A 57,671-nucleotide genomic window follows, 5' to 3' on the forward strand; every position below is an offset into this window, starting at 1 on the left:
AGTCAGTACGCAGTATAGGTCAGAACTATGATAGCTTTAGCAATTTCCAGGATTATAAAGATCATGCGGAAAAAGAATTCATCAAGTTCAAGTTAGAGAAAAACAATTGGAATGTATCTAAGACAGCGGATGACATTGATATTCAGCGCAGTCACCTTTACAGTAAGATTGAAAAATTCGGACTAAAAAGAACGGCAGAATAAACGCTTTTTCCCTAGTCTAATGATAACAAAAGCCAGGTTTCTACACGGATCTGGCTTTTGTTATTCCATATAGTCAGCCTGACGAGCTAATAATTTGCGGTATTTATTAAAGATGGCGGTTTTGGAGACAAAACCCAGATAGCGCTCTTCTTCAGTTAATACTGGCAAAGCCCATACATTTTCCTTTTCCATCTTCTGCATCACAATTCGCATCGAATCATTGATATGAACAGTATCAGGAGCCTCCTCAATTAAATCATTGGCTCTTACTTCCAAATGATCCACCTGGTTGATTCCTTTTTTAAGGAGCGCTTCCAGATAAATCAAGCCTTTAAAACTATGGTCTTCCTCGGCGACAACTGGAAAGACACTGCGTTTAGACTGTAAAATCTCCGGTAAGCGGTCTACAATTAAATCATCCTGATTTAAAACCAGGTAATCTTTCTCTACCAGATACCTTAATTTCATCATGTTCAATACCGTTGAGTCTTTGTCTTCATAAGACAGCAGCTCCCCTTTTTCCGCAAGCGGTTTGGTATAGATCGAATATTTATTTTTACTTCTGTTGATCAGGTAAGAAATCGCTGAAACAATCATCAGCGGCACCATTAAGACGTAACCACCGGTAATTTCAGCAATTAGAAAGATACCGGTTAATGGCGCATGCATAATCGCACTTAAGGAACCTGCCATTCCAGCCACAATAAAGTTGGCCACATTTAGCTCTGCAATCCCTAAGGTATTCACGGTAAAAGCCAGCATAAAGCCCATTAAACCGCCCATAATTAAGCTGGGTGCAAAGATCCCACCATTTCCTCCAGCGCTTAAAGTGATCAGCGTTGCCGCAGATTTAGCAAAAAGGGTGGCTAAAGTAAAGATCAGGACTAGCCATGGTAAATGCCTGTATTCAGAAAAAATGCTGTTATTGATCACTGTGGAATAGTTTCCCATCAACAGATTCTTGATCGTGATGTAGCCCTCTCCATATAAAGTTGGGAATAGAAACACCAATAAACCTAACATCAGTCCACCTACAACTACTTTCTTATAAGGATGTTTAATTTTATAAAAAGAGCCTTTGACAAATGCGCTTGCTTTGGTAAAATAGATCGAAAACAATCCTATAAATGCCGCAAGAATCACATAATAAATCAGGGCCTCCATTTTCCATCCTTCGGTCACTAAGAAGAACAGCTGTTCATTGTAAAACAGCCTTGCTACTACTGCTGCAGTAGCCGAGGCCAGCAGCAAAGGGATAAAGGCAGGAATACTGAATTCAGGAAGCAGAATTTCTACCGCGAACACAATCCCTGCAATTGGACTATTAAAGGCCCCTGCGATACCCGCAGCGGCTCCACAAGCCAAAAGCATGGTCGTTTCCTTATAGGACAAGCCCAGGAAGCGTCCAACAACAGATCCGATTCCAGCGCCACTGGTTACAATGGGGGCTTCCAGGCCCGTAGAACCACCAAAGCCTACCGTTAGGGCGGCTGTGATGATCTGCGAATAAATATTATGGGGTTCTACCTTACTTGATTTTCTGGAGATGGTGTACAGCAAAGGGGTTAATCCGGTTTCAAACTTCCCTCTTCTAATGAAACGCCGGACATACATGACCGACAACAGAATCCCGATAAAGGGGAAAAAGAAGAAGAGGTAATACTTGTATTCCCAATGAAACCCTGTTTGCAGGAAATCTTCAATGTGGTGTGTAATGGTTTTCAACAAGGAAGCTGCAAGTCCGGCAAGGACCCCAACAATCAATGCAGCTATCACTAAAAAGTTCCTGTTTGAGATTTTGGTCTTCCGGTACTGGTTAATTCTGTCTACATAATTTACCATCCGTACATACATATCTTACCGTTTAAGCGTCAAATTTATCAAGTAGTTTAATCAGTGTTGCAAAATCCTTAGGATATGGTGCATCAATAACGATATCAGCTCCATCTAATCCTTTAAATACCAAATGTCTGGCATGTAAAGCAAAACGTTTCATAATCGGAAGTTCTTCATCGTCTTTTGCAATGCGGTACCCTTTTTTCATGGTCGATAAGAAGACCGGTTTTCCACGGTACATATCATCGCCAGCAATTGCTGCGCGCTGAGTAGCCAGATGGATCCGGATCTGGTGCATACGGCCGGTAATCGGCTTACATTCTACCAGGGTATAATGACGGTAATGTTTTATGGAATTAAAAATGGTTTCTGCACGTTTACCCTCTTTTCTGTCGATGGTAACGCTCTTATTCCCGTCGTTAAGGATGGGAAGGTCGATAAACAGCTCGTTAAAAGTAAACTGTCCGTCTACCACTGCGTGGTATACTTTGCTTACTCTGCGCTTTTCAAATTGCATCGCAACGTTGCGATAGGCATCAGGAGTTTTCGCGATAATAATCGCGCCTGAAGTTTCTTTGTCTAAACGATGACATACCTGTGCATCAGCAGAATACTGCTTTGCCAAACGTAATATATTGACCTCGCCTGATCCGCCGCGCTCATCCAGCGAGGCTACGAATGGAGGTTTATTTACGACGATATAATCATCGTTTTCGAATAGGATAAGATCTTTAAAAGAAGGATATTTCAATACAGTGGATTTAATACTGCACAAAAATACTAAGAAAGTTCGAATTTATAGCCTACACCCTTCACTGTTGCCACATAAGTCTCGCCTAATTTCTCACGAAGTTTGCGGATATGCACATCAATTGTACGGTTGGTGACCACTACTGAGTCTTCCCAAATATTTTTAAGAATAGATTCTCTGGTGTATACTTTTCCGGGTTTAGAGGCTAATAAGTACAATAATTCGAATTCCTTTTTGGCTAAAACTACTTTTTGTCCGCCTTGAAATACCAGGTATGCTTCCCTGTCAATGACCAAATCTCCGATTTCTACTTTATTATCAGAAACCTCATCAGCACTTGAATTTCTTCTTAATATGGCATTAATTCTACTCACCAATGCACGTGGTTTAATCGGTTTGGCAATATAATCATCTGCACCTACATTAAAACCGGCAATTTCTGAATACTCTTCACTTCTTGCGGTTAAGAATACCATGAATGTATTTTTAAACTCTGGAATGGCTCGCATTAACCTGCAAGCTTCAATCCCATCCATTTTAGGCATCATGATATCCAGAATGATTAAATCAGGATGAACCTTCTTGGCTACCGTAATTCCTTCCTGGCCATTACTAGCCAAAAAAACCTGATATCCTTCTTTTTTCAAGTTGTACTCGATCAATTCAAGGATATCAGGTTCATCATCAACAATCAGTATCTTTTGTTTTACGGTGCTCATAGCTTTAAATATTTGTTACGAAATTAGGTAATCAATTATAATATACCGTTAAACCCAAGTTAACAAATTGTTAAGTGACTCCAGTGTGTTAACACGGATTTAGGATTATTTTAAAGTTTTATTTAAGAAAGCATCCAGCTCTTCACCACGTAGATTCTTCGCTATAATTTTTCCGTTAGGATCTAATAGAAAGGAACTTGGGATCGCTTCGATCTCATATTGTCTCACTACAGGACCATCAAAATCTTTCAATTCGCCAGCATGCGTCCATGTTAAATGATCTGCCGCAATTGCGTTTTTCCAGGCAGTAGCGTCTTTATCCAATGAAATCCCAAGGACGGTAAAGTTCTTATCTTTGAAAGCATTGTAAGCTTTTACCAGGTTTGGATTCTCTTGGCGACAAGGCATACACCAGGAAGCCCAGAAGTCAATCAGTACATACTTCCCTTTAAAATCTGATAATTTCACTGGTTTACCGTCTAAACCAGCAATGGTAAATTCTGGTGCTTGTGAACCTACTGATAAAGCTTTCAGCTTAGACATTTTTGTTAAAAACTCCGTTACTGAAGGATTGTCATTGAAGCTGCTTTTAATCTTATCTGAATATTCTACCATTTCTTTCTCATATTCGGCAGGATTCAACAGGTTAATCGCGTAGAAACCCGCCAAAGAATTGCTGTTGTCCTGTGCGAATTTCAACACTGCTTTATTCAATCCATTGATTTCCTGGGTATATTCAGGTCTGAATTGCTCCATAATCGCCTCTCTTTTATCAGGCTGAGCGGCTACTGCTTCTTCAAACTTCGCTTGAATTGCACCAAGTTTAGCCATGTACTGGTTTTTAACCGTATTCAATTCCTGTAACTTATCCGCTTCCATTGCTCCGGAGACCGTATATCCTAAATTCTTATCGGTTAAATCAGCAGCAATTTTAATATCGTCACCATTCTTAGCAATGATCATATACTCATTATGTCCGGCAGAGATTCTAAAGAAATCTACTCCTGGTGTACTGTGTGAGAATTTAAATTCTCCTTTTTCAGAAAGCACTGTCGAATCTAAAGGAAGTACATTTTCTTTTTGTAGACCAAATAAGTAAACTTTACTTTGAGGCGTTGCGTTCTTAAATTCTCCACTAATGGTAAACTTACTTTTGTCCTTACATGCAGTAAATGCAAAACAGATCAATAATAGATATCCGAGTTTCTTCATTTGTATTCTTTTTACTTTAATTTATCTTGTAACAATTCGTTTATTTTCTGGGCATCTGCTTTTCCTTTAGCCAGTTTCATTACCTCACCAACAAACAGTCCAAGCACGCCCTTTTTACCTTTTTTATAGGCTTGTACCTGAGCATCAAATTTTGCCAGGACTTCATCCACAAAGCCAGATAATTCATCACTATTCTCCACAATCAATAGATTTAAAGCTGCAGCCGTCGCCATAGCTTCCGCTTTAGGGTCTTTTACCAGCTCTGGGAGTAATTGTTGCAAGGCAATCTGTTGGGTAATCTTTTTATCGTCAACAAGGTTGATCAACTCTGCCAGCTGTACAGGCTGCAGTTTAAAATCAGCAATACTGATCTCCTGCTCACTTAACAACGCTCTAATCGACCCTGTAAGCCAGTTTACCAAGTTTTTCTTGTTGCCTACAATCGGTAAAGCGCCATTAAAATAAGTCAGCAAATCACGATCTTCAGAAAGCATAGCAGCCTCAGAAGCATTAACGCCAAAGCCGGCAACTAATTGTTTGGAGATTTCCGCTGGCAATGCCGGCATATCGAACTTGATCTGCGCCAGCCATTCGGCAGAGATGTGGATCGGTGCAAGGTCAGGATCAGGGAAATAGCGGTAATCATTGGCCTCTTCCTTAGTTCGCATTGGAGCAGTTGTACCCTGATCTGCATCGAAGTTTAAGGTGCTTTGGATGATCCTCCCCCCTTCAGAAATCACTTCCTGCTGACGGTTAAATTCAAATTCCATCGCCCTGCGCACATTACGGATAGAGTTCAGGTTTTTCACTTCACAGCGTGTACCGAACTCCGTGGTTCCAAATTTACGAATCGAGATGTTCGCATCACAGCGTAAGCTGCCCTCTTCCATATTTCCATCACTTACATCGAGGTGGCGCACCAGTTTCCGAATTTCTAACAATAATGCAGAAGCCTCTTCCGCAGAACGGATATCCGGCTCCGTTACGATTTCTATTAATGGAACTCCAGCCCGGTTCAGGTCTACAAAAGAAAAGCGATCGTCCTGATCGTGTAAGCTCTTCCCTGCATCTTCTTCCAGGTGGATTCTGTTGATTCCTATTCTTTTTTCCTCGCCATTTGGCAAAGTCACATTCAGGAAACCATTCTGACAGATCGGCTTATTGTCTTGCGTAATCTGGTATCCTTTTGGCAGATCTGCATAGAAATAATTCTTGCGGTCAAAATAATTGATTTCATTTATCGTGCAATTCAGCGCCAAGCCCATTCTAATGGCTTTAGCCACCACCTCTTTATTGAGTTTTGGCAAAGCACCGGGCAAGGCAAGAGAGACCGCAGAGATGTGTTCATTCGGTTTAGCCCCGAAAGAAGCACTGTCTGAGGAGAAAATTTTTGATTTTGTATTTAGCTGTACGTGGATTTCTAAACCAGATACCAATTCAAATTCTGATGGAGAAACTGCTGTATTCGTACTCATTTATAGGCAATGATTAAAACGTGGTTTTCGATATATTATATAGACAAATATAACGGAATTGAGCATTAACAGCGTAGTTTCCATCCATAATTATACAGTATGCCAAAACTATGATCTTTTAATTACCTAAAAACACCGGGTTTCAGAACGGGCTCCTCCGCAAATCAAAACAGATTCCAGTGCTTCGGATTCAGGTTTCCTGTCCCAAACTTACCTCGCTGGGTAAAATACCAAAGTAACGCTTAAAAGCATCTGTCAAGTGGCTTTGGTGGTTAAAACCTACTGCCGCAGCGACCTGTCCGATGCTCATTCTTTCTTCCAGAATCAGTCTTTTTGCTTCTTCCATCCGCAAACGTGTCACATAACCATAAATGGTAATTCCGAAATATTCTTTAAAACCACGCTTCAGTTTGAACTCATTTAAAGCAGTAATTTTCGACAATTCTATGATCGTAGGCGGATAGCGATAGCCTGCATCCAATACCTCTCGTGCATGTTCAATTTTCTTAAGATCATCAGGTTTGATCAGGTATTTTTCAACCTCCACACCAGATTGCATTTGCTCCAGCTGCAGCATCAGCAATTCTAAAATCTTAGATTCTGTGTGCATCCGTTTCAGTTCACCGGTACGCCTGCATTCACAAATGTCATTTATTACTCTCCTCATTTCCGGTGTCACAGAAAGATCCTTGGCCACAAAAGAGGTATATTTTCCTTTGAGGATCTCCTTGACAAAATCGGTATGGAGTAAGGAATGCTGATCAATCAAATGAAAATAATAGGCCTTAGAGAGTACCAGTAGAAAGTATTTATATTCTACTCCAGGAACCATTGGATATTTTCCTTTTAAAGATGGAATATACCGGATATTGTGCCTGCTTCCCATTCTTCGGCTATTCTTCGAGGCATTTTTATCTCCGGCCGGGCTTGTCCCATAAAAGATAAACTGAGAAGTAATCGCCTCCCCTTCCACTTCCGAAAGCACTTTAACATTTTCATGAAACTGCATGGTGGAATGAACAAGAAACAAACCTCCGGCACTCAGCTGATAATTGACCAGTTTATTTACAGCAGGCATTTTAATATTGATGTTCTTTTCTGAAAGCGGTGTATTGGCGACGTACATTTCAGGAATCTCCTCGATGAATAACCAATCTTCCGCTCCTTCTATCTTTGATTTAATCTTCATTATTTTTCTTCGCTTTTTTTACTTACTCATGAGCTGATATACCTCATTCATGTAAATGGATTCATCAATCGCCAGTTTAAAGCTTTCAAATTCCTCATAACAAAATGCAAAACAGATGTCTTCATTAGGCGTATGCAGAATGATCCGCTCTTCCTCATCCGGAAATGGTAAGCTGTTTTTATGAAAAGGCAGGCTAAACACCACACCTCTAAATGCTTCAAAAGCATCAATACTGAAATTTAACAGCAAATTATTATGCCACAAATAATACATTTTACATCCCATACAGCTGCTGATCACTGTATCTCCTTTAGTACTTAACACCCTCGTTTTGCACATCTTCTTCTATATTTTATTTCAACTTTAATTTTCTTTTGACCATCCCATTAAACCCTGCTCTGGACTCCACAAAACTGACGGCTGGAAAGGGAACATTTTGCTGAGCACTGACTGATAGCGACAGTTTTGCCGATGAGATTCCTGCTGGCTTGCCATTGACCAGCGAAATAGCCGCAGCCACGCAAGCCTCTTTCGGATCTGCAAAATCTTTTGACAGATCGTCCTGAACCAGTAATTCAGGGATAAATCCCGTAAAGTAATCACCTGCTCCCGCTGCATTTTCTATTTTAAAATTGGGCAGATACATCGTGTATTTATCGATATTGATCCCAAAAAAGCCTACTGGTTTCCCATAAGTCTGACTGCCGATTAATTTCACATTGAGGTAGGGCTTCAGACAATTGATGAGCATTTCACTGGCAGATGCCGTTTGTCCGCTGACAATGAAATACACATTTCTGATGCTTTCTAGACTCCCTTTTTTGGCATACGCGTAGGTATTTCCATTGAGGCTGTAATCTACATTGAACAGTGTAGCCCGTTTTCCGTCTAGAAAAACCGGATTTCCCTGTTCATCAAAATAAGGCTGGTTTTTGAGGTACGTTGCTTTCCCTTGCTGCAGCATGGTATTGTAACGCTCCACATACATCGTTTTTCCATTTAAACCAGAATTGGCAATGAGATTGGCCACATAAGCCGCAGTTTCCACATATCCACCTTTATTGTACCTGAGGTCTACAATCAATGTTGATGGCATCGCTGCTGCTAAAACCCCGAAAGATTGATCCAGCAGGGGCTTTGAACTCGATAAGGTATTAAAATCGGAAAGAGCGATATAACCCACATTTTCGTTTTCGGCAGATAAGACAGCCGTTTTCAGCACTGGACTGCTTTGATAATTGCTGGTTGACAAAGTAACATTTGCCAGGCTCCCATCTGTTTTTTCCAGCTGCAATTCTATACTGCTTAACCCAATTGCATTTTGAGCAGCAGATAAAGTTGCAGGCTGCCCATTGATTTCCAAAATTCGCCAGGCACGTGTTAAACCTGCATTTGCTGCCGGAGAGCCAGGGTTTACATAACTAATACGCAGCTCCGTACCAAAAGCAGCTATATTAAGCCCCATATCAGCCCCTTTTCCGCTCAAAGAAACTACGGCCAGTTTATCGGAATTACCCGCAGCTTTTCCGGAAAGCAGACCCGAAACTTGTATAAATGAATATTTACCTTGCCCGGGCGTAAAAGACCTTTCATAAGCAACCCCGTTTACAGGATTGATCTTCAATTGGCTCAGGCTAAAAACTGCTGCATTAAAAGCCTTTAAATCATTGGCTCCCTGATATTGCCTAGGATTAAAGTCCCCATAACCAGGTAAAGCATCATTCCATAAATAAGTCTGTGAGGCATACAGGTAAATAGAATCCAGCGTAAATTCCATCCGGTTTCCTGTTAACGGCGAAACCGGTAACTCATTTGGAATTACCGGATTTTTCTTGCAGCTATAAAACACAGACAGCACTAATAAAAGTGCCAGCCTGATGGTAATATGGAAGGGAAAACTGATGTTCATTAACGCAGGATTTTAAAAGGTCCTTTAATTTGTGTCCGAGCCCCTGTAATCACCTTAATCTGATAGCTTCCAGTATCAATCACACTTGCAGCGGGTACTACAGCATTCAGTCTGGCGGTAGTCAATAACGCGATCGGATTAATTCTGATTTCCTTTTTCGCTTTGTCGACCAGGTACACCTTCGTCTTTGACGTATCTGCTACCAGGTAGCTGCCGCTTAAAAGAAAAGGACCTCCTCTGACCATCGTACGTGCCAGCTCAAAACTAAATAACGGCTGATTGTTCAACCTTTTCAAATGATAAACTTTTGAATTGCCATCCTGAGCGGTTACCGTATAAGTCGTTTTATCGGAAAAAGCGACTTTCTTTCCAGACGCAGGAAGAATAGTAGCCCTTTCAGACACCTTAATTTGCGGCGTAATCGAATCAGGCATCGTTATAAATGGAGGCCAGTATAAAACGATACTGTCCCCATTGATTACAGCATCAATATTACTTTTTTCGTCTATGCTGACTTCAAATTGCTCGATGTTATGATAAGGAAAATCGGTATATTCCTTTTTACAGGCAGAAGCAATGGTTAAAAGCAAGACCAGCACAAACAAAGTGCAGGACATCATGGAGGATTTTGCAAACTTATAATCAGGCATTTTCAGTTTAATTTGATAAAATTGATGAGTTAAACATAGCGCATGCCGGATAATTCCGGCAAGCGCTACAGGTGGATGATATTAAAGAATTTCGCCGTATTCAATCACGAATTTACCACGGTTAAGTGTGGCTGTACCTTGTCCAACGATTGCAGTAAATCTTAAAGCATAATCAGGTCTGGTATCATTTGAACGTGCAATGATGTAGAAGTTTGGTGCTAAAGTATTGCCATTTGGCGCAACGTATCCATACCATCCATTTGCAGCACTAAGCGCGGTAGTACTTCTGCCAATAGAGGTCGCAGCAGTTCCTATTGTAAAAGCGTCAATTGTTGCAAATGGAACATTTTGCACATATTCTAAAGTGTAACCGTTTACCCCCTCTACGAATGAATTGTTTGTTCCGGTCAGCACTACATCGAATCTGCTATTATTTGTAGAAGCTGTATCCAGACTTGCAGATTGACTAAGGTTCAGGTAAATAGAGCCGAAGTTACCCCCTCTTGGATTTGCCCAGTGGCCATAAATCGTATCTGAAACTACTGGCGTCACAGCAGCGATGCCATTTGCAGATTTCAAAGTCCCTGTAGGTGCAGTTCCTTCATTTTGTTTTTTACAAGAAGTGACAGCTAAAGCAATGGCAGTTACAGCAAATACGGTTTTTATAATAGTTTTCATGTTGTTTTTTTTAAGATGATTTAAATTTGTTAATGATTAATTTGAAGCGTTAATTGGTGAGATAGAAGCGTTAGTGGTCATTTAATTCATTAGCATCAGTTTTTAAGTTTAACATTAGGGATTTATAAAACCTCCCCTGTACACAAGTCGGTCGTATGTCTATTTAGCGGCAACGGTGAGCGATCCTAGTTTGCTCACTGATTTCCAATTTTCAAATTCAAAAGTGAATAAGGCGGTATAATCATAAGTACCTATCGGGAAATTATCCGGCACTTTCAGCGTCATTTCCGTTGTTGTAAAGCCAACAACAGGTAAATCGTAAGTAGCTGCATCGTTCAATTTCACTTTCACCGATTTCAGTCCCAGAAAGATGCTATTGAAAGCCGGGAAAGAAATGTTTTCTCCCTGTTTTACACTCTTGGAAGGCATGAGTAAATCCGGCTGGCGATGTATGATATGCAGTGGTTCTTTCATCGTCATTTCCTGATCATAGTATTTAACTTTTACCTGGTAAACACCAGTATCTATGCCTGGCTTAAAACTCAAACTAGCGCTCTGCGTTGGGGAAGCCAATACCCAGGTCACCAGTGCATCATTAATCACAGTTACCTTTCCTGTTTTTTTATGCAGCAGGTCTATTCGTAAAAGTCCTTGTCCGAAGGCATTGAAATTGCCAATAAAATTTCCGTCTGAATTTGGATAAGCGATCATTTCTCCATTGACCAGATTAAACGCTGGCCAGGAGACATCCAGTTTTACCGGGTTCATCACCTTGATTTTAAGGGTATAGGTATTGGTACTTCCATCTTTTCCTTTTACAGTGTACTTTTTTTCCTGGTCGTACACATCTACAGGCAGCGGAACTTCTGTTAAGGTTGCACCTTCCGATACTTTAATCTCCGGGTCTATCAGCGACAGACCGTAAACCACGGGCAAGTAAACTGTAATCGTATTATTCAGCTGATTAATGGAAGCATACATGGCTGTATCTTTCAAATTGCTGATCTTATATTCTAATATTTTATTCTGTGGAACAGGGTCTAAACCAATCGTCTTTTTACAGGCAGTAAGACCCATAAATCCAGCGATCAGTAGAAAGTAAGCATAATGTTGTTTCATATGAATTGAGTGTCGTATTAGATTTTCAATAAGGGTACTGTATTATTTAACTTCGAATTTGGTGCTGCCTTTAGGAACTAGCACGTACTCGAAACTAAAGTACATGTGTGGTGTATTTCTAAACCATAGCTCCGGAATATAGGCGTCTTTATAGCAGCTGATCATTTTGATCTTGGCATAATTCCCTCTTGAGGTGCGGACAATCAGCGTTCTTGCCGGCGCTGTATTTCCATTTACCATTTTAATCGGATTACCCAGCGCATAAGCAACGTGCGATTTTTCAAAGCTTTTATCCCCAATGATTCCACCTCCGAAATCGTAGATATACCAGCCTATTCCTTCGCCAAAATCACCCAGATTATCTGTGCCGATCGCCCCGGCTCCCGTTTTAAACTCAGAATCTGCAGGAATATCAACCACCTCATTAAATGGCTTTACAACGATCATTACCCCACCCTTCCCTGGACCTCCGGAGCCGAAATTGGTCGTATTATCTCCGTTATTTCCAGATACAAAGCTGTTGTATAAACCACTTAAGCCCATGTCCCAGCGATGTGTTTTTGCCATATTCAAGGCCACTTCCTGTTTGTCCTCCAGGCTAAAATAAACTGCCTTTTTAGGCACCGTAGGATTATTATCATCGGTTTCCGCAGCTAGGTTATCTACCCGCTGAATTTTATAAAAAGCTACTGTACCAGGCTCTATAGGAGGTTCTGTGCGCCCTGGATCATCATCTTTCGAACAAGCGCTGGCCATCGAGACCATCAAGCCCATCATCATCAGGCGGCTATATTTTTTGAAGTAGTCAAGCGTATTCATTTATTTAGCTTTAAAAGGTTAATCTTTGGTGGATAGGTTTCTGCTGCCATCACCCTGCAGGAAATAGCGGAAAGTAAAATAAGGTGCCGGCCAGTTCAGATCGCTCACCACCTTCGGCGCGCCTTTGTACATGCTGATCAGTTCCAGCTTTGCAAATTTTCCATCTGCAGTTCGAATCACAAACGTTCTGTTTTTTACAGGAACGGCGATATGCGTGTTCATTTCATAGAAAAACCAGCCCTTGCCATTGCCCACATCAATACCAGTACTGCTGATTCCATTTGTACTGAACTCTGTATCTGAGGGGGCGGTTTTCAATTGATCATAGGCCTGATTAACGACTACCATCGCTCCTTTACCTGGGCCGCCAAAACCCAAACTATTGGCATCAGCCCCATTATTGATAGACACATAAGAATTGTATTCTCTGGCAAATGCCAGGTCCCAGGCAGCAGTTAATTTTTCAGTGGCGGCTACTTTCGCTCCGGTTTTAGTGCTGAAATAAAAAGGCTCAAAGGGTTTCCCACTACCTACGGTATTGCCTACGTCGCCAGGAAGGTCCTTAATTACGGCACTTTTTCCGTCTTCCAGCTCAGGTTTGATTTCTTTCTTTGTACAGGAAGCGAGTGTCAGGAGGCTGAGCAATACCAGGAAGACCGATTTTAAACTTTTGTTCATGTTGCTATTTATTGATGCGTTTATATTTTTTTTCTTGATGAGTTTAACCTTTAAAAAATCTCCAGCTGATTCCGGCAATAATTACCCTTCCCTGCTGAGCAGGCATCAGCTGATCCCGGTAATCCATCAGGTTCTCTGCCGTAAACTGCAGTTGTAAATGTTTGTTATAAAAAGTCTTTTGCAGGGCCGCGTTAAATAAGAAATAGCTGGGCACATACGTATCATAAGGATCGATAAACAAGTTGGCACTATTGGCTTCTGTAAATCCATATTTACTCCGGTAATTGACGCGAAAGGATCCAGTAATTCCGGAAGGTTCGTGTTCATAACTCGCCCTGATATTGGCCATGTGCCTGGACCTGTTGGCCATCCCAAAATAATCTGATCTTTTAGAACGTCTCGGTGGATTTATGCCGTCATAAACCTGGGCATATAAGCCGGTACCATTTTTTATAGCTTCAACAATACCTAAGTCGACCGTATATAACAACTGGTAACCGGCAGAGAGACTTAGTTCTTTTGTTACTTTCCAGCTCATGCCAATTTCCGTTCCGGCAGTATAAGCTTTAGCTACATTAATATAAGAAAACACCTGCTGCTGATTGGTTTTGATCGCTACTGGCTCAGCACTAATGAAATTCCTCATGTCGTTGTAGAAAATATTTACATCCAGTTTGATGGAGGAAATCGGATTATAGGCAAAGCCTCCGCTATAAGAAACCGACCTTTCCGGCCTCAGTGTACCGATTTGATTGGCAATTGGGAAAATACTCATCATCTGTCCGACATCCTTTAACAGCTGGATTTCCCGCCAAAATTCTTCTGCTCCAAACACGGTATAACCAGTTTGCACATTGGTAAACACCATGTATAGCTGCTGGAAACTTGGTGTTTTGAAACCTGTTCCTATCGATGCTCTTAGCGTCAGTTTATCAAATGGCTGATAACGCAAACCTACACTTGGGTTTAGTTTAGAGCCATATTTATCATGGTAATCAAAACGCGCACCTGCAGTCATATTGAGGCTGGAAGACAAGCTCCAGTCTGCCTGGCCATAAGCAAAATAATTGCTCATGTTCTTTTCATCACGGTAATAGGAATTGTCCAGTATTTCAAAAGCAGCCCCCAGACCACCGGTCAGGTTTAGTGTTTGAAAAAACTGATGACTGCCCTGAGTTTCCAAACGGTGTAGAAATTGCTTAAACCGACTTCCAGGAATGATCGTATTGGTATTTAAATCGGTCACATCCTGCGCAGTTTGATACCTCGTCAGGTAATATTGTGTCCTCAGTTTAGTCCCATTTCTGAAGTTGTTGTTCAAAGCGAGCGAAGCATTTAAATCATGTTCGTCTAAAATATCTTTGCTGGGAACAACCCCATAAGAAATATCATTCACAGAATGTCTGTTGGCATAGCGACCGTTAAAACTCAGGCTGCTGATCTCATTTAAAAGGTAACGGCCACGACTTTGAAAAGAATAGCTATCAAAAGGAGGTGCCGTTTTCCCTTCTTCCAGGTAAGGATTGGAGTTAAAACCATCCGTTCGGTAATAATTCCCAGATACGTAAACCGATCCTTTCTTCCCTGCAAAAGGCGTTTCTCCTTCTAGCGTAGCATCCAGCATGTTAAAACTGCCATAACGGATTACGGCTAAACCCTGCGGCTGCGTGATATTTTTACGGGTCACAATATTGACTACCCCTGCCAGGGCTTCACTGCCAAACAAACAAGAGGAAGCCCCTTTAATGATTTCGATCCGTTCGATATCAGATACGGTTACTCTGGAAAGGTCAAAATTACCACTGTTTCTGCCTACCATTGGCTGACCATCGATCATAATCATGGTATAACCACTGTCGAAACCCTGCATCTGTAAGCCTACCGCCCTATTTCCTGAACCAATATCACTAACGATCGCCAAACCGGTCTGTTCTTTTAAAACTTCATCCAACCTGCGGCTGCCCATCTGTTCTATTTCTTTTCTGGTGATCACCCTGCTGGGCATAGTGGTACGAGTCATGTCAATAAAATTATCTGGATTGCCATGTACACCATTCACGCTGACTTCCTTTAGAGATTCGTTTTTACGCAGCAACCTGATCGTTATCGTGTTTTTATTGCCTGCTAAAACTTCCACTTCCTGAGTGTAAGTCTGAAAACCTATCGCCGAAATCCGAAGAGAATAAGTCCCAGGATACAATTGATCCATTTGGAAGCTTCCTTTAGCATCAGTTAAAGCACGCTTTCTATCAGGCTCTAAAGCTACAGTGATTCCAGAAAGCGCCTTATTGGCATCGTCATAGACGATCCCTGTCAACCTTCCTTTAATGTCCTTTGCAAAACCAGCATTGGCCAGGAGGATCAGTAACAGTAATAAGTATTTTTTTCCAGCGCTAAGAAAGACCATTTATGTTCAGTATTATTTTTAATCAGTCTAAATAAAGTAGGCAAATATGCTTACATTTACCAATATCTTAGCAACGCAAAAGGGATTATTTTTAACCTTTTCGGGATAATATTTACGGAATCGGGATAAATTATAGACAGAATTAACCAGAATATCATTAAAAAGAGAGCAGCTCAAAAGTAAACAACAAACTAACAATCAGGAAATTGACGCAAAAATCAACTTTACAAACACCCGCATATTGGCTATTAAAATGCAATGAACCCAATACCGACAATCGCAAATAATTTATTTGGAATCAGTATAATTAAGCATTCCTTTGCATCGTAATCAAGCCCATACCCTTTTTAAAAATGACTAAAACCCTTCATTCTACCTTACTGCTGCTCTTATGTTATGTCTGTTCTTTTGCGACGGCTCCTCAGCGAATCATCACTTTAAGCGGTGCCATCACAGAAACTGTAGATGCTTTAGGATTAGGAAATCAAATTGTAGCCGTAGATGTAACGAGTATATACCCAGCTTACGCAGCAAAAGTACCCCGGGTAAGTCAAAACAGAGTTTTATCTGCGGAAGGGATCATTTCCTTTTCTCCAGACCTGGTGATCGCGCCAGAAGGAGACATTTCGAAAGCAATTGCGTATCAGTTAAAATCAGCAGGCATCTCCGTAGTCAGCATCAAGCAGGAATTTTCGCCAAACGGCAGTATTAAATTTATCAGATCGGTTGCTGCGGCAGTCGGACAAAGCCCAAAAGGAGAAATGTTAGTCAAACAACTCTCTTCTAATTTACAGCAAACCTTAGCAGATATCAGTAAAAACCCAAAGCATCCAAAAGTGCTTTTTGTTTATGCACGCGGTACAGGTGTAATGATGGTAGCCGGCAAAAACACGAATATGGATGCAATGATCAGCCTTGCTGGTGGAAAAAACGCTGCACAGGGATTTTCTAACTATAAGCCATATACCACAGAAGCACTGGTGAACGCCAATCCAGACCTGATTCTGATGTTTGATTTCGGATATAAAAGCCTTGGAGGGATCAACAGCATTTTAAAAATGCCTGGGGTGTCGCTCACCAATGCTGGGAAAAATAAACTAATAGTGCAGATGGACGGGGAATTGTTAACAGGTTTTACGGTAAGATTGCCACAAGCCATCAAAGAACTAAACAGTAAATGGTAATCAAAAAAGCAAGCTTATACATTGCACTGGCCCTCGCCTTACTTCTTGCCGCCGCCTTTTCATTGGGATTAGGTGCCGTCAAAATTCCAGTTACTGACGTATTGATTATGCTGGCTAAAAAACTGGGGTTCTTTGCCGAACACACGATTTCCGTACAGCATGAGGGCGTCATGCATATTGTACGCCTGCCGAGGGTACTTTTAGGCATTTTGGTAGGTGCGGCATTGGGAATTTCCGGTGCTGCTGTTCAAGGGATTTTTCGCAATCCACTCGCAGAACCCGGATTAATTGGAATTTCGGCCGGTGCTTCCTTAATGGCGGTGATTGTGATTGTCTTAGAAATGGCCTTGTTTGCCGGATTGAGCAATCTACTAGGCTATTATTTACTGGCATTCGGCGCCTTTGTCGGAGCCGGAATCGCAGCTATAGTGGTGTATCAAATCTCCCGTACAGATGGGAAATCCAATGTAGCCACAATGCTGCTGGCAGGCATTGCGATCAATGCTTTAGCCGGTGCATTAACAGGCCTCATCACTTATATGGCCGACGACCAGCAATTGCGAAACATCACCTTTTGGATGTTGGGAAGCTTAGCTGGAGCTACATGGGAGACCGTAATCGCCATTCTTCCTTTTGTACTCCTGCCGATTTTCATCCTGCCTTATATGGGGAAAGCGCTCAATGCTTTTGCTTTAGGAGAGACTCAGGCCAACCAGATCGGCCTGCGGGTAAACCGGATCAAGCGCAATGTGGTGATCCTTTCGACCCTCGCCGTTGGCGCTTCAGTAGCCATATCAGGGATCATTGGATTTGTAGGTCTGCTGGTACCGCATACGATCAGACTCCTGATTGGTGTCGACAATAAATATGTGCTTCCGGCATCTGCATTGATGGGTGCATTAATGCTGACCCTCGCAGACATGCTTTGCAGAACGATCATTGCTCCTATTGAGTTACCGATCGGTGTCATTACCGCCTTATTGGGTACTCCGCTATTCCTTTACATATTAATTAAAGATAAAAAGAAACTGATTTTATAATGTTAATCGCCGACCACATCAGTTACCAAGCAGGAAAAAGAACGCTGGTTAAAGAGATTTCTTTTGGCCTGCGCCCGGGCGAGATGCTCGTGATACTGGGTGCCAATGGTGCCGGAAAATCGACGCTGTTACGGCTGTTGAGTGGGGAAATAAAACCTTCAAATGGAAGCATCAACTTACATGGTAAATCTATCTCCAGCTACTCTTCGCCAGAACTCGCCTTAAAAAGAGCAGTACTAAATCAACAAAACATCATAAATATGGCCTTCATGGCACAAGAAATTGTCATGATGGGACGTTATCCTCATTACCAGAACCACCCAAGTCCAAAAGACAAGGAAATCTGTGATGAAGTAATGAAATTAACCGGTATTAGCCAGCTTGCAGAACGTTCTTACCTCAGTCTTTCCGGGGGCGAGCAACAAAGAGTACAATTATCCAGAATTCTGGTGCAGATATGGGATGTGCCCAATGCTTTGCTCCTATTGGATGAACCGGTTTCTGGATTAGACCTGCAATACCAGCAGCAAACCCTGGCCATTGCCAAAGCATTAGCCAGCAAAGGTTTTATGGTGATCGGTATTCTCCATGATCTTAACCTGGCAGCGCAATATGCAGATCGGATTCTGATGCTTAAAAACGGCAGGAAATGGTATGATGGAACCGCCTCAGAAGTGCTGAACACCAAAAACATCTATGAGGTTTTTGAAATCGATGCCGATGTTTTTACCAACCCGAAAACACTAAAGCCCTTTTTTATCCCTAAAAATACAAACGTACAAATCAATTCATTTTAACCCAACACCCCTTTATGATCACTGCAACCAAGCCCCTTAAAGAAAAATACGAAGCCTATAAAATTGCCAACCCTAAGAAACGCATCAGAGAAGCAGCACAGGAATTACAGGTTGCTGAAGCAGAATTATTAATGACAGGCCTGGGTTCGACCGTTACTTTTTTACAGCCTGATTTCGAGAAGATTCTGGAATCGGTACCTTCTTTAGGTTATGTAATGGCCTTAACCCGCAACGAATATTGCGTAAATGAAAGAAAAGGTGTTTATGAAGATATTTCCTTTACACCGCATGCAGGTCTGGTTTTAGGTGCCGACATCGACCTTCGCCTGTTCCTTCGTGTCTGGAAATACGCTTTCGCAGTAGCTGAAAATGACCGTCAGAGTTTACAGTTTTTTGATGCGAATGGAAATGCGATCCACAAGATTTACCTGACAGACCGTAGCAATGTGGAAGCTTATAAAGCCTTAGTTGCACAATTCCTGAATGCTGAACAAGAAGCTGTATTGATTGAAGCAGCTCCAGCAGCTGCCCCAGCAACGGAACTTCCAGATTCGGAAATCGACGTAACTGGTTTCCAGGAAGCATGGAATAAAATGGCCGATAGCCATGAGTTTTTCATGTTATTGAGAAAATTCAAAGTAACCAGAACTCAGGCCTTACGCCTTGCACCAGCAGGAAGAGCAAAAGAAACTACTGTTGAAGGATTTAGAAAAGCAATGACCGCCTGCTCTGAAAAACAGGTTCCTGTGATGGTTTTCACTGCAAATGCAGGCTGTATCCAAATTCACAGCGGAAATATTACAAAACTGGTAGACATGGGGCCGTGGTTTAATGTTTTAGATCCAGAATTTAATTTGCACCTTCGAGAAGATGAAGTTCACAGCGTATGGCAGGTGGTTAAACCTTCTACCGATGGCGATGTCAACTCTATCGAATTGTTTGACAAAAACGGAGAAATGATTGTTCAATTTTTTGGTAAACGCAAGCCTGGAATCCCTGAATTGGAAAGCTGGCGTGAAGTCCTGAAAGAATCGCTTTAAATATGACAAATACACCCACATCAGAAAAAAAAGCCACCATTATAAAATGGGTAAAGAAATTTGGTTTCTGGGGATTTCTATTCTTCCTCATCAAAGGCCTGCTCTGGCTGGCACTTGGTTACTGGGTTATCAAATAAGCTTAATTTAATAAGAAGGGATATTTCGTTGATTTTCAACCTCGACAAAATATCCCTTTGTTATTCTATAATCCTTTTTATTTTGATTCCCCGTTCTCTCTTGATTCCCTTCTTTATTGTGAGCCTATCTTTTCAATCTGATTGATCACCTCATTAATTCCTCTTAACTTACCAGCGGGAATTAACATCCCATTGGCCAAAAAAATAACAGTAATCTTACTCGCAGGAAACTTTCTAAATGCCGTGGCCAGCCCTCCTGAAAACCCATAAGATATTTCCCCATCTGTTTTAATCAGGTCAAATCCATAGGTAAAATCTCTTTCCTGCTGGTAGTGATAGGGTTTCAGCGCTTGCTGCTTCGTACTTTCTTTAATCAATAAGCCCTCATCAAATTGCTTGTTCCAATTGATAAAATCATTTAGACTGAGGTTTAAACCAGCCGTACCATACATATATTCCGGAAAAAACCAGTTGCGCTTCAGCATCGTTTGCTCATTTTCATAGAGGTAACCGTAGCTTAAATTTTTGACTACCCGTAAATTATTTCCTTCAAAAACAGCCGAATTCTTAAAGCTGGAGAACTGATTTTCTATGATGTATTGGGCTAAAGTTTTGCCAGTGATTTTTTGAATCACACGGTTTAACAGCCAGAAGTTGGTCTGGTTGTAATCGAACTGATTTCCCGGCTGGAACTTGATGGCATCTTTGTAGACTTTAGCTTTCGCAACGGATTCCTCTCTTTCAGTTTCATAATCTACAATATCAGGTAAGCCAGAAGAATGTGTCAGGAGATTTTCAATTTTTATTGCTTTCCAGGTATCCGGCAAATCTGCTATAAACTCCGTTATTTTGCTATCTAAAGAAAACTTTTTCTGTTCGATCAATTGGTATGCGGCCACCACAGAAAATACCTTGGTAGTAGAAAATAAAGGGAAGACAATCTGATCATTTAAAGGGATGTTATACTCAACGTTAGCCACACCGTAGCACTTTCTATGAATCACTTTTCCATCTTTTATCAGGGCTAAAGCGAGGCCAGGAATATGGTATTGCTGCTGGACCACTGTGATGTATTCGTCAAGATCTTTATTCAGCTTTGTGCCTGTTACTGCGTTCTGGGCACTGGAATACATGGCAGTGCTGATCACAAGGAACAACGCCATCAGCAAGAGCAATGGTTTTTTCATGAATGGGTGGTTTGATTTATCTCCTTGTAAATATATAATTTACAGCCTACTATTCTTTCGAATTTAGTATCTTTTTGATCAGCGTAATCTGCCCGAGATGGTAATGCGTATGTTCAATAATTCCATGAAAGTTCCTAAAATAGTTTCCGTACTTAGCTGCTACGAAATCTTCAAAAAGTTGAGCTTCATTCAACTGTGCTATCTCCAATGCAAACAACTCCGCATCCCTCAACGCTTTGGTCACTAACTCCTGCCAACCCGCTTCAGAATTTATCGCTGGTCCGTCAAAGCTCAGTTCATCACTGGCATCTAACACTCCTCCTTCCAACACTTTTAATACCGCAGCCACATAGTAATTGGTATGAAAAACCAAAACTGCAATGGTATTCAAGTCGCACACTTTTGTGGTTGCTTGCTGCCAGTTTACATCGGCTAAAGTGTCTTTTAAATTTACAGTGGTCCAGTTTCCACCAAAATGAACATCACGAAAGTGTTTTGCGATCTGATTAATGTCGTCCATATCCATAATTTTGGTTAAAAGATTAATTTTTTGCAACTATAAATTTGGAAAAAGATACTCAGAATACAAATATTCATGGGACAATAAGCGAGGTTTAGGACATGTTTTACCTAAAAATTCATTTTAGCAATATAATTTTGAAACTGCTGACGGTAAGCTTCTCCAATGGGAATTTCAACACCAGCGACGGTAATCTGTGACTTCTGGATAGACTCAATTTTATTCAAGGCCACTATAAAAGACCGGTGAACCCTCATAAAATGCCCGGAATTTAACCTTTCTTCTACTATTTTGAGTCCCATTCTTGTCGTCACCGGTTTTCCCTCAAGATTGTTGATTCTCACATAGTCTTTCATCCCTTCAATGAAAGTAATCTCCTGCATTTTCACTTTCACTAACGCGTAGTTGGCGTTGACAAAGAAGTGATCATTTTCATCCAGTACTACCTTTTTTTGTAAATGCTTACTTTGGTATACAGCATGGGCCTTTTGTACTGCCTTTAAAAACCTAGGAAATGGTACCGGCTTAATCAAATAATCTACCACATCCAGCTCAAAGCCATCCAGGGCATGTTCTCCATAAGCGGTCACCAGAATTACCATCGGCGAATGTTCCAAAGACCTTAGTAATTCCAGTCCATTAATTCCGGGCATCTGTATGTCCAGAAACATCAGGTCAATCTGCTGGGTTTTTAGGATTTCCATCACCTCCGCAGGCCTCCGACAGCAGGCCACAGTAGTTAAATAAGGAATCTGACGAACATTGTCTTCCAGCAAGTCTAAAGCTGGTTTTTCATCATCAAGTAATAAACAATTCATATTATAATTCTATTTGCAGCTGCTTATAAAGCGATTTGCAGCTTCACTGTAAATGTTTCCTCATTCTTTTCAATAGAGACCAGGTGCTGATCGGGGTAAAGCAATTCCAACCTCCTGCACACATTAGGCAATCCGATTCCGGAGTCCTTTTCCACAGAATGCACCTGTTCCGCAAGGCCATTAATCACCATCAGGTGTAAACTCCGCTCCGCTTCTTCCATTTTCAAAAAAACATCAATAATTGGGTGATTCAGCTTCCCTATTCCATGCTTAAAAGCATTTTCGACAAATGGGATCAACAGCATTGGCGCAATAGTAAAGCGCTCAAAAGGCCCGGTCAGGTACAAGTTAACCTGGATATCATCGCCAAATCTGAGCAGCTGTAAATTGATGTAACTTTTAAGGTACTCTACTTCATTGGCAAGGCTGATTCTGGCACCATCATGGTCGTACAGCATATAGCGCATCAATTGCGACAAACTGATTAAAGAAGGCTCCAGCAATTCCGACTTTTTCCTGGCCATAGAAACCAGTGTATTCAGTACATTGAACATAAAATGAGGACTGATCTGCGAGGAAAGAAAGGCCAGTTCCGTTTTAAGATTTACATTTTCTAACTCTTTAATTAATCCTTCCCGAGCGATTTTATCATGGTATAACCGATAGCTAAAACCAACCGTAATTACAAAGGCGAAAGGGATCAGGGAAAGCCATAAACGGGGATTACCAGGTCCTGACTTGCGGACTCTCCTCTCCTGATTCAAGCCTCTTTCTGCCGCTAAGCGCCCCCTGAATTGCGGTCTTGAAGGCATAATCAAACTATTTAACCCTATAAATACCAGCAGGCAAAGCAAGAGCAACCCAGCATAAATCCAGGAACCAAATTTGCAGTCTTTTAAAGGGTAGATCAGGTAATAGTGCAGATAAAAAATCAAGATCAACAAGACATTAAAGAGCACCTCATGCTTTAACATTTCCGCTCTCATGTTTGCAGGAAAATCATTGCCTCTAAGTAGAAATGGCAGACTCAATAATGGCAATCCAATAAAAAGGGGAATCAGGAAATTAAAGACTTTACTGTAGGTCGATTTTGTCATTAGAAAATATGGTTTTCTATCCTGACGAAGCCATTCCAAGCTGTTCATTACTAAGTTTAGGATGGTTTCATCTGCTCTTCAAATGTAAGCTTCGAAGTATAAAAATGAGTGAAAATAAATGTTAAGGTATGTTAATGTCTCACCAGAATATTTAAGGATTCAGCGCGCATCGCTGTAACTATGCCCGGGCCATTTTGCTGATCACCTGGCTATATTCGTATAAAAGCCGGAAATGGTCGCTTTCCCATTACAGATTTGTAATCAATTGCGTAGAAAAAGGCTGATCGTTGTTACCCGTTGCATTTTGCAGACCTCTGGATATGATGGTGTAATATTTTCCGGCCCTCAGGGTATTATCTGTCAGACTGGTTTTCAGCTCCTGCGAATCATGGTCTTTGAGCTGCAAATTAAAAGTGCCCGGATCTACCGCGATAAATTCGCTGGCTCCCTTATAGGAGATATTGCTGATGATGTTTCCTTTGTCTTCTATAGCAAAATCCAATGCCTTGGTATCCGGCGACAAATGAATGAACCTGATGAAGGCCATTTCTGTGGAAGCTACAGTCATCACATCCTTCACCAGCAGGCCATCCAGATTTTTTCCTTGGTCAATTGCGAAATAAGAATAGGCGCTGTTCTCTGAGAGGGTAATGGTTTTACTGAGCAAAGCATCGCTGCTGCCTGCGGTTGTAAATTTCATAGCATGATCGCCTGGTGTGTATTCTACATAGTTTAATATTCCACCAAAGGCAATCGCGCCGGTATTCACCTGTGTACCATCCAGGGAAATATTGAACGTACCCAAAGTTGGAGCAGCATTGATGATACTCAGATAGGAAGTATTGGTGGTGACCGTATCGCTCTTCATACAAGCCGTAGATAGCTGGATAAATAAACCCATCATCCCCCATAGCGTGACACTTTTCAACCTGGTCCCCATTGTTTTTGTAGATCTCTTCATCATAATTTTAAAATTTAGCGGTGTATTGTTTGTTTACTCCTGCGAATTTTGAGAATTATGGTGTTAAGAAATGTTAATTGAGACGAACGGGCTCAGAATTGGGATGAAGGGGTTGATTTTGGCGAAAAAGAAATGATTTTTAATAAAAAAACCTCACTTGATTGTACAGATGAGTTTTTTTTATGTCCTAGATTAAGGTCAACAAATCTAAAATTACCTTTCAGAGTTATAGAACTGATTTCTATAGATTAAAAAAATAATGTTAAGCATTGAAAAAATCGGATGATTATTTAACGTTTCATTAATATTAATCTCTTTATTTTGGGCCACAAATCAAATTTATGAGAATAAAACACTTACTTATTTACAGTTCCCTGGTTATCTTCAGTTTAGCTGGTTGTTCCAAACAAATCACATCGGATGCAATTGAAGCTCCAATAGAAAAGCTTCCCGAAAATTATAAAATCACAGAAGATTTTGAGAATGTTACTAAAACTGGTTACGCTGCAGCCGACATCAGTATCTCCACCGGATCCTGGAATTTTGACGATGCCTTAGTCGGTGATCTAGCCGCAGATCTTAAAAACGGAAAGAAAAGTGTCCGTATGAGAACTGGAAAAATCACCATGAATTTTGACGTAGCAGGCTTAAAAACCTTATACATCAGTCACGGTAAATACGGAAAAGACGCAGATTTCACCTGGCAATTATTGATCTCAGAAGATGGAGGAACAACCTTTACACGACTTGGCGCAGAGATTCAGGAAAAGAATACCACATTGGTAACTGACTCCTTCAAAATTGACGCTAAAGGAAAAGTTCGCTTCCAAATCAAGAAAACCAGCGCAACAGTACGCCTGAATATTGATGACATCGTTTTTAAAGGAACCGGAGAATCAGGCATTATCGTAGGTACTCCTGATACCGATCCAGGGGAATACCCTTCTACACCTCCAACTTCTGATCCTTCAAGAGATCTTATCATTGGCGCTGACGCGCAACCAGCTACTGGTGACGATAGCAATGCTCTTTTTGGAAACCCTTCTTCAGCCAATGGACTAACTCCGGATAACTACTTGTTAGATATGAGCTATTATGTTCAGTCTTACAGCAGCAGCCGCGGTACACCAAACTGGGTGAGCTGGCATTTAGATCCAAAAACCATTACACAAGTCACTAAGCGATTAGATAATTTCGCAGGCTACTCAGGTTTACCTAGTAATTTTTACCAGGTTTCTAATACCAGTTATTATAATTCAGGTTTTGATAGAGGTCACAACTGTCCATCGGCAGACCGTACCAGCTCAACAGCAGCAAATGGTGCAACTTTCCTAATGACAAATATGATCCCTCAAGCACCAAACAACAATCAAAAACCATGGGCAGACTTTGAAAATTACCTACGATCTCAAGTAGTTTCAGGTAATGAAGTTTACATCATTATGGGAAGTTATGGAACTGGTGGTATTGGTAAGTCAGGAGCATTAACCACTACAATCGATAACGGAAAAATAACCGTTCCAAGCAATGTATGGAAAGTAGCATTGATTATACCTAATGGTAACGGAGATGCTTCCAGAGTGAGCACTTCTACCAGAGTAATAGCTCTGAATACACCAAACGTCAACACTATAGATACGGATTGGAAAAAATACATTGTTACCGTTAGAGATATTGAAAAATCCACAGGTTACAATTTGCTTTCTGCATTACCTCAAGGAGTGCAGGATGTGATTGAAAGCAGGAAAGATGCTGGCAACTAATCAGCTAGATTCAACTTTTTATATAAGCGTTCGTATTCATACGAACGCTTATTTTTTACAGTCAATTCAAGCTCTAAGATTTTCTTACCAAGAAGAATCCTTTATCATACCCCTGTACACTATTATCAATGTTAATTTGCTGCTCGCCGACTACATATGAGGCAAATTCAGTTTTGATCTCGTAGTTATCAAAATGCGTAAGAAAATTCTTTTCATTAAAAAACCACGAAGGATACTTTGCTTCGTAAATCTCTGGAGTTACAATTTGCAAAGTCAATCTATCAGGGTTATTATTGCAAATGAAAGCCGTTCGATCTATCAAAATGTATTTAAAGTCAAACTTTTTCAATTCATCTAGAAATTCGTGGGGCTTTTCCAGATACTGTACAACACCTGACAGTAATAATATATCCGCTTTTTTAGTGCTCATGCTGTCAGCAATTGTCGGATGGAATTTTAGAAAATCATCCTCAAACATTGTTTTCCCACAATTCACATAGTCTTTTTGCTCCACTACACTCCAATGCACTTTTAGTTCTGATGGAATAAAATCCCTAACCTGATAATAGGTACTGCCTAGCGAGCCTCCAAAATCAATCACATTTAAACTATTATCGCAGTTAATAGCAGCGTAAAGAAGAGCGGTTATGACGGAATATGGGTATATCTTTTCATCAAATAATACAGAATCCCGTTCATAAACGGCTTCACCATTTTTTATTTTCAATAATGAATTCCGTGTTTTATTTAAAATTAAATCTGACTCATATCCCCCAGAAAGTGCGACAAGTTCGCTCCAATCTTTATAATCACCAAACCAACCGTATTTATTGTTTTCAGGTTTCTTTTTTCTCTTAAAAAATGACATATATAACTTGTAATTTGCTTGGTACAATATAGAGTTTTACTCTGACAGATAGTCGTCTTTAATCTAACCAATAAAAACCTAGATCTGAGACTAATGATTACTGAATGGTTAAAGTTCCCCTCGTTGCTTTACTGGATACTCCATTTGCATCAATAAAATCCACGAAAAATTCAAAAGATGATCCTGACTTATAACCACCTGCCTGCAGCATGGCTGGGGTGATCGTAATTTTTGAGCCTGATAATCCAAAACCTCCCAGGTCATTCCCTAAAGTATACCAATGTACGGTTGTATTGGCAGGTACATTGGTCACTGTAAAGGTTTGCGATCCACTTTTTACGATCTGTGCTGATACAGGGGAAAGATGGGGTTGAATCGGATTTTGCACATACTGTCTCTTTTTATCCATATTGATCAAGCCATAGTATCTAACGTATTCTATTTCCATAACCGCTGGCAGAGCAACTTTATTGATATTCTTCCCAACAAAATCTCCACCAACGCTTAGGCAAATATTTAGATCGAAATAATCATTGAACGGCCATCCATTATATCCTCTTCCATTGTTGCTGAAAGTACGCATCAGCACTCCATTAAAGTACCATTTGATATATTCCGGGGTCCAGTCCATTCTATATTCATTGAACTGGTTCAGCGTAACAGGAGTGGGTAGCGTAACCATATTTGATGCACCATAGGATTTCGCTGAATGTACATTATAGTTTACTTCACGATCATTTTGTCCTTTAACTTCCACAATATCAAACTCGCCGCAATTAGGCCACGTTTTTAGATCATAGTCTTTGTGACGCTCGCCGAACCCAAAAATTGCCGGCCAAAGTCCAGTGCCTAATGGCATTTTTGCTTTGATAATATATCTGCCGTAACGTTGATTTTTGTTGGAAACAATTTTTCCAGATGTATAATTGAAGCCATTGTATGACTCATTTAAAGCAATAATCTTTAATTTACCATCTTCCACTTTCAAATTTTTTGATCTGCCCGTGAAATATTGAAGCTCATGATTACCCCAGCCATAATATCCATTACCGCTACTCATATTCCACTTCTTTGGATCAGGAGTACCCCTGTAGTTAAATTCATCACCCCAGGTTATTGATGGACTGAATTTATATTGAAATCCATTAACACATGGATCAGGTTTGTTTACTACATCGTCCCAGGTTACTGTCTTTAAATACCCCAGTGATGTTAAAGACTGCTCAGGTGCTGATCTCGTAATTTCTATATCTGCTATCATTGACTTACCTTCTGTTTTATATACGGTACTATTAACATCGGGAATATACAGTTATTTCCATCTATTATGTTTAGGGTATACAGGCAGATATCTTCTTAAGATAGCTCAACAAATTCATCACCACACCTCCTTTTTCATGCAGTGTAAACATTTATAATTATATAATTATCATCAATAATTTACAAAAACGAAAAAGTCGGAAGATTTCTCTTCCGACTATGCCTGAATAAAGCTTTTTTTAATGCTTTGATAAATCTTAAAATTATTGAACTACTTTACCATCCTCAGCGATTTTGATAGAGGCAGTTTCTGCGTCTTTTTTCACGTCAATCTGGTAATGCTTAGTTTTATCTACATTGGTTACCAGGAAAGCGGCTACTGGAGTCCATGCTTTAACTGGTTCACTTTGCAATGTAGTTTTTACTGCTTCTGGAAGATCTTTCAATTCTACTGGAACTTTAGTAGTACTATCTTGTTTTACAGTAATAGCTACTGGACTTTTTACTTCTGATGCGTTTACTGCAGTGATGGATGCGAATGCTAAAAATGCTGCTGATAAAATGATCTTTTTCATAGGTTATGTTTTTCAGTTATTATTCTTGTTAATTATGTTTAGAGATGCTTCATAATGGTGCCACGAACGACCATCTTTGGCACATAACTGAAAAAGAGCGCATTACAAAATCAGGTCCGATTTTAACTGTAGAGATCCGCCACAGTTTGCTGAGTAAAGAAGCAGATCATTTCCGAAAACTCGAATTTTTATTCTATCATTCTGTTGCTTAAAGCTTAGGAATGCATCAAATGCTGGAACAGCTTTAGCGTTATTTAAAATAATTTACCTGGAATGGACTTTTCAGATGTTGTAAACGCCAAGGAAACTGAGTTGCAAGCGAATATTGCAATTCCAAAATATTATGAACAATATGAGAGAGCCTTTGGCCTTCCAATCATTCGTCCCATAAGAGTGACTGATGTGACTGAGCAAAATGGGCGATTGATCAATGCTACCGGTACCTGGAAAACCCCACACTGCCCTAAATATCCTGGCTGGGAAAACTTCAAAGGGAGGCAACTGCACACTGCTCAGTACAAAAACGCTAAAGAATTTATAGGAAAGCGTGTAATAGTTGAGGGTGGTGGCATTTCAGCGATCCAATCACTCTGGGAGATTTCGGCAGTAACCCAAACTACTTGGGTCGTATATTACCTTATTTCCACTCTAACTCATCGCTATCAAATTCGTCTTCCCCATATTCTTCGTCATTGCCTGAATTATCTTTATCCAGATCGTCGTCATCGTCAGAGAAATCATCGTCGTCATCCTCTTCATCTTCCGGTATTGGGGGACTTTTCGGGTCGCTTTTTATATTTTCATCGATCAGCCTTTGTCCCCAATCCTGATCATTTAGATTTTTAGTTTCCATGGTCATTGTGATTTAATGAAATCAAAATAATAGAAAGCGCTAACAAAAAACTCACTATCCAAATAACACTCAGACCAGCAGCTTGTTTCCTAAAAAAAACAGAAATAGGTAATAATATAATTCACAAACTATGGTAGCTATACCAGAGCCTATTACTTTCTCTTTAAGTCTTTTTCCTGCTCTAATTTTCCCATAGTTTCTTTTACCAGATCTCTACTTTCTGTGGTTATGGCGATGACAGAGTAACAATTTGGACAGCTAAATTTTCCGCCAGCGATTAACTCTTGAACGTTAAATATAATTTTTCCATTACAAGTTGGGCAAGGGATGGTTTGATTGACTGCAATCATGATTTTAAAATTTTGAGCGTTTAACATTGTTTTTGGTGGATGATACCCACACATTGACTGAACTAATTTAGCTATTATTTTTAAAATTCCAATTTCCAGTAGAGCGCTCAAAAATTCTTTATACTCATAGAAGACCCTTACTTTTACTTATTGTTCTAAATTGTATCAGGTGCGGATAGAGCCATTCCCACAAGGAAATAGATAAAATAAAAAATTCTAAATGCTTTTGCATTTAAAACTGTAATCTCGTAATCATGATCTTTCAACGTTGGAACAATTAAAATAGCAAAAGAATATCAATTTTACTTGCTCCAGCTGTAGCAGCTGTACCCAGAGGATTAGCAAGTACAACAACCGAGGCAAGTGATAGCGCAATCCAATCATCTGTATGACCTCCGTTTCGATAACTGTTATTAACAGCAGTAATCCCTCCAAAGCAATACCAACTATGCCAGTAGATTTATTCGCTACCTGTAACACGGGCATCTGCCTCAGCTGACATAAATCTAACTAGCGCATTGGTAAAATTAGGATAATCTACAGCAAGTCCAAACGCAGTCATCAATTTTGCTGCACTATTTGAAAGAAACGAAGTTTCATCCTGTAGCAGCGTATGAGTCAATGTTTTTTCACTTTACTGCTGCCAGGAAAGAGAGCCTCTTTCAAAATCCCGGATGTAATTAGGCCCTATATCAATGGGCTTATCATTATAATTCGGATTTCCTGCCCCCCTTAACCATCCGAAGTGGCTGGACAATATCCACCTCCTGTACCGTTTCCTGTCCCTCCTACAATACTTGGGTTAGGTGGATAAATTTCATAGTTAGAGCCCGGATTTGGAATATTCACAGCGTCATTTAAAGAAATACTTCCAGTGCCCCAGGAAAACCAGAACCAGTTCCTGCAGATTTACCGCAGGAACATACAAACGATAAAGCCATGTTATTGATCTACTTTCCAGATACCGGTAAGGGATTGATATATAATCCATCAAACCGTATAGAAAGCAGCTATAAATTTTAAAAAATAGTTTACAGAAAGTCTGTGCTGTGTCAAACTTACAATTAAAACATCTGATGTTTAAGCACCAGACATACCTTTGAAACATCAGATGTTTAAAGATGAAGAAAACGATAAAACTTTCCGACAAGGTCATCATAGAGATCAAGAAAGACATCGCCTCCGGCAAATTGAAAAAAGGCGAAAAGATACCCGCAGAGCCTGAATTGATGGAACATTACGGTGTCGGCCGTTCCACCATCCGCGAAGCAATCAAGACATTATCCATCTCTGGAATCCTGAAAGTCCAGCAGGGATCAGGCACATTTGTAGTGTCCAAAATTAAAGATGAAAGCCTTTCCCAGCGCTTAAAAAGAGCAGATTTTGAAGAGATCAACAGTGTGCGTGCGCTGTTAGAAAAGGAAATCGTAAAACTGGCCAGTCAGCATCGAAATGATGCCGATTTGAGTACCATGGAAAACCTCCTGCAGCAAAGGAAGAAAGCAATTGAAGAGCAGCAGCAAAAGAAATGTGCAGAAGCAGATATTGCTTTTCATATTAGTGTTGCAAAGGCTTCCGGAAATCAGGTCCTTGCTGATCTTTATGAAAACTTCAGTTCCGTGATGCGCAACTTCTTTGAACTCAGAGATGCGGCCGACATTAAGCATTTTAGCAGCAGTCAGCATGCACACGAAGCTTTATTTGAAGCCATCAAAAACCAGGATCCAAATCTAGCTGAACAACTCACTATAGACATCTTAAATAATAACTATTAAGCTTTATGAATATTTTACTCTTTACCCTCATTCTATTATTGGGGGCTTACCTGGCCGGTCTCGCAGGCTCCTTAACCGGTCTTGGCGGCGGCGTGGTCATCATTCCACTCCTCACCCTGGGCTTTCATGTAGATATTCGTTATGCCATTGGCGCCGCATTAGTCGCCTCTATTGCCACATCTTCCGGCTCAGCCAGTGCTTATGTAAAAGAAGGAATCACCAATGTTAGATTAGGGATGTTTCTGGAAATTGCCACCACAGCTGGTGCCGTCATAGGTGCCATCCTCGCCATTTATACACCGGTTAACCTGGTTGCCATTCTGTTTGGTGTGATGCTGATCTTTTCAGCAGCTATGACACTAAGAAAAAAACATGAAGATGCATTGCAGGAAGGCAGTAAACTTTCTTATGTGCTCAAATTAAACGGCAGCTATCCAACTAAAGAAGGTGAGATTTCTTATAAACTAAAGAATATTGGCGGAGGGTTCTCTATCATGACCATTGCAGGCGTACTTTCGGGTTTATTAGGTATAGGGTCTGGTGCTTTAAAAGTATTGGCAATGGATACGGCCATGCGTGTACCTTTCAGAGTCAGCACCACGACCAGTAATTTCATGGTAGGTGTAACCGCAGCGGCGAGTGCCGTTGTCTATTTGCAAAGAGGATACATCGATCCAGGAATTGCTTTTCCGGTGATCATTGGCGTACTAGCCGGGGCTTTTACTGGTTCAAAACTCCTCATGCGCATCAATGTAAAGTCGCTAAAAGTGATTTTCTCTATAGCCATTACGCTCATTGCACTCAACATGATTTACAACGGTATCAACCATAAATTCTAATCAGATGGGAAAAAATAAAAAAATAACCGACTATGATATGGAACAGCTGATTGGTCAGGTGTTAAGATATGGTGTATTAACGTCTGGGATTATCGCCATTATAGGCGGCGTCTGGTACCTGATTCAAAGTGGTGCTGGATTTCCCAATTACACTTCATTTAGTGGAGAGCCTGCCCGCTACACCAGCTTAACGGGGATCATCAAGGGATTAACGGAAGGCAGCGCGAAAGAAATTATACAGCTGGGTGTAGTGATTTTGATTGCCACCCCAATCCTCCGCATTGTTTTTTCTTTGTTCTCTTTTATACTGGAAAAAGACAGGCTTTATATTGTGATCACTTTAATAGTGCTGCTGATTATCTTATTCAGCATGTTTGGCGGACTTAAAGTATAAGCCCGAATTCTGCTTGGCTTAATATATTCTGGTTGTCTACTTCAATAAGTAGAGCAGACAACCAGAATAGGTATTTATTCGTATTTATTCAGGTAATCCTGTAATCCACCATTCATACCAGCGCCTACGGCTTCAAATTTCCACTCTCCGTTTCTACGGTAAATCCTGCCGAATTCCACTGCAGTTTCAATAGAGAAGTCTTCTTCTAACTCATACTTCATCAGCTCCACTCCATTTTGATCCACGATGCGAACAAAAGAGTTTCTCACCTGACCAAAATTCTGCTTACGGTTTCCTGCCTCATGAATCGTCACTACAATACAAAGCTCCGAAACTCTCGGGTCAACTTTTGAAAGGTCCACTTTAATGCTTTCATCATCTCCATCACCTTCTCCGGTTAAGTTATCACCAGTATGTTCGATTGCGCCATCTGGCGAATTCAGGTTGTTATAAAAAACAAAGTAATCGTCTGATACCAGTCGTTTGTTTTCTCCAAGCATAAACACCGAGGCGTCTAAATCAAAATCATGTCCGGTGGAACTGTTCGTATCCCATCCCAACCCTACTGTAAATTTTGGAGCATTGATGTTCTCCCGCTGTCCTTTTCTTAGGTTAATAGCCATAATCTTTCTGGTTATTTTTACAAATTATTCTAAACGTTTATCGCAATTTACGGTATTCTGGAAGATTCCTCGCTTTAGGTTATATAAAAAATACAAACCGATATTGATCGTAATTCCTTCATTTGGTTGTGCTTTTCGATCAATCTAAAAATACTTCTCCAGATTTGTCACATTTCTAAAATATTGAGGTAAAAAACTGAAATGTGGAACGGATATTGCTATTATTGACCACAATCTATGTTAAAAAAGCAAGTCGGAATTGACGATTCTTCAGTAAATGTCAATTTTTCTCCAGCAACACATTACGTTACTATTAATAGCGTTAACCTCTAATTATTTTAGGTATTATGGAACGAGAATCAAAATATTAATTAAATATTAATTGGACAAATTGGCGTGTATCACGCTAAATCATTTTAAAGCCAATTAATATGACTAATTTTGGAAATGACAATGAAGCACCTAATAACAAAGGAACAGGAAACTTTTTTAAAAAAGCACAAAATCTCATCCGAACTATTGTTCGATGCCCAAGGAGAGGACATATCAGAAAATTTGCAGAAAAGTATGACTGAAGCTGACAAGGTGATTGCTTGCAACACCGCGCCATGCACGGAGAATGACACCCATACGTTAAGAACGATTGGAGGTTTTTGTCCACAATGCGATACGACTAAAATTGCTGCTGCTTTAAGGGAACTTAAACCAGGTTACATTTACTTCTCAGGGTCCAAAAGAGGAGGATTAATTAAAATCGGTTCAACAAACGAAGGAAAAAGTAAGACACTTACCTTAAATTTAACGACTGCAAGAGATGGCGGTTATGACGACTGGGAACTTCTTTTCAGTGCAAAAACACCAACACTAGGAAGAGTAGAACGTTTAATTACTGATAAACTTGCTGAATACAAAGCAGCTTACCAAAGTGAAAAAAGCGGTAAACTACAAAATGGCGGCGAACTATACAGATGTTCGTTCCTGAAAGCTAAAGAAGCTTACCTTGCCGTTACTGAAGAAAATCAATTCGATTTTACTCAGGTTAGCGAAAAGAAACACATCACTTCTGAATACCAATTCAAGAATTTGAAAATGACAGCTAGAAAAGCAGTTATCTAAGCATAACTCTTTATCCATGATATTGACCTTCGGGTCTTGAAAGACCAGTCTCTTTGATTCCTTAAGGATCATTTGATACTGGTCTTTTCTATTGAAAAGAGTTTTCAGATTGCTGCGCAAATTTCCAGAAAATATTTAACCAGGTGTTTATGGTTTTTTAATGATCAAATCTTCCAGCACAGGAGAATTGGCTTTTAAAGCCGCTAATTCCGTTCTATATTTCATCAACTCCCCCTCCTCATGCTCCGTCAGGCGCTCTTCACTTTTCAATTCATACTTTTGGCCATTTAAAACCAGCATATTGGTGTAACAATCCATCGCCAGGTTATAAGCGCTGAAGTCTGTTTGGGGGAAAGTCATCTCTTTCCATTTGATCACATTAGAGTTTTGCTTTACCGTTTCAAAAGAAAAGCTGCAGCTCAGCACCTTGGTTTCTTTTGGCGCGAACGACACGCCTTCAGCCGGTCCTTTCACACAACTCCAGCCATCATTGATATCCTTGGTAGAACCATAACCAATCACGGTTTCATAAGTAGTCAATACCTGATCACTTTCATTGGTAAAAGCGCATAAGATCACCAGCTGTCCAGCCACCACATCAACACTTAGCGGTTTCGCTTTTAACAGGCTCAATTTCATCTTTAAGGCATCAGATTTTTTCTTTTTAGCATCCAGTACCAGCATCTCTTTTTCCAGCTTATCTATTTTTCGCTGGTGGTCTTCTTTGATATACTGATTGGCCATTGCATAAGCTTCTTCCAGATTTTTACCATTCAGGCGCTTCCATACCAACTCATCAAAATTTTCTTTCTTTAGGGCAGGCTGATGATCTCTATCATAAATGGCGGAAAACGCAAGCACTCTTAAAGCCAGCTCCAGGTTTTCCTTTCCAGCGGCATCAAGACCGGCTGCGATCTTATCTTTTGATACTTTAAATTTCTCTTTTGATCCACCTTTGAAACGATCCTGGCTAAAAACCAGGACAGGAAAAATGATCAAAATCAACAACAGGTAACTATTCCATTTCATAATCAAGGATTCAAAGCTATGATGTGCTCAACCTATTAACGCGATATTCCAAGAATTACCACAGGGTTAAGCAAGCTTAAAACGCTTTAAAGGTAAACTATTAAAAAGTTTTTTTGTTAATCACAGACAACCGCTGATATGATTAAAGACAATAAATCCATTTACAGTGCTTTAGCAGCCAATCTTCTCATTGCCATCACCAAGTTTATTGCCGGTGGTTTTACCAATAGCTCTTCGATGATTTCTGAAGGTATCCACTCTATGGTAGACACCATCAATCAGGTTTTACTATTATATGGGTTAAAAAAAAGCAAGACAGCTCCTGATCAGTCCAGGCCTTTTGGCTATGGTAAAGAGCTGTATTTCTGGTCATTTATTGTGGCTATTTTAATCTTCGGACTGGGGGGCGGCATTTCCATTTACCAGGGGATCCAACACATGATCAAACCAGAACCGGTCAACAATCCGCTGATCAACTATGGCGTACTGATTTTATGCTTACTCTTTGAAGGCTGGTCCTTGCGCATCGCGATCAGGGAATTTGATCAGCAAAGAAATGGACTGACCTGGTGGAAAGCCATTGTTAAAAGTAAAGATCCTTCCAGCTTCCTCGTGCTGTTTGAAGATGGAGCGGCCGTCCTGGGTTTATTAATTGTTTTCATTTTCATGCTGATCGGACATAATTTCGGGATAGATTATATGGATGGTTTAGCCTCTGTATTGGTTGGTTTATTGCTGGTATTCGTGTCTGCAATTTTAGCCAGAGAAAGCAGAAGTTTGCTGATGGGCGAAGGTATTGCCCCGGAAACCAGGGAAAAAATCAAATTATTGGTTGAAAAAGATCCTTCAGTGATTAGAACTTCTAATATCATTTCGACCTACCAATCTCCTGAAGAAGTTTTACTGGTGATCATTGTCGTTTTTCAACCTGATATCGACACAGAGGACATCACAGATGCGATTAACCGAATTCGCGAAGCGATCAGAAAGGAATTTAAGTTTATCAAATTCATCATTATTCAGCCATCAGAAGACTAAAGGTTTTATTTTGAAGCATTCACATCAGACCTATCTAATTCAGAATCCCCTCTGCACCTTGACTTGCTGTAGGAAGCGGTTTCCCTGCCATTTCCAATAGCGTAGTTTCAATCATGCTGGTCATTGCGTTCAAGGCCAGGTCATTTGGTTCAGTTCCAAAAGGCTCCTCAATTTCATCAGCAATTGCTTCCAATGCGACAAAAGTATAGGCGATAAAGCTGACGATAAAAGGGGTGAACCAGCTCAGGCTGTCTACAAAGCCAAATGGCAGTAAAAAACAATAAATATATACCGTACGGTGTAATAAAATGCGATAAGTATACGGAATTGGTGTAGAAGCGATCCTTTCACATGCCCCTACAATATCAGATAGCTTATCCAGATTCCGATCAAATGAATGCTGTATGATGGTATCTATTTCCCCTTCTTCTTTGGCTTTCTGCACCCAGAACCCCATTTCTTTCATCAGCAGAATTGGTTTATAAATCGCTGGCTTCAGGCTTTCACTTAATTCCGGACTCAGTCTTTGATCAAGGTCGGCACTAGCATCTGTATGCCTTAACTGGTGTTTTAAAGCATAAGTAAAAGCAATGAGGTAATGGATAAAAGTATCGACTTGCTTGCTCTCCGGAGGATACCCGGTCATGGTTAGGGCTTGTCTTGCCAGAGACCTGGTATCATTTAATAGTGCACCCCAAACTTTTCTAGCCTCCCAAAATCGATCATAACTGGCATTGTTTCGAAAACCTAAAAATAAGGCCAGCGCAATGCCAAATAAAGTAAATGGTGCCGGACTCAAAGGAATCTTAAAATCGAATAATTTTCCCTTTAAATAGACAACACAAACAGAAAATAGAAACAAGAGCAATAATCTAGGAAGCAATTGTGGTAAAACAGATCCTTTCCATATAAAAAGCATTCTAAACCAATGTTCATTCTTTCTTATGATCATAACTCAAAAATCCGATTTTATTTATAATTAACAGCATTTTTTGGCTTGTAAAATAAGCTGCTGAAATAAAACCAGGATAATTCTTACTTGTTATAGCGATATGGAAAAAGACATTTATGCTGGAACCAGTGGTTTGATACTTCCTGTTCCAAATAAGCAATATCTCCCAATCGAGTTCCGTGATAAAAGCAGGCTAAGCTATTATTCTACTTTATTTAACAGCATAGAAATCAACAGCTCTTTCTATAAAATCCCAATGCCCAGTACGGTAAAAAAATGGGCAGAAAGCGTCCCCGAAGACTTTAAATTTACGTTTAAACTATGGCGTGGCATCACCCACGCAGCCGGACTTTCATTTGATAGAGAAGATGTGAATCGTTTTATAAAAACCATCAATCAAGTAGGAGAAAAGAAAGGCAGTTTGCTGGTACAATTTCCACCCAGTATTGTTCAGACTACCTATATTCCTCATTTGATGCGGTTATTACATGCCATTCGGGAAGCAGATCCTGAGGAAAACTGGGATCTGGCAGTGGAATTTCGCCATGCCTCCTGGTATAAGGAAACCACCTATAATTTACTAAATGAATTCAATGCTGCACTGGTTTTTCATGATAAACCGGGTTCCGCCAGTCCTATGAAGGAAATGAATACGGATTTCATCTATTTACGTTTTCACGGCCCAACGGGCAATTACAAAGGAAGTTATGACGATAGTTTTCTGACAGAATACAGCAATTATATTGATGAATGGAGAAGAGCAGAAAAAACAGTATATGTATACTTTAACAATACCGCTGGTGAGGCCATTCGCAACCTGCAAACCTTAAATACTGAAGTGGATCAATTGGATTTAGCGCCCTGACCTGGCATAGCCCAAACGCTCCAAATCACTAATATCCTTTACTAAATGTACTTTTTCGGCTGCCAAAACATACAAATCATTCGCTAAATCTATGACATCCTGGTACATGTGATCAGTGATTAGAAATCCTTTCTTTGGCAGTTCATGGTGCTGGTAGGCTTTGGGTACAGCTTGTCCATCAAAACGGACCGACTTATTGCCCGGCACGAGAGTTCCAAAAATGAGGTTCATCAAGCTCGATTTCCCAGTTCCATTCCTACCCAGTAAGCCTGTAATTTTACCTGTTTCACACTTTAAGTATACATCAGACAAGATCGTCCTGCTCCCAAACTGCAAGCTTACACTGTCTATTTCTAATTGATGAGCCATACCGTCTTATACAAAAAGGTTAAAGAAATTTATACTTAGACCAGGGAATTTTCCTGAGAGCAGGAAAAGAAAGAAAAAGATCAGAAACTCCAGCAACATGGTTCCAGACCACAAAAATGTTCTGGGTATGCCCAGATTCTGGTAGTATAAGAACTCTTTATACTTATATTTGCTGATATAATAAGCGACGATTCCAAGTGTCGCAATTTTAAACCAGATCAAAATAGTCAGCGCAGGCATACCCAGGTAAGCAAATAATGAGGCACAGGCGATGGAGGTCACAAATGTGGCTGGAAAAAAGTTGGAATAAAAAGTCAGCAAGAGACGGAAGGACTTGAAATTCATTCTGATAATACCAAAGGATATCTTACAAATTACAATAATTTAACGAGACGCTTTTACTCTTTTCAGAAAATCACTTAAATCCTGAACAAATTGTTTTGGTTGTTCATAATGAATGTTATGCCCTGTATTTTCATAAACCCTGTGCGTAATAAATTTCTGATGCTGCTCCTGTAAAGCCGCATTTTCTTTTTCAAAAGGCATGAAATCATTTTCCATCACCGGATCTAAAATCAACATCGGTACTTTCAGATTTCTATAAATAACCTCAGGTGAAAGCATGGACATAGATGCCCCAAACAGGCTGACTTTTGTTGGCCTCAGGATCAAATCAGACCACTGGCGAGCATTACTCATTTGAAAGAGTTCCATCACCCCAGGACAGATCTCCCATCCTGCTTTAGTCTTCACAATCCAGGCCAAGGCCGAAAACTGCGTTCCCCCCTCCTCTGCATCATAAATGTCGTAATAAGCATCGAAAGCGCTAGCGTATACTGTATCTCTTACCGCATGATCTGTGATGTTTTTGATGGTTTCTTCCAGTCTGGAAGCTTCCATTTTATGATAATAAGTATTTTGAGCAACCGATCCGCCATCCTCTAAAATGAGTCCTAGTACCCTTTCCGGATAGGCGTCATAAAAAGCAGTGCTGACTCCAGCACCTCTGGACCAGCCAGCAATCACAGCTTTTTCAATTTTCAATTGATCCATCAGCTGTTTAATGTCATCAGCCACATGGTATAAAGATACTTGATGCTCAGGAATGGCCGTCTGTCCATGACCGTAATAGTCGATGGCAATCAGGTAATATCCAGCTTTGACCAAATCATCAGCTACTTTTAACAGCTCATAACCATTCGTTAAACTACCATGAGACCAGATTAAAGGGATACCCGCAGGATTTCCCCAGCTGAGGTAGTGCATATTCACATTATTGGTTTTCACAAAGCCACCATGTTGTTTTTCAAACAAGGCAAATTCCTGCTGTGCCTGTTCATATAGCTTTTGAGCAACTGTAATATTAGGTTTAGTCTTTTGATCCTGGGCTTTTACAAAAAGAACAACTGGGAAAAAGAAGAAAAAAAGGAAGATCCGACGCTTCATAAAAGTGGTAAGATTAAGGTAATGGTCTTTAAAACTAAGGAGCAACATTAGTCAGCAACTGTTTAAAGCCTGGTCCAGGAGAAATTTTCAGTTTAGTTAGCTTTGTCCTGACTGAGGCCGCCTTTTCTTTTTGTCCAGCAGCCTGATAATTTAGGATCAGTTCTGAATAAGCAGCAAACAGATACGGATTTGAGACAATCGCTTTTTCATATAGTGCAGAAACAGCGGCTTTATCCATGTCCTTAGCCGCGCGAAGCTTCCCTTCTGTAAAATAATAATCGGCCATATAAAACGGATTCCCCTTAGATGAGATTGTGCTAAACAAGCTTTCTGCCTGATCAACATGTCCTGTTTTGATCAGCAAAAGACTATACCTCAACTGGTCAGCTATCCTTACTGCCTGATCTCCCTTAATAAATGGCTGAAGGTATACCCCTGCCTGGTCCATATCCCCTTTTGAGGCATAGAAATCTGCGATCCTCAGGTTATAATCGGTACGCGCATTCCCCGAAGCTGCTAAAATGCGCTGTGCTTCTTTTAAGGTAAAAATGGCTGCATCATATTGCTGACTCATTGCCAAAGCATCTGCATATTTGTTTCTATATTCAAAATTCTGCGGCTTCTGCTCCACCAATCCTTTCAGAATGGTGACTGGTTCTTCGGCATACCCTAAAGCCGCGTTCAATACGGCTGCATAAGCGATGGCATCATCTCTGCGGTCTCTGAGATAAGTAGAAACTGTTGCACCAGTTTTTCCATAAGCGCTGGCAGTAGCCATGGCCTCTGCAATCATCCCGTTTTTCTTATACATCTCTGCCAATGCTAGGCTGATGCCCGCCAGTTCCTGATAGTCATCTTCCAGATGGAAGGCTTTATCCAGGTAAAATGCTTGTTTTGAAACGCCTGTTTGCTGGTCAATCTCCCCTGCAGCAAATTTGGCAGCATATAAATTGGCATAAGCAGTATAAACCGGTGCATATTTTGGATCCAGCCCTTCGGCCTTTTTAATCCAGGTTTCTGCAGCTTTAAAGTCTTTTCTTTCTGTTTTCAATTGCGCATGATAAAGATAGGCCGGTAAGTACAAAGGATCGTATACCAATGCGGTATCCAGATAACTTGCAGTCAGCTTCAAATTACTCCTGCTCATGTCCTTACTTTTATTCAGATATACTTCCGCCCAGTTGCTGGCCATTGCTTTTTGATCTCCAGCCAGGTAAGCACGCTCTTTTTTGACCAGTTGATCCAGAAATTCATACATATCCGGGTCTTTAGTTTTCAAATCCGAAGTCGTATTCATAGATTTAAAATCCAATGGATGCACCTTTACGGGTTCAAAATAGGCAGGATAAGTTTGTGCGAAATACTCACTTTCATTGTTCTGAGAATAGTAATCCAAGGTTCTTTTCTGTTTCATCGCCTGATAATATAAGGCCCTGATTTTACGGCATTCTGCATCGGTGAGTACCCGACCATGAAAAAGGTGGACATACTCATGAAGGATCACATTTCTTTCCAGAAAAGCGCCGCGTTCAACGTATTCTATGGCTGCTGCACCACTCCCCACGCCACGAATGTCCATCCACTGCCTATTGTCGAAAGTAGTCATATAGCGAAAATACGGCGCATTCATCGTGACCGCGAGGTCCTTGTGCAGTGGTGGAATCCGGAATGATTCTCCCTGTTTGGAAAGAAAAGGAAAATACACCACAGCAGTAAACAACTGGTTCCAGGCCATTGCTTTCACTGTTTCACCAGGATAATAGCTGACATCAGGAAATACCTTTTGAAAATTAGCCATATCATTGATATGTTTAGTATTCAAGGTATTTGAGATCGAGTCGTAAACGGCCAGATAAGGGATTCTTTTAGACTTAATCACAGCGGATAAGCCATTGTGTGCAGGTCCGTAGTGCTTTTTCCTGAGCAGGATGTTTCTAAAGATGTTTTCTGCAGAATCCAATCTGCTTTTACGGTCCATATCGAAAGCGATGTAATAAATCGAAGCACGGTGCATGCCTGGAAGTATGGATGCCGGATATTGTTTTTCTACCACTCTGGTGGTTTCAATCGCATGGGCCACCTCCCCTTTGCTCACCTGCAGGTCTGCCTTTTCTAAAGCTTTTCTAATGACCTCATCATCTTTCTCCGCATAATCGGCATAGGTTAGATTGGTGTGCCCGTTCCCCCAATGCCAGTTCGTTTGAAAATGAAGCGGATTAATGGCCAATGCCAGTTCCCATTGTGCCGCCATAGCATTTAGCTGTGTGGCATCAATTCGGCGCCAGATCGCATAGCCATAACTGAATCTTGCATCGGCATTGTATGGATCTAAGGTTAACGATTTTTTTAATGGGGCCTCAGCCAGCTCTGGTTGCTGGTTCCAGAAATAAACGTCGGCTTCCAGCAAGTAAGCCGCTGCGCTATTGGGGTTCTGCTGAATGATTTTTTTAGCGATATCCAGTGCTGCAGTATAGTTTTTTTGAAGCAATCTTGTCCTGCCCAGCATCAGCCAAAGTTTTTCGGAAGGCTGTTTTTTTAATGCCTGCTCACAAAGTAATGCAGCCTCTGGAAGTCTCCAGGCTTGAATCTCCAGGAAAGCCTTGATCAGCACTGCTTTTTCAAGATCAGGCTGTGTCTTCCTCAATTCATCTACCAGGGCGGCTGCCCGCTGGAATTCATTGTTCAGAATGAGGTAGTCGGCGCTCAGTAATTTATAGTCGGGAGAGGGCGTCTTATGCGCAGATATTGCCTGTTTAGCTTCTTTCCACAAGCCAAGGTTCAACATTTTTTCTATGCTTTCTGTCTTGTTTTTAGCCCTGGGAAAGTCCTTTAAAACTTCCTCCCTTTCTTTCGACAATTGTTGGAGTGCCAATCCTGCGCTATCAGGAGCAATATTTTGTGCAGAAAGCGATGCGACCTGAAAGCAGATCAGCCCCGAAAGATAGAAGTTCAGCATTTTCATAGTATCAATATTACCATAAAAATAGTATAAAAAAAAAGCAACCCTCCTGCGCTCCGCTGAAGTGTTGCTTAATCAAGAAATTTTACGCTGTTTAGAAAGCCTATTCAGCTACTAAATCTAGAGCTGCTGCTTTGGTCGCTGTACTCAAATCATCTACTTCTGCATCGTGTGTATGACTGCGCACTGCTGCGATACTACGCTCCATATCCAACCAATACTCATAGTAACCACTGCGGGCAAGCACCTGATTGTCTGCGTCCTTTAATATAAAGTAAGAACCCTGCTCGTCCGTTTGTCTACTGAAACGCTGTGCAAATTTTGAATTGGCTCTTACCAATTCTACTTGCTTTTCGCAGGTAATCTTTGCGGCAGTTTTATCTGCACTATGCAATACGATATCGCCTGATTTTAGCTTTAGGTTAAAATGGAACTTGTTGTCAAGGTCTTTTATAATCTGAAATTTCGCCATCACTCTTGTTAAGTTTACGGCTACAAATTTAAGCTCATGAATTAGAAAAAACACGCATCCTTGTCAATCGAAAAACTGATAATTATCAATTATCATCAAAGTTATTACCACAACATGACCTTCCATATCGCCCAATTGCAGAAAAATTAGCAGTAACTTTGTCGCATCAAAAAGGATTCAATTCAAAGAATAGAGAACGAGCATTATGAGCCTAGCCGGTATTTTCCCAATTGATCAATGGAATTTCAAATCCCAATCCATCCTGAAAAGCATTCCCGAAGAAGACCAGAATCGTCTTTATGCAAATATGACGATAGAAAGTTATAACAAAGGGGATGTGATTTTCAAAGAAGGTGCAGTTCCTTCCGGGATATTTTTCATCCAGAAAGGAATAGTGAAGAAGTATAAAGTAGATCGGGATGGCCGGGAGCAGATCATGTATGTTGCAGGCACCGATGAGCTGATCGGCTATCATGCCATCCTTTCTGAGCAGCGGTATCCTGATTCTGCATCTGCTATTGAAGACTGTGTCATTGCCTTTATTCCTAAAGAAGACTTCCTGGACGTACTCCACAACTCTGCGATTTTATCTCAGCGACTGCTGAAAAACATGAGCCATGAGTATGCCGTGCTGACCAATAATATCTCTGTCTTTACACAGCGTACGGCAAGGGAACGAGTGGCGATTACCCTGATTGTACTGAGAGAGAAATACAAGAATGAGGAGTCAAATGAAGACACCATCAACATTTCCCGCAGCGACTTGTCGAATATGGCAGGCATCGCTAAAGAAAACCTGGTGAGAATCCTGAAAGAGTTTAAAAACCTGGGCCTCCTGGTTTCTGAAGGCCGTAAAATCACGATTACCAATATCAAAATGCTGGTAGAAATCTCTAGTTACAGCAATAAAACCCTTAAACTTCGCTAAAAGCACGCAGATATTTGTCGATATAAACTGACTTTTCCTTAGACTTATACTGCATGATATACCTGGGGTGCTCAAGGGCTACAACCTTTTTGAAAAACTGATGGGCTTCATTCAGTTTTCTAAAGAAAGCCTCGTTTTTGCCTGTCCCAAAGCAAAAACAAACATCGGTTTCAAAACCCATGCCAATTTGTTTTCGGATGTTCTCTACAATAAATGGGTAAACCGATTTCAATAAAGCCGGACTATCATAATAATTGTAATTGGTTTCTTTTCCGTTCTCCCCTATTTTGGTAAAACCCAATGGGCAGATGGAATGAATATAGAACTGCTGATAAAACTTTTCTTCCCCTCCAAAAGCAGCAATCATTTCATAAATATAAGCTGAAGAAGGCTCATGCGTCATTGGCCCAGGATAGTCAATATGGCAATTGGCTTGCAGTCGCTTCGGATCTGTGAAAGATATTCCAGTTTGTCCGGAACCAAAACGCCCGGGATTGATGCCCAGAATCAGGTGACGGGGCTGGGTATCGTTATAATATTTCTGGTAAAATTCGCTGGAAGCAGCTAGAGCCAGCAGACTTTCCTGAAAAGGATTCATGATCCTGATGCCTTCCGGTAAAGTCCCTTTATAGGTCAGACTGTTGTTAAATGCGATAATTCTTGCTGCAAAAGTGCTCATTTCTAAAGATAAAGAATCTAGCCAAAAAAAAGCCGGGAATGAAAATCTATAAAGATTTCTATTCCCGGCTTTTTAATATATGCTGTAATGCCTTAGCTCATTTTCAGTTTTTTCTCAATGTCATTCACATAAGCTCTGAAAGTCTTATCTGTTTGAATCAGATCTTCTACCGTCTGACAAGCGTAAATCACTGTGGAGTGATCCCTGCCACCGAAGAAGGCGCCAATAGTTTTCAAAGAAGATTTGGTCATCCCTTTTGATAAGTACATAGAGATTTGACGGGCCTGCACGATTTCCCTTTTACGGGTAGGTGCTTTTAGCAAGTGTACCGGAACCTCGAAGTAATCACAAACCAGTTTCTGGATATAATCCATAGAAACCTCTTTTGTGGTATTCTTGATAAAGTTCTTCAGCATTGACTTAGCCAGCTGCAAATCAATTTCTTTTTTATTCATGGTGGATTGTGCCAATAGCGAAACCATTGCGCCTTCCAGCTCACGAACGTTGTTGTCGATGTTATGTGCCACGTATTCTACCACTTCATCAGGAAGATCAATTCCATCCGCATACATTTTCTTTCTTAAAATCGCGATTCTGGTTTCCAGTTCAGGAATCTGAAGATCTGCTGAAAGGCCCCATTTGAAACGACTCAATAAGCGTTCCTCTAAACCGGTCAGGTCTTTTGGAGACTTATCAGAAGTGATGATGATCTGCTTGCCAGATTGGTGTAAATGATTGAAAATGTGAAAGAAGATATCCTGAGTTTTTTCTTTTCCAGCGAAGTTGTGAATATCATCCATGATGATCACATCCATTGCCTGGTAGAAATTCACGAAATCATTGATGGTATTGTTTTTCAATGATTCTACGAACTGCTGACAGAACTTTTCACATGATAAGTAGATCACTAACTTATCAGGAAGGTTTTGTCTGATTTCATTTCCAATCGCCTGTGCCAAGTGGGTTTTTCCCAAACCTGAAGCACCATAGATCATTAAAGGGTTAAATGAAGTTGCACCAGGTTTTGCCGCTACCGCATGTCCTGCTGAACGGGCAAGTCGGTTACAATCCCCTTCCACAAAAGTATCAAACGTATAGTTTGAATTCAGCTGTGGATCTACATTCATTTTTTTCAATCCAGGAATCACAAATGGATTCTTAATGTCTCTGTTTACATTTACAGGAACCGGCATAGATTGTTTCCTGTTGGTAGAAGACATGCTTCCGTTTGATGGCATATTTGTCGTATAAGGCAGTGCTCCATTTGTAGACTTATCTACCACTATATTATACTCTAAACGTCCTTCCGCGCCAAGTTGTTGTTTAACCGTTTTACGTAATAATGCCACGTAATGCTCTTCCAGCCACTCGTAGAAGAACAAACTAGGTACTTGTACAGTTAAAACGCTGCCTTCTAGCTTAAGGGCTGATATCGGTTCGAACCAGGTCTTGAAGCTCTGGGCCGGGATATTATCCTTTATGATTTGGAGACAGTTATTCCATACTTGGGTACAAGTGTTTTGCATAGGTTCTCTTTAATTTTACGGTTTTAAACTTTAAAACAGCGAATGGATCCGTTGTTTTGGGAGTGCGAAGATCATAAATTTTACTAACATTGAAGCGGAAAATTTCACCTTTTTCGTAACTCGCTCATTAGTAATTTTATACAGAGGGGATAACTTTGTCTGGCTGTGGATAACTACGAGATATCCACAAATAAAGATTTCCACATTTGAGCGTCAGGCTGAATTTTTCCCTAAATTACATTATTAAAATGAGATACGTTCCATCATTATTATAAAGAATAAAAAGAACAATGGATCACTTCAAAACTGCGCTTTTAATTGGCATGATCCTCTTATTTTCTGGCTGTGGCTTGTTTTTACGCAATAGGAAAACAATTCATGAAGGCCTGGAGAGGGACGATTATGACTTACCAGTGATACTTTACCCCAGCAGTATACCGGAGTCCGGCAAGCTCATTTTTATCCTTTCAGGGGATGGCGGCTGGCTGGATTTTGAAGATGAACTGGCCCAAGAGTTTTCAAAACACGGTTTCCACACCATTGGTTTCAACACCAGGAATTATTTCTGGGAACAGCGAACTCCGGAAGAACTTTCTAAACACTTGTTGTTACTCTTGAGAACCTACCGGAGGAAGTACCATGCGACTGAAATCTACCTCTGCGGTTATTCCTTCGGCGCAGACATTATCCCCTTTGCATACAATCGTCTCCCCGCCCCTGCAAAAAGAAGAATTGCTGCCATCCAGCTTTGCTCCCCTTTTGCCACTAGCGACTTTAAAGTGCGTACCGTAGATTTACTCAACCTCGGTGGTGATGATAAACCTTACAAGGTAATTCCAGAGCTGGAAAAGATCAGTATTCCAATCCTCTGTTATTATGGAGAGGAGGAAGATCCGAAAGCATTAAAAGACATTTCCATTAAAAATTTCAAACTGATGCTCTTGCCGGGCAGCCACAGTTACGAATTCCCTGCTGCTCAAAAGATTGTCTCCGGGCTATTGAAAAAGACACATTGATATCAAGATATAATGAGCTCTAAACCATGGAATCATTGCCTTTAATAGATATGATTTAGGAAAAATAGGCTAAATTTGCAGGCATGAGTACTGTGGATTCCGCCAATGAAATTTTTGACAATGTCATTTCCTTTATCGAATATACCAACCAAAGCATTTTCCTGACCGGGAAAGCCGGAACCGGGAAAACTACTTTACTTAGGAAAATAAAAGAGACGACAGCGAAAAAGACGGTGATCGTTGCACCCACCGGTGTGGCGGCCATGAATGCCAAAGGCGTAACCATCAATTCCCTGTTTCAGCTGCCTCCGGGATCGTTCTTTCCTGGAGATGTGAACCTGGCCAGTTTAAGAGCCGGTGTAGTGTCGATCAAGAGCCTGCTGACAGAACTCAACTATTCGAAAGAAAGAAAAACATTATTGATGGAGCTAGAGCTCATGATCATTGATGAGGTATCTATGGTGCGCTGTGATGTCATCGATGCAGTGGATGCGATACTTAAGATGGTCAGAAAAAATGACGCGCCCTTTGGCGGTGTACAGCTCTTATTGATCGGTGATCTTTTCCAATTGCCTCCGGTCACCAAAAGAGAAGACTGGGAATTGCTGAGCAGGATCTACCCTTCCCCTTATTTCTTTGAAGCGACGGTAGTAAAGCAAAATCCGCTCTTGCAGGTGGAACTGAAAAAGGTGTTCCGCCAAACCGAACCTGAATTCGTCGACATTCTGAACGACATCAGGAACAACCAGATCGGAGACGAAAGGCTAGCCATATTGAACCAGCGTTTCGATCCTTTATTTAAACAGGCAGCAGGTTCTAGCCATATTATCATTACTTCTCATAATGCAGAAGCCAATACCATCAACAACGAGAAAGCAGATGAGCTGGAAGGTGAAGATTTTGTTTTCGAAGGTCAGGTGGAAGGGACTTTCAGCAACCAGGTATTACCGGTGGAACAATCTTTACGCCTCAAAATAGGTGCTCAGGTCATGTTCATCAAAAATGATACTGGCGACGACCGTAAATTCTACAATGGTAAAATTGGAAAAGTAAAATCAATCAAAGGAGAAGAAATCTACATCTCTTTTCCAGATGAGGAAGAACCTTTATTACTGGAAAGATCATCATGGCAATCATTTGAGTACAAAGCGAATGAAAACAATGCCATAGTACAGCAGCAGGTGGGTGAATTTTTTCAATTCCCAATCAAACTGGCATGGGCAGTAACGATACATAAAAGTCAGGGTTTAACGTTTGATAGTGCCATCATTGATGCCGGAAACTCCTTTGTATCCGGACAGGTATATGTGGCTTTAAGTAGGGTGAGAACCTTAAATGGTTTGATCCTACGTTCTAAAATCAACAAAGAAAGCCTGCGCTCCAATATCGAAGTGCTGAATTATATGAAATTGGGTAACGTGGATTCTTTGACAGATTTCCTTGCCGCTGCTCAGGAAAGATATATCATTCATTTGTTCAGCAGTGCTTTCTCATTTAATGAGCTGACAGATTCATTTGAGAAGTTAAGTGCAGACCATGAGGTCATGAAATCTACCGATCCGGAATTCAGGTCAATGATTGGCAACCTGAGTAGGTCCATTGAAGCCTTACAGCAAGTTTCCATTCGTTTTCAATCTCAGCTCAGACAGCTTCAAAAAGAAAGTGGCTTGAAAGATCCTTCCGCCATTCATGCGAGAATGGATGCAGCGTACAATTATTTTGCAAAGGAACTCAGCCTGCAGGTCATCAATCTTTTGAATAAACATATCCGCACCAAGCCGAAAAACAAATCAGACCAAAAGCTGGTGTCGCTGTTTACACAGCATCGTTTAGTGGCAGACCATAAGATTTACAAAATACGGGCAGCTACAGAGATCGCTGCAAAGCCTGAACATTGGGAGAATCAGCATGAGCTGATGAAAAAGATTCAGGACCTATTGAAAAAGAAAATGAACACGCCAGGGGCGGCACAAAATGCCACCACCATGCAGCTGTTCTAATTTTTTTAAGTTTTCTAAACTTGTCCTTTCTTTTTCAGCATCACGTTTACCTGGTACACAAAGAAACCGCAGATGATGATCAGGACAGAAACTAAGATTCCTTAGGTATCGTACTGCTGCAGTGAATGTTTTAGTCCATTTATAAATTTGGAGTTTGTTGGTATTCAATATTAAGTGAGTTCTTCACAATGGTACCCATGCTGTATAACCAGTGTAATGACCTCATTCAGCTGCAGCTCATTTGAAACAATTCTGAGCACGCAGTCCACATCTTCCTGATCTACGGTCCATTGGCTAATTTTATTTTGCTGCATCAGCTGCGTCATAAATTGTTTGTCACTTTCTGTGCGGATATTCGTTTTGAACAACAACACGTTTAATCCATTTATTTCCATGGTTTATTTTTTAAAAGCTTTCAATACTAGGTTAAAAGTGGTCCAAAGAATCTCATCAGTAAGGACAAATGGCCGACCACCAATACTTTGTCCTTCGTTATGAAAACGAACCAGACTATATAAGGGGCCGAAAGCGACAGACCAGTAGGTCTCCATTGGCATCTCATCGATCTCTCCATTTATTACCGCATTTTTCATAAAAACACCAAGACTCTTTTTAAAAGTGGTCATCATCGATTCGAAAATCTTTTCCTGATAGCTGGAAGTACGCAGCTGTTCAATCATTTTACAAGACATTGGGTTCTCCAGCATACACTTTGCACGGTGTTCCCATTGGTGCCTCAATCCATCAGCAAAAGAAAAGCCCAGATCAAAACCCTCCAGCATCAATTTACTCAGTCTCTTCGTCTCTTCCAGGCCGATCTGGAGGATCAGGTCGTCCTTATCCTTGTAATAAATGTATAAAGTGGCTACAGAAATGCGACAGGATTTAGCCAGCTTAGCCATGGTAAAGCCCTCAATACCGAGTTCTACCAATAGTTCTATTGCCTTTTCCTTGACTAACTCTACCTTATTTACATCTCTGATTCTCATGGTTTTCGGATTGACCTTCAAATATAAATGAATATTCATTTAGTTATAAAGAGAAATGAGAAATATATTTATGAGGGCAATAAAAAACCCGGCTATGAGGGCCGGGTTGATGTTTTTTAGATACAGTAATGTATCTCTTTTCTATGTCTTACCCCTCAATGGCATCAGCCAGGCTGGAGCCATCCTTAGTCAATACTTGAAAATGATTGTCTTTTGATAACTTTAACAATTGATGGATAAAGGCCGTTGCATTAGGATAAACCGTTTTGTCGAACTTTAAAATAGTTTCAATTTTGTTCACTGCATTCACATACTCGTCGGTTATTTCTTTTTGATTCATAACAGTTTTTGTTTTAGGGTGAGCTTTGATTAAGGAGACACAAAATTCAGGCCATCTCCGGTATTTTCTACATCAAACTACTGTTAATCAATATTTTCGTGTTTTTAAAAAGATCCATTAGCTTTTATTCTTATTGAAAGATCCCTCCTGAATTCATTATCCAGTCTCCCCATCCTTTGCTTTACTTGTTTTCAGACTATTTATACCTTGTCATTTACAAAGGTGTGAGCAACCGAACATCAAACCATAGAAATTGTCAATTATAAATACCTGTCTAGAGTCATGGTGGAGATTTTCAAAATACGTACGCTTTCTGAAAAAGAGCTGACTGGCCGTGTAAAGTTCAAAAACATAGAAATGTTTGGAAACATGAGCCAGAAAAATTCTAGCCTTGTGCCTTTAGATCTACATTGGCTTTTAAGAAATCAAAATACTTGTCTTCTTCACCATAAAAGATGCCGTCTGGTTCTAACAAATAAGCTTTCAAAAGATAATCTTTGGCTTTTTCTTTATCGCCTTGCTCCAGGTAACATTCTCCTAAACGCAACATGATAAAAGGATTGCCATGTACATCTTCTGCAGTATTACTTTTTGCTGTTTCGAAAAAAGCCAACGCGGTTTTGAACTCATCCTGAAGAAAATAAGCATCTCCAATAGAGGCATTTAACCAAACACTTTGTATGTATTGATTTTGAGGCTCTGGAATTAAGGCCAATGCTTCTTCCCATGTTGCGATAGCACTATCAAAATCATCCTCATCGATATATTCATTTCCACTTTCTGAAAGTTTTAGAATCTCATCCGATACCTCAGTAGAAAGCTCTGGGGCTACACCCGCTACTTTTTCTTCACTCATAATCTTATCTTTAAATTTTTCGGCAACAAAGAATAACCGTTACGCATACAATATTCGGCTTTTTTTTGCGGAATACCATTCTCCTGCTCATTTTCTCTATGAAATTTAAGCCCGTTCAATGTAAATACAGCCGACTCAGCGGTATGTTTTTAGGCTATAATGAATTACCTTTGCCCGCTTAATATACACACAAGTTTGAAAAAAGTTCTTAAAATTACGGGGATAACGCTCTCCGCTATCGTATTGCTCTTATTTATTGTCCCCTACCTGATGCCTAAAACGATTTCCAAAACCGTGGAAAAATGGGTAAACGAAAATATCAAAGGAGAAGTCCATTTTGAAGACAGCAGTTTATCCTTCTTCAGGCACTTCCCTTCCTTAACTTTAAGTCTGCAAAATTTTACCTTAAAAGGTTCGGCACCATTTCAGCAGGATACATTACTACATACCAAAGAACTTGCTTTCAGAGTAGACTTGAGTACGATCTTTTCAGATCAGATCAAAATTGACCAGATTTTCATCAATGAAGCCGATATCAATGTGAAAGTAGATGAAAAAGGAAATGCCAATTACAATGTCTATGAAAGCAAACCGGATAGCACGCAAAAAGTGCCGAAAACCAGCAATACCGCCATCAAAATCGAAGGGATCTTTATCAAAAAGAGCAACCTGACCTATAATGATCAATCGGTGCCAATGCTGATCAGTGCCAAGGGATTAAACTATTCCGGACAAGGTGATTTTAGCAAAGCGATCTTTGACTTGAAAAGTCAGGCCAATATAGACAGCCTGGATGTGGTTTATGCTGGTGCTCCCTATTTGCTGGGCAAAAAAGTCAATGCGAAATTGCTGACCAAAATCAACACCAATTCCCTGGACTTGATGTTTGATGAAAATGATTTACAAATCAACTCTTTACCTATTCATTTTGTTGGGCGTTTCTCTTTTATTAAAGATGGTTACGATCTCAACTTTAAAACAAAGGCAAAAGAAACCGACCTGCACAACATATTTTCGGCCTTGCCTCCAGAGATAGCCAGCCGGGTGGAAAAAACGAACATCAAAGGTTATGCAGAAATCGAAGCCTCTTTAATTGGTAAATACCTGGCGAAGAGCAACACGATGCCCACTGCGACTTTCAATATGAAAATCCGGGATGGCGAAATTTCTAATCCTAAAGCTCCGGAATCTATCAGTAAGCTATACCTGAATCTGCAGACTAAGCTGCCCAGCTTAAACATGGACAGCCTGAGCATCAATATGGATAGCTTATATTTTAACATGGGCAAAGACCACCTGAGCGCTGTGGTGAAATTAAATGGCCTGGTGACTCCTGAAATCTACATCAAGACTCGTGCTTCAATTGATCTGGAGAAATGGGGCAAGATCTTCAGTGTGGAGCTGATCAGAGGTCATTATGATATCGATTTACTGGCGGATGGAAAATACAGCAAAAAAGTAGTACGAAGCGGCATTAGAAAAGTCGATACTGTAATTGCCACCATCCCTAAGTTTTACCTGATTTCTAAAGTGAGCAATGGTTATTTCAAATTCGCTTCTTTACCGGCAGCGATCGATAAGATTAATTTTAGTATCAATGGTCAAAATCCAGACGGAAACTACAAAAATACCAAACTGGAAATTAGCAATATCAACATCCAGGCACTCAGCAGCTATATCCGCGGATCGGCAAAACTCCAAACTGCAGAAAATATGCCAGTTGATATACAGCTCAAATCAATGGTCAACTTTGCAGAGATCAAGAATTTCTATCCTTTAAAAGATTTAGAATTAAATGGAGAACTTCATGTAAACATGCAAAGTAAAGGAGGATATCATAAGCTTAAAAAGCTGTTCCCGGTTACTAGCGCTTCAATTCAACTGGCTAATGGCAGGATAAAAACTGCTCATTTCGAGCAGCCTTTGGAGAAAATCGTCATCGATGCGGCATTGGTCAATAAAGATGGCAAGCTAAAGGGTACTCAATTAAACATCAAGCCCATCTCTTTTCAAATGGCCGGACAGCCCTTCATGCTGAAAGCAGATGTAAAGAATTTTGAGAATGTGGCTTATAACATCAGTTCAAAAGGAACGATTGACATCGGTAAAATGTACCAGTTGTTTGCGGTAAAAGGATACCAGGTAAAAGGTTCTATTTTCAGCAATGTTTCTTTCAAAGGCCTACAGAGTGACGCCATGAACGGACGTTACCATAAATTGAATAACCATGGACGTGTGGTTATAAAATCATTAAACCTGGAGTCAGATCTGTTTCCAAAAACTTTCCTGATCAAGAATGGTGTATTCTCTTTTGCACAGGATAAGATGAAGTTTGAAAACTTCCAAGTGAGTTATGGTAAGTCCAACATCAGCATGAAAGGCCATCTCGGCAATATCATCAACTATGTACTGTCTGATCAAGCAAAACTAACCGGAAACTTTAACCTGGACACTAAGGCTTTATATGCCGATGAATTTATGGCTTATAATGGCGTTCCGGTAGAGGCATCCGGCAAGCCTATGCCGAGTAGCGGCGTGATCATCATTCCAGGTAATCTGGATGTGGAGCTCAACGCAAATGCGGGTACCGTCTTTTACAACGACCTTAAAATTAAAGATGCAAAAGGCACATTGGCGCTCAGCAATGGTGTGATGTCATTAAAGCAGGCAAGTTTTAACCTGGTTGATGCACCGGTAGTCATGGATGCAACATATAAAAGCTTAAGTCCAAAATCGGCAACTTTCGATTATCACCTGACTGCTAAGGAATTTGATGTTGCGAAAGCTTATAAAGAGATCAAATTATTCCGTGAAATCGCGACTTCAGCCGGGAAAATGAAGGGAGTAATTGGCTTGGATTACCAGCTTTCCGGTAAACTGAACCAGGATATGTTTCCTATATTCCCTTCTTTAAAAGGTGCAGGTGTGCTTTCAGTAAAGAAAATCAGTATGAGTGGATTTAAACTGATGAATGCGATAGGAAAAGCAACGAAACGTGATAGTTTGAGCAATCCAGATCTTTCTGAGATCAATATCAAAAGTACCATTAACAACAACATCATTACTATTGAAAGGTTTAAAATGCGTGTTGCAGGTTTCAGACCTAGACTTGAAGGCCAAGTGAGCTTTGATGGACGCCTAAACTTAAGCGGCAGACTGGGGCTTCCTCCTTTCGGATTGATCGGCATTCCATTGAGTATTACCGGGACTCAGGATAAACCTCAAGTTGCCCTCAAAAGAAACAAAGACGCAAAACTCGAAGAGACAGAAGACGATGCAGAATAAACCAAATAAATCTTCCTGATAACGAAAACACCCTGTAGCCTTTACAGTTTACAGGGTGTTTTTATGTTCAGGCCTTTAATAAAGGAGTCATCATTAACGATGTATGCTACTTTAAGGTGATCGATTTAGGCCGATCTGCTGGGTTTACACCCCAGCTAGTAGATGGTTTGCTGCCCATAAATAGCGTTAACGTACCACCTGCAACCAGATCCTTGTGTAATAAATAAGACTTTTTATAAGGTTTACCATTCCACATGGCCTTTTGGATATACTTGTTTGTCTTGCTGTTGTTTACCGTTTTCATTTGGAACTTCTTGTTTCCCGGTAAAGTAATTACTGCTTCATTTACCGTTGGAGAACCGAATACATACGTTCCGTTGGCTGGGTTAACCGGGTAAAAGCCCATCGAAGAAAATACATACCATGCAGACATCTGACCCAAGTCTTCATTGCCACAAAGACCATCTGGCTTATTGGTGTATAACGAATCCGTAATCTGGCGAACCAGGTCTGCAGTTTTCCATGGCTGTCCTGCAAAAGCATATAGATAAGGGATATGGTGGTTTGGCTCATTTCCTTGTGCATATTGACCAATTAATCCGGTGATATCAGGTGAACTTCCTTCTCCCATTTCTGAACTCATGCTAAATAAAGTATCTAGTTTTTTAGAAAAAGGTTTCTCCCCACCAAACAAAGCGATCAAACCTTCTGGATCCTGAGGAACCAGCCAGGTATATTGCCAGCCGTTTCCTTCGGTATAATCATCTTCACGGTGTTTCGAAGAAACCGGATTAAATGGCGTACGCCATTGTCCATTTTCCAGTTTACCACGCATAAAATTGGTCTTTGTATCGAAGTATTTGCTATACAATTTTGCGCGCTCAGAGAAATATTTATAATCCCCCTCTTTACCCATTGCTTTCGCCATCTGAGCGATACACCAATCATCAATCGCATATTCCAATCCTTTAGCAACAGATTCAATCACCCGGTCTGAAGGAATATATTCCAGTTTTGCTGGGTATTCAATACCTTCTACTTTCTGCATCGCAGAATGCTTAATTGCTTCATAAGCCAGGTTCACATCAAACCCTCTAAAACCTTTTAAATAAGCATCCACAATAATCGGAACCGCATGATAACCGATCATGGTATTTGTTTCATTTCCCATCAGGTGCCATACCGGAAGTTTACCTTGCTGCTGATAAATAGCCAGGAAGGAGTTGACTACATCAGACACCTTGTCCTGATGCAGGATGGTAAACAAAGGATGGTAAGCACGGTAAGTATCCCACAATGAAAAAGTGGTATAGTTGGTGAAACCTGGTTTATGGTACACCTTTTTATCTGTTCCTCTATAATCTCCATTCACATCATCAAATATGGATGGTGCGATCATGGTATGGTATAATGCGGTATAGAAAGTCTTTTTTGTCTCTTCATCCGCAGTGATTTTCAATTTTGACAACTCATTTTCCCATTTTTGATCGGCTTGCTGATGCACCTTATCAAAATCCCATCCTGGAATTTCGGCATTAATATTAGCCAGCGCATTTTCATAACTCACTGGAGAAAGTCCGACTTTAAGTTTTAATATCGCTTGGTTAATGGCCTCGAAATGTAATACTGCTTTTACTCCTATACCTTTCAATTCTTTATCACTTTTCGACAGGCTGCTGCTATCAGACAACACTAAGCGACTCAATGGCTGAGAGATTTTCACAGCAAAATACAAGCGCTGGTCATTGGCCCATCCTTTAGAAAAACGGTAACCTACCAACGTGGTGGCATCTAATTGTTTGACATAAGTTTCTACTGGAACATCCCATCCTAAGCCTGCTTTCAGGTCTAGCATAACATGCGGCTGATCGGAAACCTTATCAAAAGTATATTGGTGAAAGCCCACCCTTTCAGAACTGGTCAACTCTGCTTTAATTTTGTATTTGTCCAGCATAACGCTGTAATATCCGGCTTTAGTTACCTCATGGTCATGAGAGAAAGTGGATACATAGTTCTGCTGTGAGGGACCTGTTGCAGGCATCACCAGAATATCATTCAGATCGCCGATTCCAGTACCACT

General features: G+C 40.5%; 55 protein-coding genes and 1 pseudogene (2 of these 56 running past the window's edge). 17 read left to right on the forward strand and 39 right to left on the reverse strand.

Going from position 1 to position 57,671, the window contains the following annotated elements; all coding sequences use genetic code 11:
• On the forward strand, positions 1–203 hold the 3' portion of the coding sequence (locus tag H9X96_RS00860) for a sigma-54 dependent transcriptional regulator (RefSeq protein WP_187664459.1). It extends 1,204 nt beyond the left edge of the window; only the last 203 of its 1,407 coding nucleotides appear in the window; its start codon lies off the left edge, out of view; it ends in the stop codon at positions 201–203.
• 60 nt (positions 204–263) lie between these two features.
• Here H9X96_RS00860 and H9X96_RS00865 read toward each other — a convergent pair whose 3' ends face one another.
• The 14 genes from H9X96_RS00865 to H9X96_RS00930 all read right to left on the reverse strand — a co-directional run bounded on the left by H9X96_RS00865 (position 264) and on the right by H9X96_RS00930 (position 15,645).
• Entirely contained in the window at positions 264–2,057 is a 1,794-nt protein-coding gene (locus H9X96_RS00865) for a chloride channel protein (protein ID WP_187664460.1), read from the reverse strand.
• A gap of 10 nt (positions 2,058–2,067) precedes the next feature.
• Positions 2,068–2,790: an RluA family pseudouridine synthase gene (locus H9X96_RS00870; RefSeq protein WP_187664461.1), complete on the reverse strand. Its 723-nt coding sequence runs from the start codon at positions 2,788–2,790 to the stop codon at positions 2,068–2,070.
• A gap of 29 nt (positions 2,791–2,819) precedes the next feature.
• Positions 2,820–3,509 (reverse strand): response regulator transcription factor, encoded by a 690-nt coding sequence (locus H9X96_RS00875; protein WP_062549537.1) that lies wholly within the window; start codon positions 3,507–3,509, stop codon positions 2,820–2,822.
• A gap of 105 nt (positions 3,510–3,614) precedes the next feature.
• Positions 3,615–4,721: a TlpA disulfide reductase family protein gene (locus tag H9X96_RS00880; protein ID WP_187664462.1), complete on the reverse strand. Its 1,107-nt coding sequence runs from the start codon at positions 4,719–4,721 to the stop codon at positions 3,615–3,617.
• 11 nt (positions 4,722–4,732) lie between these two features.
• Entirely contained in the window at positions 4,733–6,196 is a 1,464-nt protein-coding gene (gatB, locus tag H9X96_RS00885) for an Asp-tRNA(Asn)/Glu-tRNA(Gln) amidotransferase subunit GatB (protein ID WP_187664463.1), read from the reverse strand.
• 190 nt (positions 6,197–6,386) lie between these two features.
• A complete protein-coding gene (locus H9X96_RS00890) occupies positions 6,387–7,385 on the reverse strand; it encodes a helix-turn-helix transcriptional regulator (protein WP_187664464.1) in 999 nt (332 codons plus the stop codon).
• Positions 7,386–7,403: 18 nt separating this feature from the next.
• Positions 7,404–7,724 (reverse strand): DUF6686 family protein, encoded by a 321-nt coding sequence (locus H9X96_RS00895; RefSeq protein WP_255430942.1) that lies wholly within the window; start codon positions 7,722–7,724, stop codon positions 7,404–7,406.
• 13 nt (positions 7,725–7,737) lie between these two features.
• On the reverse strand, positions 7,738–9,294 hold the full coding sequence (locus H9X96_RS00900) for a S41 family peptidase (protein ID WP_187664465.1): 1,557 nt from the start codon (positions 9,292–9,294) through the stop codon (positions 7,738–7,740).
• The gene (locus H9X96_RS00905; protein WP_187664466.1) at positions 9,294–9,944 is read right to left on the reverse strand and encodes a hypothetical protein; all 651 of its coding nucleotides are present in this window, start codon (positions 9,942–9,944) and stop codon (positions 9,294–9,296) included. Before H9X96_RS00905 ends, H9X96_RS00900 begins: the two co-directional genes overlap by 1 nt.
• Positions 9,945–10,025: 81 nt before the next feature.
• Entirely contained in the window at positions 10,026–10,622 is a 597-nt protein-coding gene (locus H9X96_RS00910; protein ID WP_187664467.1) for a hypothetical protein, read from the reverse strand.
• 159 nt (positions 10,623–10,781) lie between these two features.
• Entirely contained in the window at positions 10,782–11,741 is a 960-nt protein-coding gene (locus tag H9X96_RS00915) for a hypothetical protein (protein WP_187664468.1), read from the reverse strand.
• Positions 11,742–11,783: 42 nt separating this feature from the next.
• On the reverse strand, positions 11,784–12,560 hold the full coding sequence (locus H9X96_RS00920) for an HmuY family protein (protein ID WP_187664469.1): 777 nt from the start codon (positions 12,558–12,560) through the stop codon (positions 11,784–11,786).
• Between the two features lie 18 nt (positions 12,561–12,578).
• Complete coding sequence (locus H9X96_RS00925) at positions 12,579–13,238, reverse strand: HmuY family protein (protein ID WP_187664470.1); 660 nt, start codon at positions 13,236–13,238, stop codon at positions 12,579–12,581.
• 43 nt (positions 13,239–13,281) lie between these two features.
• Positions 13,282–15,645, reverse strand: coding sequence for a TonB-dependent receptor (locus tag H9X96_RS00930; protein WP_187664471.1), 2,364 nt, complete (start codon positions 15,643–15,645; stop codon positions 13,282–13,284).
• Positions 15,646–15,998: 353 nt separating this feature from the next.
• On the opposite strand from H9X96_RS00930, the gene H9X96_RS00935 reads away from it, so the two are divergent.
• Genes H9X96_RS00935 through H9X96_RS00950 form a run of 4 tightly spaced genes read left to right on the forward strand, consistent with a single transcriptional unit; the run spans position 15,999 to position 19,706 of the window.
• On the forward strand, positions 15,999–16,829 hold the full coding sequence (locus H9X96_RS00935) for a hemin ABC transporter substrate-binding protein (protein ID WP_187664472.1): 831 nt from the start codon (positions 15,999–16,001) through the stop codon (positions 16,827–16,829).
• Entirely contained in the window at positions 16,823–17,869 is a 1,047-nt protein-coding gene (locus tag H9X96_RS00940; RefSeq protein WP_187664473.1) for an iron ABC transporter permease, read from the forward strand. Before H9X96_RS00935 ends, H9X96_RS00940 begins: the two co-directional genes overlap by 7 nt.
• Positions 17,869–18,666 (forward strand): heme ABC transporter ATP-binding protein, encoded by a 798-nt coding sequence (locus tag H9X96_RS00945; RefSeq protein ID WP_187664474.1) that lies wholly within the window; start codon positions 17,869–17,871, stop codon positions 18,664–18,666. The genes H9X96_RS00940 and H9X96_RS00945 overlap by 1 nt, the downstream gene beginning before the upstream one ends.
• A 14-nt stretch (positions 18,667–18,680) precedes the next feature.
• Positions 18,681–19,706 (forward strand): hemin-degrading factor, encoded by a 1,026-nt coding sequence (locus H9X96_RS00950; RefSeq protein WP_187664475.1) that lies wholly within the window; start codon positions 18,681–18,683, stop codon positions 19,704–19,706.
• 250 nt (positions 19,707–19,956) lie between these two features.
• Here the strand turns inward: H9X96_RS00950 and H9X96_RS00955 are convergent, their stop codons facing one another.
• The 5 genes from H9X96_RS00955 to H9X96_RS00975 form a co-directional block, all read right to left on the reverse strand.
• The gene (locus tag H9X96_RS00955) at positions 19,957–21,030 is read right to left on the reverse strand and encodes a serine hydrolase (protein ID WP_187664476.1); all 1,074 of its coding nucleotides are present in this window, start codon (positions 21,028–21,030) and stop codon (positions 19,957–19,959) included.
• Positions 21,031–21,079: 49 nt separating this feature from the next.
• Positions 21,080–21,550, reverse strand: coding sequence for a DUF1572 domain-containing protein (locus tag H9X96_RS00960; protein WP_187664477.1), 471 nt, complete (start codon positions 21,548–21,550; stop codon positions 21,080–21,082).
• A gap of 110 nt (positions 21,551–21,660) precedes the next feature.
• Positions 21,661–22,368 carry a LytTR family DNA-binding domain-containing protein gene (locus H9X96_RS00965; protein ID WP_187664478.1) on the reverse strand — a complete coding sequence of 236 codons (708 nt, stop codon included), beginning with the start codon at positions 22,366–22,368 and terminating at the stop codon, positions 21,661–21,663.
• Positions 22,369–22,391: 23 nt separating this feature from the next.
• Positions 22,392–23,465, reverse strand: coding sequence for a sensor histidine kinase (locus H9X96_RS00970; protein WP_187664479.1), 1,074 nt, complete (start codon positions 23,463–23,465; stop codon positions 22,392–22,394).
• A 247-nt stretch (positions 23,466–23,712) separates the two neighbouring features.
• Positions 23,713–24,429 (reverse strand): DUF4397 domain-containing protein, encoded by a 717-nt coding sequence (locus H9X96_RS00975; protein WP_187664480.1) that lies wholly within the window; start codon positions 24,427–24,429, stop codon positions 23,713–23,715.
• Between the two features lie 338 nt (positions 24,430–24,767).
• On the opposite strand from H9X96_RS00975, the gene H9X96_RS00980 reads away from it, so the two are divergent.
• Positions 24,768–26,189, forward strand: a complete 1,422-nt coding sequence (locus H9X96_RS00980) for a DNA/RNA non-specific endonuclease (RefSeq protein ID WP_187664481.1) — start codon at positions 24,768–24,770, stop codon at positions 26,187–26,189.
• A gap of 73 nt (positions 26,190–26,262) precedes the next feature.
• Here the strand turns inward: H9X96_RS00980 and H9X96_RS00985 are convergent, their stop codons facing one another.
• From H9X96_RS00985 to H9X96_RS00995, 3 genes are all read right to left on the reverse strand, one after another.
• Positions 26,263–27,057 carry a methyltransferase, TIGR04325 family gene (locus H9X96_RS00985; protein ID WP_187664482.1) on the reverse strand — a complete coding sequence of 265 codons (795 nt, stop codon included), beginning with the start codon at positions 27,055–27,057 and terminating at the stop codon, positions 26,263–26,265.
• 97 nt (positions 27,058–27,154) lie between these two features.
• Positions 27,155–28,318 (reverse strand): family 16 glycosylhydrolase, encoded by a 1,164-nt coding sequence (locus H9X96_RS00990; RefSeq protein ID WP_187664483.1) that lies wholly within the window; start codon positions 28,316–28,318, stop codon positions 27,155–27,157.
• A gap of 262 nt (positions 28,319–28,580) precedes the next feature.
• Positions 28,581–28,892, reverse strand: coding sequence for a hypothetical protein (locus H9X96_RS00995; RefSeq protein ID WP_187664484.1), 312 nt, complete (start codon positions 28,890–28,892; stop codon positions 28,581–28,583).
• A 273-nt stretch (positions 28,893–29,165) separates the two neighbouring features.
• On the opposite strand from H9X96_RS00995, the pseudogene H9X96_RS23040 reads away from it, so the two are divergent.
• Positions 29,166–29,495, forward strand: a pseudogene (locus H9X96_RS23040) (pyridine nucleotide-disulfide oxidoreductase); the annotation flags it as partial.
• A 34-nt stretch (positions 29,496–29,529) separates the two neighbouring features.
• On the opposite strand, the gene H9X96_RS22790 reads toward H9X96_RS23040, so the two are convergent.
• Positions 29,530–29,751 carry a hypothetical protein gene (locus H9X96_RS22790; protein WP_255430943.1) on the reverse strand — a complete coding sequence of 74 codons (222 nt, stop codon included), beginning with the start codon at positions 29,749–29,751 and terminating at the stop codon, positions 29,530–29,532.
• Between the two features lie 146 nt (positions 29,752–29,897).
• Positions 29,898–30,206 carry a hypothetical protein gene (locus tag H9X96_RS01005; protein ID WP_187664486.1) on the reverse strand — a complete coding sequence of 103 codons (309 nt, stop codon included), beginning with the start codon at positions 30,204–30,206 and terminating at the stop codon, positions 29,898–29,900.
• A gap of 1,010 nt (positions 30,207–31,216) precedes the next feature.
• On the opposite strand from H9X96_RS01005, the gene H9X96_RS01010 reads away from it, so the two are divergent.
• Genes H9X96_RS01010 through H9X96_RS01020 form a run of 3 tightly spaced genes read left to right on the forward strand, consistent with a single transcriptional unit; the run spans position 31,217 to position 33,103 of the window.
• On the forward strand, positions 31,217–31,870 hold the full coding sequence (locus tag H9X96_RS01010) for a FadR/GntR family transcriptional regulator (RefSeq protein ID WP_187664487.1): 654 nt from the start codon (positions 31,217–31,219) through the stop codon (positions 31,868–31,870).
• A gap of 5 nt (positions 31,871–31,875) precedes the next feature.
• A complete protein-coding gene (locus tag H9X96_RS01015) occupies positions 31,876–32,709 on the forward strand; it encodes a sulfite exporter TauE/SafE family protein (RefSeq protein WP_187664488.1) in 834 nt (277 codons plus the stop codon).
• A gap of 4 nt (positions 32,710–32,713) precedes the next feature.
• Positions 32,714–33,103 carry a DUF1634 domain-containing protein gene (locus H9X96_RS01020; RefSeq protein ID WP_187664489.1) on the forward strand — a complete coding sequence of 130 codons (390 nt, stop codon included), beginning with the start codon at positions 32,714–32,716 and terminating at the stop codon, positions 33,101–33,103.
• A 74-nt stretch (positions 33,104–33,177) separates the two neighbouring features.
• Here the strand turns inward: H9X96_RS01020 and H9X96_RS01025 are convergent, their stop codons facing one another.
• Positions 33,178–33,729 (reverse strand): TerD family protein, encoded by a 552-nt coding sequence (locus H9X96_RS01025; RefSeq protein ID WP_370576706.1) that lies wholly within the window; start codon positions 33,727–33,729, stop codon positions 33,178–33,180.
• Positions 33,730–34,293: 564 nt separating this feature from the next.
• On the opposite strand from H9X96_RS01025, the gene H9X96_RS01030 reads away from it, so the two are divergent.
• Positions 34,294–34,842: a GIY-YIG nuclease family protein gene (locus H9X96_RS01030; RefSeq protein WP_187664491.1), complete on the forward strand. Its 549-nt coding sequence runs from the start codon at positions 34,294–34,296 to the stop codon at positions 34,840–34,842.
• A 147-nt stretch (positions 34,843–34,989) separates the two neighbouring features.
• Here the strand turns inward: H9X96_RS01030 and H9X96_RS01035 are convergent, their stop codons facing one another.
• Positions 34,990–35,871 (reverse strand): hypothetical protein, encoded by an 882-nt coding sequence (locus H9X96_RS01035; RefSeq protein WP_187664492.1) that lies wholly within the window; start codon positions 35,869–35,871, stop codon positions 34,990–34,992.
• Positions 35,872–36,009: 138 nt separating this feature from the next.
• Between H9X96_RS01035 and H9X96_RS01040 the strand changes: the two genes are divergently transcribed.
• Positions 36,010–36,909, forward strand: coding sequence for a cation diffusion facilitator family transporter (locus H9X96_RS01040; RefSeq protein ID WP_187664493.1), 900 nt, complete (start codon positions 36,010–36,012; stop codon positions 36,907–36,909).
• 34 nt (positions 36,910–36,943) lie between these two features.
• Here the strand turns inward: H9X96_RS01040 and H9X96_RS01045 are convergent, their stop codons facing one another.
• Positions 36,944–37,861 (reverse strand): bestrophin family protein, encoded by a 918-nt coding sequence (locus H9X96_RS01045; RefSeq protein WP_187664494.1) that lies wholly within the window; start codon positions 37,859–37,861, stop codon positions 36,944–36,946.
• Positions 37,862–37,961: 100 nt separating this feature from the next.
• Here H9X96_RS01045 and H9X96_RS01050 point away from each other — a divergent pair, with 100 nt between their 5' ends.
• On the forward strand, positions 37,962–38,726 hold the full coding sequence (locus tag H9X96_RS01050) for a DUF72 domain-containing protein (protein WP_187664495.1): 765 nt from the start codon (positions 37,962–37,964) through the stop codon (positions 38,724–38,726).
• Here H9X96_RS01050 and H9X96_RS01055 read toward each other — a convergent pair.
• The 5 genes from H9X96_RS01055 to H9X96_RS01075 form a co-directional block, all read right to left on the reverse strand.
• A complete protein-coding gene (locus H9X96_RS01055; protein ID WP_187664496.1) occupies positions 38,715–39,095 on the reverse strand; it encodes an ATP-binding cassette domain-containing protein in 381 nt (126 codons plus the stop codon). The genes H9X96_RS01050 and H9X96_RS01055 overlap by 12 nt on opposite strands.
• A gap of 6 nt (positions 39,096–39,101) precedes the next feature.
• Positions 39,102–39,440: a hypothetical protein gene (locus H9X96_RS01060; RefSeq protein ID WP_187664497.1), complete on the reverse strand. Its 339-nt coding sequence runs from the start codon at positions 39,438–39,440 to the stop codon at positions 39,102–39,104.
• A 39-nt stretch (positions 39,441–39,479) separates the two neighbouring features.
• Positions 39,480–40,541: an alpha/beta fold hydrolase gene (locus tag H9X96_RS01065; RefSeq protein ID WP_187664498.1), complete on the reverse strand. Its 1,062-nt coding sequence runs from the start codon at positions 40,539–40,541 to the stop codon at positions 39,480–39,482.
• A gap of 34 nt (positions 40,542–40,575) precedes the next feature.
• On the reverse strand, positions 40,576–43,503 hold the full coding sequence (locus H9X96_RS01070; protein WP_187664499.1) for a tetratricopeptide repeat protein: 2,928 nt from the start codon (positions 43,501–43,503) through the stop codon (positions 40,576–40,578).
• Between the two features lie 100 nt (positions 43,504–43,603).
• Entirely contained in the window at positions 43,604–43,972 is a 369-nt protein-coding gene (locus H9X96_RS01075; RefSeq protein ID WP_187664500.1) for a YegP family protein, read from the reverse strand.
• A 205-nt stretch (positions 43,973–44,177) separates the two neighbouring features.
• Between H9X96_RS01075 and H9X96_RS01080 the strand changes: the two genes are divergently transcribed.
• The gene (locus tag H9X96_RS01080; RefSeq protein WP_187664501.1) at positions 44,178–44,900 is read left to right on the forward strand and encodes a Crp/Fnr family transcriptional regulator; all 723 of its coding nucleotides are present in this window, start codon (positions 44,178–44,180) and stop codon (positions 44,898–44,900) included.
• Here H9X96_RS01080 and H9X96_RS01085 read toward each other — a convergent pair.
• A complete protein-coding gene (locus tag H9X96_RS01085; RefSeq protein ID WP_187664502.1) occupies positions 44,887–45,579 on the reverse strand; it encodes a uracil-DNA glycosylase family protein in 693 nt (230 codons plus the stop codon). The genes H9X96_RS01080 and H9X96_RS01085 overlap by 14 nt on opposite strands.
• 92 nt (positions 45,580–45,671) lie before the next feature.
• Positions 45,672–47,105, reverse strand: a complete 1,434-nt coding sequence (dnaA, locus tag H9X96_RS01090; RefSeq protein ID WP_062549583.1) for a chromosomal replication initiator protein DnaA — start codon at positions 47,103–47,105, stop codon at positions 45,672–45,674.
• A 290-nt stretch (positions 47,106–47,395) separates the two neighbouring features.
• On the opposite strand from dnaA, the gene H9X96_RS01095 reads away from it, so the two are divergent.
• Complete coding sequence (locus H9X96_RS01095) at positions 47,396–48,121, forward strand: AcvB/VirJ family lysyl-phosphatidylglycerol hydrolase (RefSeq protein ID WP_187664503.1); 726 nt, start codon at positions 47,396–47,398, stop codon at positions 48,119–48,121.
• A gap of 83 nt (positions 48,122–48,204) precedes the next feature.
• Complete coding sequence (locus H9X96_RS01100) at positions 48,205–50,121, forward strand: ATP-dependent RecD-like DNA helicase (protein WP_187664504.1); 1,917 nt, start codon at positions 48,205–48,207, stop codon at positions 50,119–50,121.
• Between the two features lie 170 nt (positions 50,122–50,291).
• Here H9X96_RS01100 and H9X96_RS01105 read toward each other — a convergent pair whose 3' ends face one another.
• The 4 genes from H9X96_RS01105 to H9X96_RS01120 form a co-directional block, all read right to left on the reverse strand.
• Positions 50,292–50,516: a hypothetical protein gene (locus H9X96_RS01105; protein ID WP_187664505.1), complete on the reverse strand. Its 225-nt coding sequence runs from the start codon at positions 50,514–50,516 to the stop codon at positions 50,292–50,294.
• Between the two features lie 3 nt (positions 50,517–50,519).
• Positions 50,520–51,149, reverse strand: a complete 630-nt coding sequence (locus H9X96_RS01110; protein ID WP_255430944.1) for a TetR/AcrR family transcriptional regulator — start codon at positions 51,147–51,149, stop codon at positions 50,520–50,522.
• Between the two features lie 109 nt (positions 51,150–51,258).
• Entirely contained in the window at positions 51,259–51,450 is a 192-nt protein-coding gene (locus H9X96_RS01115) for a hypothetical protein (RefSeq protein WP_062549588.1), read from the reverse strand.
• A 385-nt stretch (positions 51,451–51,835) separates the two neighbouring features.
• Positions 51,836–52,306 carry a lipopolysaccharide assembly protein LapB gene (locus tag H9X96_RS01120; RefSeq protein WP_187664506.1) on the reverse strand — a complete coding sequence of 157 codons (471 nt, stop codon included), beginning with the start codon at positions 52,304–52,306 and terminating at the stop codon, positions 51,836–51,838.
• Positions 52,307–52,501: 195 nt separating this feature from the next.
• Here H9X96_RS01120 and H9X96_RS01125 point away from each other — a divergent pair, with 195 nt between their 5' ends.
• Positions 52,502–55,591 carry an AsmA family protein gene (locus H9X96_RS01125; RefSeq protein ID WP_187664507.1) on the forward strand — a complete coding sequence of 1,030 codons (3,090 nt, stop codon included), beginning with the start codon at positions 52,502–52,504 and terminating at the stop codon, positions 55,589–55,591.
• A gap of 106 nt (positions 55,592–55,697) precedes the next feature.
• Here H9X96_RS01125 and H9X96_RS01130 read toward each other — a convergent pair whose 3' ends face one another.
• Positions 55,698–57,671, reverse strand: partial view of a GH92 family glycosyl hydrolase gene (locus H9X96_RS01130; RefSeq protein WP_187664508.1) — the 3' portion only. It continues 249 nt past the right edge of the window; 1,974 of the gene's 2,223 nt are visible here — the last part of the coding sequence; its start codon lies beyond the right edge, outside the window — the gene reads right to left on this strand; it ends in the stop codon at positions 55,698–55,700.

The organism is Pedobacter sp. N36a, assembly GCF_014472395.1.
In the GTDB taxonomy this organism is placed as follows: Bacteria; Bacteroidota; Bacteroidia; order Sphingobacteriales; family Sphingobacteriaceae; genus Pedobacter.

Coding starts and splice junctions, on each gene's coding strand:
- H9X96_RS00865 (WP_187664460.1), bottom strand. CDS start 2,057: ATGTATGTACGGATGGTAAATTATGTAGACAGAATTAACCAGTACCGG.
- H9X96_RS00875 (WP_062549537.1), bottom strand. CDS start 3,509: ATGAGCACCGTAAAACAAAAGATACTGATTGTTGATGATGAACCTGAT.
- H9X96_RS00880 (WP_187664462.1), bottom strand. CDS start 4,721: ATGAAGAAACTCGGATATCTATTATTGATCTGTTTTGCATTTACTGCA.
- gatB (WP_187664463.1), bottom strand. CDS start 6,196: ATGAGTACGAATACAGCAGTTTCTCCATCAGAATTTGAATTGGTATCT.
- H9X96_RS00890 (WP_187664464.1), bottom strand. CDS start 7,385: ATGAAGATTAAATCAAAGATAGAAGGAGCGGAAGATTGGTTATTCATC.
- H9X96_RS00895 (WP_255430942.1), bottom strand. CDS start 7,724: ATGTGCAAAACGAGGGTGTTAAGTACTAAAGGAGATACAGTGATCAGC.
- H9X96_RS00900 (WP_187664465.1), bottom strand. CDS start 9,294: ATGAACATCAGTTTTCCCTTCCATATTACCATCAGGCTGGCACTTTTA.
- H9X96_RS00905 (WP_187664466.1), bottom strand. CDS start 9,944: ATGCCTGATTATAAGTTTGCAAAATCCTCCATGATGTCCTGCACTTTG.
- H9X96_RS00910 (WP_187664467.1), bottom strand. CDS start 10,622: ATGAAAACTATTATAAAAACCGTATTTGCTGTAACTGCCATTGCTTTA.
- H9X96_RS00915 (WP_187664468.1), bottom strand. CDS start 11,741: ATGAAACAACATTATGCTTACTTTCTACTGATCGCTGGATTTATGGGT.
- H9X96_RS00920 (WP_187664469.1), bottom strand. CDS start 12,560: ATGAATACGCTTGACTACTTCAAAAAATATAGCCGCCTGATGATGATG.
- H9X96_RS00925 (WP_187664470.1), bottom strand. CDS start 13,238: ATGAACAAAAGTTTAAAATCGGTCTTCCTGGTATTGCTCAGCCTCCTG.
- H9X96_RS00930 (WP_187664471.1), bottom strand. CDS start 15,645: ATGGTCTTTCTTAGCGCTGGAAAAAAATACTTATTACTGTTACTGATC.
- H9X96_RS00935 (WP_187664472.1), top strand. CDS start 15,999: ATGACTAAAACCCTTCATTCTACCTTACTGCTGCTCTTATGTTATGTC.
- H9X96_RS00940 (WP_187664473.1), top strand. CDS start 16,823: ATGGTAATCAAAAAAGCAAGCTTATACATTGCACTGGCCCTCGCCTTA.
- H9X96_RS00945 (WP_187664474.1), top strand. CDS start 17,869: ATGTTAATCGCCGACCACATCAGTTACCAAGCAGGAAAAAGAACGCTG.
- H9X96_RS00950 (WP_187664475.1), top strand. CDS start 18,681: ATGATCACTGCAACCAAGCCCCTTAAAGAAAAATACGAAGCCTATAAA.
- H9X96_RS00955 (WP_187664476.1), bottom strand. CDS start 21,030: ATGAAAAAACCATTGCTCTTGCTGATGGCGTTGTTCCTTGTGATCAGC.
- H9X96_RS00960 (WP_187664477.1), bottom strand. CDS start 21,550: ATGGACGACATTAATCAGATCGCAAAACACTTTCGTGATGTTCATTTT.
- H9X96_RS00965 (WP_187664478.1), bottom strand. CDS start 22,368: ATGAATTGTTTATTACTTGATGATGAAAAACCAGCTTTAGACTTGCTG.
- H9X96_RS00970 (WP_187664479.1), bottom strand. CDS start 23,465: ATGACAAAATCGACCTACAGTAAAGTCTTTAATTTCCTGATTCCCCTT.
- H9X96_RS00975 (WP_187664480.1), bottom strand. CDS start 24,429: ATGATGAAGAGATCTACAAAAACAATGGGGACCAGGTTGAAAAGTGTC.
- H9X96_RS00980 (WP_187664481.1), top strand. CDS start 24,768: ATGAGAATAAAACACTTACTTATTTACAGTTCCCTGGTTATCTTCAGT.
- H9X96_RS00985 (WP_187664482.1), bottom strand. CDS start 27,057: ATGTCATTTTTTAAGAGAAAAAAGAAACCTGAAAACAATAAATACGGT.
- H9X96_RS00990 (WP_187664483.1), bottom strand. CDS start 28,318: ATGATAGCAGATATAGAAATTACGAGATCAGCACCTGAGCAGTCTTTA.
- H9X96_RS00995 (WP_187664484.1), bottom strand. CDS start 28,892: ATGAAAAAGATCATTTTATCAGCAGCATTTTTAGCATTCGCATCCATC.
- H9X96_RS22790 (WP_255430943.1), bottom strand. CDS start 29,751: ATGACCATGGAAACTAAAAATCTAAATGATCAGGATTGGGGACAAAGG.
- H9X96_RS01010 (WP_187664487.1), top strand. CDS start 31,217: ATGAAGAAAACGATAAAACTTTCCGACAAGGTCATCATAGAGATCAAG.
- H9X96_RS01015 (WP_187664488.1), top strand. CDS start 31,876: ATGAATATTTTACTCTTTACCCTCATTCTATTATTGGGGGCTTACCTG.
- H9X96_RS01020 (WP_187664489.1), top strand. CDS start 32,714: ATGGGAAAAAATAAAAAAATAACCGACTATGATATGGAACAGCTGATT.
- H9X96_RS01030 (WP_187664491.1), top strand. CDS start 34,294: ATGACTGAAGCTGACAAGGTGATTGCTTGCAACACCGCGCCATGCACG.
- H9X96_RS01035 (WP_187664492.1), bottom strand. CDS start 35,871: ATGAAATGGAATAGTTACCTGTTGTTGATTTTGATCATTTTTCCTGTC.
- H9X96_RS01040 (WP_187664493.1), top strand. CDS start 36,010: ATGATTAAAGACAATAAATCCATTTACAGTGCTTTAGCAGCCAATCTT.
- H9X96_RS01045 (WP_187664494.1), bottom strand. CDS start 37,861: ATGATCATAAGAAAGAATGAACATTGGTTTAGAATGCTTTTTATATGG.
- H9X96_RS01050 (WP_187664495.1), top strand. CDS start 37,962: ATGGAAAAAGACATTTATGCTGGAACCAGTGGTTTGATACTTCCTGTT.
- H9X96_RS01055 (WP_187664496.1), bottom strand. CDS start 39,095: ATGGCTCATCAATTAGAAATAGACAGTGTAAGCTTGCAGTTTGGGAGC.
- H9X96_RS01060 (WP_187664497.1), bottom strand. CDS start 39,440: ATGAATTTCAAGTCCTTCCGTCTCTTGCTGACTTTTTATTCCAACTTT.
- H9X96_RS01065 (WP_187664498.1), bottom strand. CDS start 40,541: ATGAAGCGTCGGATCTTCCTTTTTTTCTTCTTTTTCCCAGTTGTTCTT.
- H9X96_RS01070 (WP_187664499.1), bottom strand. CDS start 43,503: ATGAAAATGCTGAACTTCTATCTTTCGGGGCTGATCTGCTTTCAGGTC.
- H9X96_RS01075 (WP_187664500.1), bottom strand. CDS start 43,972: ATGGCGAAATTTCAGATTATAAAAGACCTTGACAACAAGTTCCATTTT.
- H9X96_RS01080 (WP_187664501.1), top strand. CDS start 44,178: ATGAGCCTAGCCGGTATTTTCCCAATTGATCAATGGAATTTCAAATCC.
- H9X96_RS01085 (WP_187664502.1), bottom strand. CDS start 45,579: ATGAGCACTTTTGCAGCAAGAATTATCGCATTTAACAACAGTCTGACC.
- dnaA (WP_062549583.1), bottom strand. CDS start 47,105: ATGCAAAACACTTGTACCCAAGTATGGAATAACTGTCTCCAAATCATA.
- H9X96_RS01095 (WP_187664503.1), top strand. CDS start 47,396: ATGGATCACTTCAAAACTGCGCTTTTAATTGGCATGATCCTCTTATTT.
- H9X96_RS01100 (WP_187664504.1), top strand. CDS start 48,205: ATGAGTACTGTGGATTCCGCCAATGAAATTTTTGACAATGTCATTTCC.
- H9X96_RS01105 (WP_187664505.1), bottom strand. CDS start 50,516: ATGGAAATAAATGGATTAAACGTGTTGTTGTTCAAAACGAATATCCGC.
- H9X96_RS01110 (WP_255430944.1), bottom strand. CDS start 51,149: ATGAATATTCATTTATATTTGAAGGTCAATCCGAAAACCATGAGAATC.
- H9X96_RS01115 (WP_062549588.1), bottom strand. CDS start 51,450: ATGAATCAAAAAGAAATAACCGACGAGTATGTGAATGCAGTGAACAAA.
- H9X96_RS01120 (WP_187664506.1), bottom strand. CDS start 52,306: ATGAGTGAAGAAAAAGTAGCGGGTGTAGCCCCAGAGCTTTCTACTGAG.